Genomic DNA, 57,533 nt, shown 5'->3' on the forward strand with positions numbered 1-57,533 from the left:
CCGCAGCCCGTTATCGGGCCGTCGCCGCGGCTCGGGGAGGGGAAGCCGTCGCTCGGGAAGGAGAGGCCGTCGCTCGGGAAGGAGAGGCCGTCGCTCGGGAAGGAGAGGCCGTCGCTCGGGAAGGGGAAGCCGTCGCCCGGGGAGGAGAGGCCGCGGGGACGGGCGGGCTCCGGGCCCGGGTTCTCGGGACCGAGGAGTCCGCCGAGACGCCGCTGCGGCGGGTTCGGCTCGACGGGCTCGGGGCCCGCGTCCGGGCCGTCGACGATCGGCGGGTCGTGGAGGTGTTCCATGCGCAGGCGGCGACCGGGGTGGTGCTCGTCTCGCAGCGGGAGTGGACCACCGGCGAGGACGGTCCGGCCCTCGCCCGGCGCCGGGCGGGCGGAGCCACCGTCGGGGCGCTGGCGGCCGGGGTGGTGGTGACCGAGTCGGCGGTGCGGAGCGCCAGCCGGGCCGTGCGGCTCGCCACCAGCCGGGTGGCGCGGCCGACCGTGACGGTCGGCACCGGGGCGTGGGATCGGCTGCCGCCGGGGTTGCTCGTCACCGACTATCCGCTGCTCGCCGCGGAACTCGACGCGCTGCCACCGCGGCCGGTGCGGGCCCGGGTCCGCGCCGAGCTGGTGCGGGTGCTCGCCGTCGCCGAGGTGGGCGAGTTCCGCTACGAGCCGGGGGAGCAGCGGCTCACCGTGGAGATCCGGGATGCGGCCGGGAACGCCGCCGTGGTCGCCGCCACCTACGCGGCCGTGGCGCCGGGGCGGATCGACGCCGTGCTGGCGGCGCTGTCCGGCAAGCACGGAACACCGCGGTACGTGGCCGGCTCGGTTCATCGGAGCGGTGGGCGCACGGTCGTCGACCCGTACGGAATCGCCGCCGACGGACCACCCATCGTGCCGGACCTGACCGATGCTGATCAGGCCGCGGAGAGGCTGGAGCCGGCGGCGGGTCCGGAGGATCCGCTGGCGGAGGCGGTGGCGCACGCCGCCGCCGTGCTCGCCGAGGCGGCGCACACCGGGCTTGCCCACCTGCCCGGCGGATATCCGGACCGGCTGGCCGAGGCCCGGCGGAGGCTCGCGCGCGTCGGCCTGCACCGGGTCGCGGACGACCTCGGCGGGCTGGCGGCGGTGCTCGGGCCGGACCCGGGCGAGGCCGCCGTCACCGCGTGGGTGAACGCGCGACTGCGAATCGGATCGGTGACCGAGCTCCTCTAGGAACGGGACCAGGCCGTCCACTCCTCCAGCCACCGGGTCTGCGCCGCCGTGATGGCGCCGAGCCGGGCGTAGTCGGTCGGCCGCAGCCCCTGCCGCCGCTGCCAGGCGAGCTGCGCCGGCCGGCTCGGGACGTCCGGGCCCAGACCGGTGGCGAAGAGCAGGATCTCGCTGACCGCCCGCCGCTGCAGGACCTCGTCGGTGCGGAACCACTCGGCCTCGGTGTAGAGGGTGGTCAGCTGGTTGAGCATGCCCTGGAGGGCCCGTTCCGCCTCGGGTTCGGGCTGGCCGGCGAGGTCCGCCTGGCGGCGTACGGCATCCCGCCACAGCCGGCCCCAGTTCGCCGGGAGCCGGGGCGGCGGCCCGCCGTCGGTGAGCCAGTCGATGCGCTGCCGCTCGGAGCGGAGCACCTCCTCGACGAGGGCGCGGTGCGGTTCGCCGGTCGCGTCCGAGGGCGGGTCGGGCGGCGTGGCGGGCGGGATGAACGACGGCGGCGTCGGCACCACCGAGATCAGCTCGTCGATCTCGCCCTGGTTCAGGGTGCGGACCGCCACGACCGCGTCCCAGTCGTGCGCCACCACGCTGATCTCCACGTCGCGCAGCGTGCAGCGCACCGCCCACCAGCGGTCGCCGGCCCGGAGACGGCGGCCCGCGACGGTGCGGCCGTCGACCGTGACGGTCCGGTCGTCGCCGGTCCACTCGACCGACGAGAACCGGTCGCCGTTCTGCCGCATGTGGTGTTCGAGCAGTTCGCGGAGCGGCCCGCCGGTGACCTGGGTGCCGGACCAGCGGGCGGTCTCCACACTCACCCACGAGCCCGACTTGACCGGCTGGCCGTAGTCGACCCGTACGCAGGTGGCCACCCCGTCGAACGTCTCCCAGCCACCGAGCCGGGCCGGCGGCAGATCGGTGGCGCCGGCCAGGATCGCGACCGGGAGCGGGCGCCGCCGCAGCGCCCGCCGGAGCTCGTCGCGGCTGGACCTGAGCAGGTCTTCGGCACTGCTCATCGGATCGAACTCCATCGCGCACCCCCTCGCCCGCTGCCAGTGTGGCACCGGCCGCAAAGCCCGGCACGCCGAGTTCGCCCGGCGAGCGCGACCACACCGGGCCGGGGAGCGAGGGGGCCGCGAGCCGTCAGACCGCCTGGGCCAGCGTCACCCCGAACCACGAGCGCGGATCCGTCCACCAGTGCCGCAGCTCGAAGCCGGCCGCCCCGAGCTCGGACGCCAGCCCCGCCCGGCGGAACTTCGCCGAGATCTCGGTCCGCATCTCCTCGCCCTCCGCGAACGGCACGGTCAGGTCCAGGCCGGCGATCCGGACCCGCTGGGCGACGGTGGATCGCAGCCGCATCTCGATCCACTCCCGCTGCGGGTCCCAGAGCGCCACGTGCTCGAAGAGCGACGGGTCGAAGTCGCCGCCGAGCGCGCGGTTCACCACGTGCAGCACGTTGCGGTTGAACGCGGCGGTCACCCCGGCCGCGTCGTCGTAGGCCGGCACCAGCACGGCCGGGTCCTTCACCAGGTCGGCGCCGAGCAGCAGCCACTCGCCCGGATGCAGCGCCTGCCGCAGCGAGGTCAGGAATGCGGCCCGCTCGTCCGGCACGAGGTTGCCGATCGTCCCGCCGAGGAACGCGACCACCCGGTCGTCGCCGTCCGGGAGATGGCCGAGGTGCTGCGCGAAGTCGCCGACCACCCCGGTGACGCCGAGGCCCGGATACTCCGCGATCAGGGTCTCCACCGAGGAGGACAGGAACGTGGCGGAGACGTCGAGCGGCACGAACGAGCCGAGCGTCCCGCGCGCCAGCATGGCGTCGAGCAGCAGCCGGGTCTTCTCCGACGACCCGGATCCGAGTTCGACCAGCGTCTTCGCGTCGGTGATCCGGGCGATCTCCGGCGCGGCCTCGGCGAGGACGGCCCGTTCGGTACGGGTCGGGTAGTACTCCGGAAGCCGGGTGATCTCCTCGAAGAGCTCGCTGCCCCGGTTGTCGTAGAACCACTTGGGCGGCAGTGTCTTGACCGGCGCGGTCAGGCCGGCCTGCACGTCGGCACGCAGCGATCGGTCGAGGTCCGAGTCGTCCAGCAGCTTGATCAAGAGATCTCCAGGGTGGAAGCGGTGGCGACGACCAGCCGGCCGTCCGGGATCGGCTGCCACGAGGGCGAGGCGTCGAGGGGTTCCGACGCGATCACCACCGAGCCGTCCGCCGCACACACCGACAGCGCGTGGCCGGCCGTCGTGGCGATCAGCTGGGAGCCGTCGGTGAGCAGCAGATTCAAGCGGGATCCGGGCGCCGCGGCGAGCACGTCGGCCACCACGGAGGCGACGGCCTTCGGCGGGGACTCGTCCGCACGGAGCCTCGCCCGTACCAACAGCCAGAGGGCCGCCGCGTCGGTCGGCGCGTCCAGGGTGAGCAGATCCTCCATCGGAAGATCCGCGGCGAGGCCGGCGAGCGTGCCGGGCCAGCCGCGCACGACGCCGTTGTGACTGAAGAGCCACCTGCCGTCGGTGAAGGGCGCGGCCGCCGACTCGGTGACCGGCATGCCGACCGTGGCCGAGCGCACCGCCGCGAGGAACGCTCCCGGGGACGTCGTGGCGGCGATCGCCGGGAGTGCGGAATCGGTCCAGATGGGCATGGCGCTGCGGTAGCGGACGGGCGCCCCGGCGCCGGGCGGATACCACCCGGCGCCGAAGCCGTCAGCGTTGATGGTTCCTCCGCCGCGCATGTCCCGCGGGGCCCACGCCTGCGTCGCCAGGGCGTGCGGCAGATCGAACAGAAGACCCTTCATGGGTACGGGGGGACCGAGGTATCCCAGGTGACGGCACATCAGGCGTCCCGGGCCAGGCGGAACCCGCTGAAGATCTGCCGCCGGATCGGGTGATCCCAGTTGCGGAACGTGCTCCGCACCGCGGCCGTGTCGGTGCCGAACGAGCCACCGCGCAGCATCTTGTAGTCGCCGCCGAAGAAGACCTCGGAGTATTCCCGGTAGGGGAACGCCACGAACCCGGGGTAGGGATCGAAATCGGACGAGCACCACTCCCAGACGTCGCCGATGAGCTGGTGCACGCCGAGCGGGGAGGCGCCGTCCGGGTACGCGCCGACCGGGGCCGGCGACAGGTGCCGCTGGCCGAGGTTGGCGTGCCGGGGCTCGGGCTCGTCGTCACCCCACGGATAGCGGCGGGAGCGCCCGGTCGCCGGGTCCCAGCGGGCGGCCTTCTCCCACTCGGCCTCGGTGGGGAGACGCTTGCCGGCCCAGTTGGCGAAGGCCTCGGCTTCGAAGTAGCAGACGTGCACGACGGGCTCGTCCGGATTAATCGGACTTATCCGGCCGAACTGGCGATTGTGCCAGCCTTCAGCGTCGCGCAGCCAGTGCAGCGGGGCAACAAGTCCGGATTTAACGCGATAAGCCCACCCGCGTTCGCTCCAGAACGCCGGATCGTCATAGCCCCCGGCCTCGATGAACTCCCGATACCGGCCGTTCGTGACGGGCGCGGCATCGATGTAGAACGCCGGCACCTCCACGTCGTGGGCAGGACGTTCGTTGTCCAGCGCCCACGGCTCGGTGGTCGTACCCATGATGAATCTCCCACCGGGAACGAAGACCTCCCCGGAGACCGGGACTCTCGCGGCCGGCGGCGCGGGGGCGGTCAGCACCGGATCGCCGGCCCGGAGCTGATGGGTCGCGAGCATCGTCTCGTCGTGCTGCTGCTCGTGCTGGACGATCATGCCGAAGGCGAACCCGCCGTCGAGCAGCGGGCGGCCGTCGAGCCGCACCCGGTCGAGCACGTCGAGGGCCTTGTCCCGGACCTGTGCGACGTACGCCCGGGCCTGCGTGGGATTGAGCAGCGGCAGCGCCGGACGGTCCTTGCGGGCGTGCTTGAACGCGTCGTAGAGCTCGTCGATGTCGGGCCGCAGCGGGTCACGCCCGCCCACGTCCCGGACCAGCCAGAGCTCCTCCTGGCTGCCGACGTGCGCCAGGTCCCAGACCAGCGGGGACATCAGCGGCGAATGCTGGCGGATCAGGTCGCCCTCGTCGACCGCGTCGGTGAGCAGCGCGGTCCGGGCGCGGGTGCGCTCCAGTTCGGCGGCGATGGTCAGCCGCAGATCCTGTGTCATGGAATCTCTCCAGAGAGGGGTCAGGCCGCGGCCGCGACGGCGTGCAGGCGGCGGGAGAGGATGCCGGAGACCCGGTCGCGGACGCCGGCCGGCAGCCCGGTGCGATCGAGGTTCCGGCAGGCGAGCTCGGCCAGCGCGCGGGCGGCCGCTCGCACCGGTGGGTCGGCGAGCCCGGCCCGGGCGGCGGCGTGCCATCGGCCGGCGGCGGGTGCCGCGGCGGCCCGGGCCCGGTCGATGATCAGATCGTCGCCGAGCAGCGCGGACAGCGCCGCGACCGGGGCGATCCACTCGTCGCCGGGCTGGGTGTCCAGATACCTGACCTCGAGGTACCCGCGGGGCCGTACCGGTGGGAAGAGGGTGCTGAGGTGATATTCGGCGTCGTCCACGGTGGGCGGGTCGTCCGACGCGATCCAGCCGGCCAGGGTGAGGCCGGCCGGCGCGTCCCAGTCGCCCTCCTCGCGGCGGACGCAGAGCAGCGGGGCGTCGAGCGCGTACCGCGCCCAGTCCGCCGCCGGATCGTCGCCGACCGGGACCGGGCCGGTGCGGCGGGGTTCCATCGCGAGCCAGGCGCCCATCCGGGCGGATTCCCAGCGGGTGTCGCGGCCGGCGTGCCGCCGGGAGTTCGCGAACAGCGCGATCAGCGCCGGCCCCATCTCGTTCAGGGCCGCCCAGCGCTGCGGCGTGCCGGCGCCTTGTTTTGGCGTGCCGGCGTCTTGTCGCGGTGTGCCGGCGTCTCGCTGCGGCCCGCCGGCGTCTTGTTGCGGTGTGCCGGCGTCGAAGCAGACCTGCAGGCCGGCGGTGCTGCCCATCATGGTCCGGCCGGCCCGGTCGAAGGCGCGTTCCATGGCCGCGTAGCGAGGGGTGTCGAGGATGCGCCGCGGTGGCCGGTGGGGGTCGATGCCCCGCTCGCCCAGGACGATCCCGGCGCGGGCCAGCAGTTCGGTGAGGGTGGCGTGGTCGGCGGAGAGGGCCCGGTACAAGCCGGCCAGATCGTCCGCGACGGCCGAGGAGATCTCGATCTGCCCGCCCGGCTCGACCGTGACGGTGCTGCCGCCGGGCAGTGGTGCGGGGTGGGGATTACCGAGCGTGGCGGGCGTGTGCTCGCCGAGTGCGGCGGCCAGATCCCCGGGCTTCAGGTAGGCGGCGGGGTCGCCGGCGTAGTGCGTGGTCCACTCGAGTTCGACGCCGATCCGCTGCGGGGGACCGGTCTTGAAGCAGATCCCGGAGATGTGCTCGATCGCCTCCTCGGACGATCGGAGCATCCTTTCGTCGGTGCCCATCAGTGCATCGCTCCTCACTCACTGTGATAGTCCGACTTCGATGAGTGTGGTCTGCTTAGGAAGATACCCACATTCGGATCGGTCCGCCCGTCCCGGGGCCGTGACGAATCAGCCAACAGATCATTGAGTTCCGGAACCGGGGCGGGGTGCCGGAACCGGTTCCGGACTGGAAGACTCCGAAACGTTCGTGTTCGTCAGACCGGAGGCACGTATGCCCGCAGACTTCCCATATCAGGATCCATCGCTCTCCATCGAGGAGCGCGTGGAAGATCTGCTGGGCCGGATGACCCTGGCCGAGAAGGCCGGGCAGATGCTGCAGCTCGACGCCCGCCAGGATCTCTCCGAGATCGTCCTGGAGAAGATGGCCGGCTCCATCCTGCACACCTCCCCGGCCAAGCTGATCGAGGCGACCGAGCTGGTCGCCCGCACCCGGCTGCGGATCCCGCTGCTCACCGCCGAGGACTGCATCCACGGCCACTCCTTCTGGCCGGGGGCGACGATCTTCCCGTCCCAGCTGGCGATGGCCGCGACCTGGGACCCGGCGCTCGTCGAACGGGTCGCCCGGGCCACCGCCGTGGAGGTCTCCGCGACCGGCATCCACTGGACCTTCTCGCCGGTCCTGTGCATCGCCCGCGACCTGCGCTGGGGGCGGATCGACGAGACGTTCGGCGAGGACCCGTACCTGATCAGTGAGCTGGGCGCCGCGATGATCCGCGGCTATCAGGGCGGCGGTCTCGACGACCCGACCGCGATCCTCGCCACCGCGAAGCACTTCGCCGGCTACTCCGAGACCCAGGGCGGCCGGGACGCCAGCGAGGCCGACATCAGCCGCCGCAAGCTGCGCTCCTGGTTCCTGCCGCCGTTCGAGCGGGCCGTGCGGGAGGGCTGCGCGGTCTTCATGCTCGGCTACCAGTCGATGGACGGCGTCCCGATCACCGCGAACAAGTGGCTGCTCAACGACGTGCTCAAGGACGAGTGGGGCTTCACCGGCACGCTCGTCACCGACTGGGACAACGTCGGCCGGATGGTCTGGGAGCAGAAGGTCTGCGCCGACTACGCCGAGGCCTCGGCCCGGGCCGTGAAGGCCGGCAACGACCTGGTCATGACGACCCCCGCCTTCTTCGAAGGCGCGCAGGACGCGGTGGCGCGGGGCCTGCTGGGTGCGAATGATCTGGATTCCGCCGTACGCCGGATCCTGCGCCTGAAGTTCGCGCTCGGCCTCTTCGAGAACCCGCGCACGCCGGACGCCGCACGGCAGCGTGCCGTCATCGGCAGCCCGGGGCACACCGCGCTGAACCTGGAGATCGCCCGCCGGTCGCTGGTGCTCCTGCGCAACGACGGCGTGCTGCCGCTCGACCCGTCGGCAGGCCCGCGCCGGATCGCGGTGCTCGGCCCGAACGCCGACGACGTCTCCGCCCAGCTCGGCGACTGGGCCGGCGACTCCGGCCAGGTCGACTGGATGCCGGACGGGCACCCGCGCGAGCTGACCGCGACCGTGCTCGACGGCCTGCGCGCCACGGTGCCGGCCGGCTGGGAGGTCGTCTTCGAGCAGGGCGCCGAGATCGAGCGCCTGGTGCCGGACCCGGAGGGGGCGACCCTCCCGGACGGCCAGCCGCGCCCGCCGATCTCGCAGCCGATCCCGGCCGACCCGGCCCGGATCGAGGCCGCCGTCGCGGCGGCCTCCTCCTCCGACGTGGCGGTCGTGGTCGTCGGCGACACCGTCAACCTCACCGGCGAGCACAAGTCGACGGCCACCCTGGAACTCCAGGGCGGCCAGATCGCGCTGCTCGACGCGGTGGCGGCCACCGGCACCCCGATGATCGTCGTGCTGATCGACTCGAAGCCGCACGTGCTCCCCGACTCGGCGCTGAACGCGGCCGCCGTGATCCAGGCGTTCAACCCGGGCATGCGCGGCGGCCAGGCGCTCGCCGAGCTGATCCTCGGGCACATCGAGCCGAGTGGCCGGATGCCGATCTCCGCGGCCCGGCACGTGGGCCAGCAGCCGATCTACTACAACCAGGTGCGCGGCCAGCACGGCACCCGGTACGCCGACCTCACCCAGGATCCGCTGTTCGCCTTCGGCGAGGGCCTGAACTACACGACCGTGAACTACGACGGCCTCACCATCGACGAGCCCGACGTGGCGGTCGACGGCGTGGTCCGGGCGGCGGTGCGGCTCACCAACACCGGTTCCCGGCCGGCGCTGGAGACCGTGCAGGCGTACGTCAGCGACCTGGTCACCAGCGTCACCTGGGCGAGCCGGGAGCTGAAGGCGTACCGGCAGGTCACCGTGCCGCCGGGCGAAAGCGTGACGGTGGAGATCGAGGTGCCGGCGGAGGTCTGCACCCTGGTCGACGCCGAGGGAGTCCGAATCGTCGAGCCCGGCGACTTCGAGCTGCTGGTAGGCCCGAATTCACGCCCGTCTTCCCTACTATCAGCAAAGTTCCGCATCAGCTGACCCTCCAGCCCGCCCCCGCCCCTCCCCTCCCTTCCCTTCCTTCCCTCTCCCCCTCCCCGCGATCTTGTGAACTCCCACAGACCCGCCCCTGCGCAAAGTCACAAGATCGCGCCTGAGTCGGCGCGGTGGCGTGGCTGGGCGGCCCTCTCCCCTCGATCTTGTGACTTCCCGCAGGCCCGTTGCTGCGCAGAGTCACAAGATCGCGGGTGAGTCGGGGCGGTGGCGTGGCTGGGCGGCCCCCTTCCCCCGATCTTGTGACTTCCCGCAGGCCCGTTGCTGCGTAAAGTCACAAGATCGCGGAGGGAGCCGGGGGTGGGCGCGGCCGGCCAGCCCCCTCCCCGCGATCTTGTGACATCCCGCAGGACCACCCCTGCGCAAAGTCACAAGATCGCGGCGGTGGGGGAGGGGCTGGGGTGCGGCTCCGGGGACTCGGGGCACAGCGCGGAACCCGGCCGGGAAATCGCGGCGAACGGGAAGGGCTTGAACCAGTCCGGGACGGCGCGCCGCAGATCCTCCGGCCCCTCGAACGCCACGTCGCCGGAGCGCAGCGCCGAGGCCCAGGACCGCTCGCCCCGCCACACGTCGGTGAGGCAGCGCAGGTCGGCCGTCACGTTCACGTCGACGTCGTGGCCGGGGTTGATGTCGCAGACGTCGGCCTCATCCGGGGTGATCACCAGCCACCAGTCCCGGACCCGCCGGGGCACGGCCGGGAAGTGGAACCACAGCACGGTCCGGCGCGGCGGGACCGCGCTGTGGTCGACCATCCGGTGCATGTCCCAGAGCAGCAGTTTCGGATCCAGATCGCGATCGCCCAGACGGGGGACCCACCGGGTGCCCCAGACGCCGAGCGCCGTCACGATCGGCTCCAGTTCCTGACCGGCCGGGGTCAGCGCGTACTCCACCTCGGCCCCGTGCTCGTGCCGGGTCACCAGTCCGGCGCCGGTGAGCTGCTGGAGCCGGCGGGAGAGCAGCGACGGCGACATCCGGGGGAGTCCGCGGCGCAGGTCGTTGAACCGGCGGCTCCCGGCGAAGAGTTCGCGGATCACGAGCAGGGTCCAGCGCTCGTCGAGCAGTTCCATCGCCTTGGCCACCGGGCAGAACGACCCGTACGAAGCTCCCATGGCCCGACGCTAGGCCGCCGTGACCGGAAAAGCCGTCCGGTAGCGGACACCCGCGGTACAGATCGTGTACTAGTCCCGCCGTCCGGCGGATCCCTACCGTGAGTGACATGACTATCAAAGAGAAGCACCGCGCCATGTGGGCGTCGGGCGACTATCCCTCCCTCGCCGCCGACATCGTGGCCCCGCTCGGCCCGGTCCTGGTCGAGGCGGCCGGCATCGGACCGGGGCAGAACGTCCTGGACGTCGGGGCCGGCACCGGCAACGCGGCGATCCCGGCCGCCCTGGCCGGCGCCACGGTGACCGCCAGTGATCTCACTCCGGAGCTGCTCGCCGCCGGCGAGCGGGTCGCCGCGACCCGGGACGCGAAGCTCACCTGGACCGAGGCGGACGCCGAGGCGCTGCCGTTCGAGACGGCCTCGTTCGACACCGTCATCTCGTGCATCGGCGTGATGTTCGCGCCGTTCCACGAGGCGGCCGCCGGCGAGCTGCTCCGGGTGTGCCGGCCGGGCGGCCGGATCGCGCTGGTCAACTGGACGCCGGAGGGTTTCATCGGGAAGCTGTTCGCCACGATGAAGCCGTACGCGGCCCCGCCCCCGGCCGGCGCGCAGCCGCCGCCGCGCTGGGGTGACCCGGCGCACCTGGCGGCGCTGTTCGGCGACGGCGTCACCGATGTCCGGACCGAGCGCCGCACGCTGCGGGTGGACCGGTTCGCGACCGGCGCCGAGCTGCGCGACTACTTCAAGGCCGTCTACGGGCCGACCATCGCGGTCTACCGGAACATCGCGGAAGAGCCGGCGAGGGTGGCCGAGCTCGACGCCGCGATCGCCGCGGCCGCCGAGGGGGTCCGGGAGTGGGAGTACCTGATCTACACGGCTCGCGCGGCCGCCACCCGGCGGGTTTGAAAGCCCAGCTTCGCATAGGTGGCGACGGCCGCCACGTTGTCGTAGTCGGCGAGCAGCGCCACCCGTTCCCGGCCGTTCAGCAGCTCGTTCGTCATGAATCCGCACAGTGCCGCCGCGAGTCCACGCCCCCGGGCCTCGCGGCGGGTCGCCACCCCGCCCAGGAAGCCGATCTCCGGCGTCGACCAGGCCTCGGCCGCGACGGCGATGAGCCGCCCGCCCTCCCGCACGCCCGCCCAGCGATGCACGCCGGGCGCTCCCGGCCAGGCGTACGAGTCCGGGAACGACTCGGTGAGCAGCGCCGTCACCTCGGGCCACTCGTCCTCGCCGAGCCAGGCGCCGCGGACCGGGAGGGTGACCGGCGCGGTGGTGTCCATCCAGGCGAACCGGGCGCTCAGCTCCAGGCCCGGCACCCGTTCGGCGACGGTCTCGACCAGCTCCTCAGGTCCGAACGGCCGGAACGACGGGCCCGTCGCGGCCAGCGCCTCGGGCACCAGCCGACCGAGGGCGTCCGGGTCGCCGGCCATCACGAGCCGGTCCCAGTGCGCGAGGTCGGGGCAGGCCACCACGACGGCCTCCGGGTCGCGGAACATCCGGGCGCCCTCCGATGCGGCCGCCCACCGTACAAAAAGATCTTCTTCAAGCACGGCGCCATGCTGCCTCATTGACGGCATTTGCCATATTCGGCCTGGTGTTGAAGAACCTCTGGCTCCGCCGGGCGATCACGGTGGGTGCGCTCGGTGCGATTCTTGCGGTCGCTGCCACGGCAGCTTCCCTCTCTTGGGTACGGGGGTCCGCCGCCGGCCACGTCTACGACGTGAACGACGTCCCGGCCGCCCCGGTGGCGCTGGTCCTCGGCGCCCAGATCAATCCCGGCGGACAGCCGTCGCCGTTCCTCGAGGCGCGCCTGGAGATCGCCCGGCAGCTCTACGAGAGCGGCAAGGTGACCGCGATCCTGGTTTCCGGCGACCACGCGAACTGGGACTACGACGAGCCCGGCGGCATGATGGTCTGGCTGGTGTCGCACGGCGTGCCGGTCTCCCGGGTGGTGCTCGACCACGCCGGCTTCGACACCTACGACTCGTGCTCGCGGGCGCGCCGGATATTCGGGGTGCGCCAGGCGATCGTGGTGACCCAGAACTTCCACATCGAGCGGGCCGTGGCGGTCTGCCGGGCGCTCGGCATCGACACGACCGGGGTGGGCGACGACACGGTCCGGCGATACCGGCAGACCTGGCTGCGCGGCGAGATCCGGGAGGAGTTCGCCGCCGTGAAGGCCGCCGGTGACGTGCTGTCCCGGCGCGACCCGATCTTCCTGGGTAAGCACGAGACGGGCGTGGAGGACGCGCTCGGCTGAAATGGCTTTGCCGGGGGCCCTGAGGCTTGATACGGTTCTCTGCATAGTCATGCGGAGGTTGGTATGGGAATCCGGGTCGCGGTAGCGGGAGCAAGTGGGTACGCGGGGGGCGAGTTGCTGCGCCTGCTCGCCGGGCACCCCGAGTTCGACCTCGTCACGGCGACGGCGCACAGTCAGGCGGGATCGCCGGTCAGCGCCGTACACCCGCAGTTGGCAGGCCTGGACCTGACGCTCGGCGCAACCGACGCGGAGACCTTGAGCGGCACGGACCTGGTTTTCCTCGCCCTGCCGCACGGTCAGTCGGCGGCCGTGGCGGCGCAGCTCGCCGAGGGTGTGAAGGTCGTCGACCTGGGCGCTGACTTCCGGCTGGAGAGCGCCGAGCAGTGGACCCGGTACTACGGCGGCGGGCACGCCGGCACCTGGACCTACGGCCTGCCCGAGCTGCCCGGCGCGCGGGAGGCGATCGCCGCCTCCGACCGGGTGGCGAACACCGGCTGCTACGCCGCCACGATCACCCTGGCGCTCGCGCCGCTGATTGCCGCGGGCGTGGCCGACCCGGAGGACGTCGTCGTGGTCGCGAGCTCCGGCACCTCGGGCGCCGGCCGCAACGCCAAGGTCAACCTGCTGGCCAGCGAGATCATGGGGGACCTCTCGCCCTACAAGGTCGGCGCGCACCAGCACGTCGCCGAGATCAAGCAGGCCACCGGCGCGGCGTCGCTGTCGATGACCCCGATCCTCGCGCCGATGCCGCGCGGCATCCTCGCCACCGTGACGGCCCGCCGGTTGAACGGCGGCGACCCGCGCGAGGCGCTGCAGGCGGCCTACGCGATCGAGGAGTTCGTACACGTGCTGCCGGAGGGGCAGTGGCCGCACACGGCCGCCACCTCCGGCTCCAACTCCTGCCACCTGCAGGCCACCGTCGACATCGACTCCGGGCGCATCATCGTGGTGAGCGCCCTCGACAACCTCGGCAAGGGCGCGGCCGGCCAGGCCGTGCAGAACGCCAACATCATGTTCGGCCTGCCCGAGACCACGGGCCTCAGCGTCTTCGGAGTCGCACCGTGACCGTCACCACCCCCAAGGGGTTCCGTGCCTCCGGCGTCGCCGCCGGGCTCAAGGCCAGCGGGAACCCGGACGTCGCCCTGGTCGTCAACGACGGCCCGGACTACACGGCGGCGGCCGTCTTCACCGGCAACCGGGTGAAGGCCGCGCCGGTCCTCTGGAGCCAGCAGGTCCTCAAGGGCGGCATCGTCCGCGCCGTGGTCCTCAACTCCGGCGGCGCGAACGCGTGCACCGGCTCGCAGGGCTTCCGGGACACCCACGCCACCGCCGAGCACACCGCCGCGGTGCTGCGCACCACCGGCGCCAAGCCGATGATGATCGGGGCCGGCGACGTGGCGGTCTGCTCGACCGGGCTGATCGGCGAGCTGCTGCCGATGGACAAGCTGCTCCCCGGTGTGAACGCGGCCGCCAAGGCGCTCGCCGCGGACGGCGGCGCCCGCGCGGCCGAGGCGATCATGACGACCGACACGGTTGCGAAGAACGCGGTGGCGCAGCGCCCGGGCTGGTCGGTCGGCGGGATCGCGAAGGGCGCCGGCATGCTGGCCCCGGCGCTCGCCACGATGCTGGTCGTGGTCACCACCGACGCGTCGGCCGACAACGAGACGCTCGACGCGGCGCTGCGCGCGGCCACCCGGGTCACCTTCGACCGGATCGACGCGGACGGCTGCATGTCGACGAACGACACGGTGATCCTGCTGGCCAGCGGCGCGTCGAACGTGCAGCCCTCGCTCGAGGAGCTGACCGCGGCGGTCACCGAGGTCTGCCACGATCTCGCCCAGCAGCTGATCGGCGACGCCGAGGGCGCGACGAAGCACATCGCCATCGAGGTGGCGGGCGCGGCGAGTGAGGCGGACGCCGTGCAGGTCGGGCGTACGGTCGCCAACAACAACCTGGTGAAGACGGCGCTCTTCGGCAACGACCCGAACTGGGGCCGGATCCTCGCGGCGGTCGGCACCACGAGCGCGGCCTTCGAGCCGGACCGGGTCGACGTCGCGATCAACGGGGTCTGGGTCTGCAAGGGCGGCGCCGCGGCCGAGGACCGCTCGAAGGTCGACCTCTCCGGGCGCGACGTGCAGATCACCGTCAACCTGCGCGAGGGCGAGATGAGCGCGACGATCTGGACGACCGACCTGTCGCACGCGTACGTGCACGAGAACTCGGCGTACAGCTCGTGAAGGCGGGGGAGAAGGCCGAGATCCTGATCGAGGCGCTGCCCTGGCTGGAGCGGTTCCAGGGCAGCACCATCGTGATCAAGTACGGCGGCAACGCCATGATCGACCCGGCCCTGCAGGCGGCGTTCGCGGCCGACATCGTGTTCCTGCGACTCGTCGGCATCAAACCGGTCGTGGTGCACGGCGGCGGCCCGCAGATCAGCCGGATGCTGACGAAGCTCGGCATCGAGAGCGAGTTCCGCGGCGGCCTGCGGGTCACCACCCCGGAGGCCATGGACGTGGTCCGGATGGTGCTGGTCGGGCAGGTCGGCCGGGAGCTGGTCGGCCTGATCAACAAGCACGGCCCGTACGCGGTCGGCCTCTCCGGCGAGGACGCGGGCCTCTTCACCGCGGTCCGCCGGCAGCTGGAGGTCGACGGCGAGCTCGTCGACATCGGCCAGGTCGGCGACGTCGACCAGGTGAACACCTCGGCCGTCGACGACCTCATCGCGGCGGGCCGGATCCCGGTGGTCGCCACCGTCGCGCCGGACGCGGACGGGGTGCCGCACAACGTGAACGCGGACACCGCCGCCTCGGCGCTCGCGGTCGCGCTCGGCGCCCGCAAGCTGGTCGTCCTCACCGACGTGCCGGGCCTCTACACGAACTGGCCGGACCGGGACTCGCTGACCAGCCAGATCGACGCGGACGCGCTGGAGAAGCTGCTCCCGTCGCTGGAGTCCGGGATGGCGCCCAAGATGGAGGCCTGCCTGCGCGCGGTCCGCGGTGGTGTTCCCGCCGCGCACGTCGTCGACGGCCGGGTCGCCCACTCGACGTTGCTCGAAGTCTTCACGGAAGAAGGATTCGGAACCATGGTGGTCCCCCAATGAGCACGCTGCCCGAACGCTGGAACGCGTCGATGATGAACAACTACGGCGGCCCCACCCTCGGGCTGGTCCGTGGTGAGGGCGCGGTGCTCACGGCCGAGGACGGCAGGCAGTTCGTCGACTTCCTCGGCGGCATCGCCGTCAACGCCCTCGGTCACGCCCACCCCGCCGTCGTCGCCGCCGTGACGCAGCAGATCCAGCAGCTCGGTCACGTCTCGAACCTCTACATCGCCGAGCCGCCGGTCGCGCTCGCCGAGCTGCTGCTCGCCCTCGCCGGCCGGCCGGGGCGCGTGCTCTTCTGCAACTCCGGCGCCGAGGCGAACGAGGCCGCCTTCAAGATCTCCCGGCTGACCGGCCGCACGCACATCGTGGCGACCGACGGCGCGTTCCACGGCCGGACCATGGGCGCCCTGGCCCTGACGGGCCAGCCGGCGAAGCAGGATCCGTTCCGGCCGCTGCCGGGAGACGTGACCCATGTTCCGTACGGGGACACGGCCGCCCTCGAAGCAGCCGTGACCGCCGACACCGCCATGGTGATCATCGAGCCCATCCAGGGGGAGAACGGCGTCGTCATGCCGCCGGCCGGCTACCTCGCCGCGGTCCGGGCGATCTGCGACCGGCACGGCGCGCTGCTCGCCCTCGACGAGGTGCAGACCGGCATCGGCCGGACCGGGCACTGGTTCCACCACCAGGGCGAGGGTGTCGAGCCGGACATCGTGACGCTCGCGAAGGGCCTCGGCGGCGGCCTGCCGCTCGGTGCCTGCCTCGCCTTCGGCCCGACCGCCGACCTGCTCCAGCCCGGCATGCACGGCACCACGTTCGGCGGCAACCCGGTCTCCTGCGCGGCCGGCCTCGCGGTGATCCGCACGATCGCCAACGAGGGCCTGCTCGACCACGTGAAGCGGATCGGCGAGCAGCTGCGCCGCGGCATCGAGGGCCTGGACCACCCGTGGATCAGCCACGTGCGCGGCGCCGGCCTGCTGCTCGGCATCGTGCTCACCGAGCCTCGCTCGAAGGAGATCGCGGCTCGGCTGAGCGACGCCGGTTTCCTCGTGAACGCCCCGCAGCCGGACGTCATCCGGCTCGCCCCGCCCCTGATCATCTCCTCCGATCAGGCGGACGCCCTGATCGCTGCCCTGGACGGTATCCGGTGACCACCCGCCACTTCCTCCGCGACGACGACCTCACCCCGCAGGAGCAGGACGACGTCCTGAACCTGGCCGCCGAGATGAAGGCGAACCGGTTCGGCCATACGCCGCTGGCCGGCCCCCGCTCGGTCGCGGTCTTCTTCGACAAGGCCAGCCTGCGCACCCGGCTCTCGTTCGAGGCCGGCATCGCCGAGCTGGGCGGCCAGCCGATCATCGTGGACACCCAGAACACCCACTTCGGCCGGGGCGAGACCCTCGCCGACGCCGGCCGGGTCGTCTCCCGCTACGTCGCCGCCATGGTGTTCCGGACCCACGGGGACGAGCGGCTCGCCGAGCTGGCGTCCGGGGTCAACGTCCCGGTGATCAACGCGCTGAGCGACGGATACCACCCCTGCCAGCTCCTCGCCGACCTGCTCACCATCCGGGAGCGGTTCGGCACGACGGCGGGCAAGACCCTGGCGTACGTCGGTGACGCCGCCAACAACATGGCGCACTCCTATCTGATCGCCGGGGCGATGGCCGGGATGACCGTGCGGGTGGCCGGACCGTCCGGCTTCGACCCGGCGCCGGCCGTGGTGGCCCGGGCGTCCGAGATCGCGGCCTGGACCGGCGGCTCGGTCGAGGTGCTGCGCGACCCCCGCGAGGCGGCCGACGGCGCGCACGTGATCGCCACCGACACCTGGACCTCGATGGGCCAGGAGGGCGACGGCAGGGACCGGCTCACCCCGTTCTGGCCGTACCAGGTGAACAAGGACCTGCTCGCCGCGGCCGCCCCCGAGGCGATCGTGCTGCACTGCCTGCCCGCGCACCGCGGCGAGGAGATCACCGACGAGGTCTTCGACGGGCCGCAGAGCGTGGTCTTCGACCAGGCCGAGAACCGCCTGCACGCCCAGAAGGCCCTGCTCACCTGGCTGCTCGCGGCCAACTCGCGATGAGTTCGCCGGTGACCAGGGCCGGCCGGCACGCGCGGATCGTCGAGCTGATCCGCTCGCGGACCGTGCGCTCCCAGACCGAGCTGGCCGACCTGCTCGCCCACGAGGGCGTGCAGGTCACCCAGGCCACGCTCTCGCGTGACCTGGAGGAGCTGAACGCCGTCAAGGTCGGCGGCGCGTACCTCATCCCGGAGGACGGCAAGCGCCCGCTGCGGGAGACTCAGCAGGGGCCGGCCCGGCTGATCCGGCTGCTGCGCGAACTGCTCACCGGCGTCGACTCGAGCGGCAACATCGCCGTGCTGCGCACCCCGCCGGGCGCCGCGCAGTTCCTGGCCAGCGCGCTGGACCGGTCCGGGCTGTCGGACGTGGTCGGCACGATCGCCGGCGACGACACGATCCTGGTCGTGGCCCGGGACGCCGGCCCCGGTTCGGGTGCCGCCCTCGCCGAGAAGCTCGGCAACTGGAGCAGGTCGGATTCTCCGGAAGGGAATTCCTGATGACGTTCACACCCGCCGTGGAAGCGCGCTTCCCGGACTTCGCCGACCACACCGACACGCTGGTCGGGCACGGGGTGGAGTTCTTCCTCGCCTCCAACGAGACGTTGCGCCCGCAGCTCAACGAGCTTCCGTACGGGCACAAGCTCAGCTTCCTGGACTTCACCGACACCGCGGAGAAGGACTGGTCGATCCGGGACTTCCTGAACTACTTCAACGTGATCAACGGCATCGCGTTCGGCGACCGGGGCATCCCGATGCCGCAGTGGGTCATGGTCGACCTGATCCTGATGCCGGCCGCCGCGCTCATCGCCGGCCTGCCGCAGGACGCGTTCGCCGCGATGGTCGAGCGGTCCACCTTCCGCTTCGACACCGACGTGAAGCTGCTGCTGCGCAAGGTGCAGGCGGAGATGAGGGAGAGCGGCTACCGCGGCCCGGTGCCGGTCGGCGGCTACTGCGCGGCGCCCTCGGCCGAGCCCGGCCGCTGGGTCGGCTGGTCGCTCTGGTCGCTGATGCCGGCCGTCGGCCTCGGCAAGGCGGCCAAGGCGCTCGCCCTCTCCGCGTACCGGGCGCAGAAGCTCGACGGCGTCACCCAGTACGACAACAGCGCGCTCAAGGTGCACACCGAGTTCGGCGCGCTGAAGGTGCTGGTCGCGACCGTTCCGTTCCACACCTCGCCGGGCTCGTTCGTCTACCAGAGCGACCTCACCCTCCCGCCCGGTGGACAACTGCCGGAGCCCAGCTTCCTGCTCGATCCCTTCGACTACGGTCGCCAGCAGGCGATGCAGAAGGAGATCGAGGCGGGACGCTCCGAGTTCTATGTCCTGCCCCCCGGGCACGTCCGCCGGGACGGTAAGACATACGTGCCGATCCTTGCTTTATCCACCGAAGGAACCCGATGACCAAGCGCAAGATCGTTCTCGCCTTCTCCGGCGGGCTGGACACCTCGTACCTCCTCGTGGACTTCCGCGAGAAGGGCTGGGACGTGGTGACCGCGAACATCGACACCGGTGGCCTGCACAGCGGCGAGGCCGAGGTCGTGAAGGCCCGCGCCGAGGAGCTGGGCGCGATCGAGCACCACGTCGTCGACGCCCGCTCCGAGCTCTACTCCCGCGTGGTCACCTACGCGATCAAGGCGAACTACCTGCGCAACGGCGCCTACCCGTCGTGTGTCGGCGCGGAGCGGCTGATCCAGGCCGAGAAGGTCGTCCAGGTCGCCCTCGAAGTGGGCGCGGACGCGGTGGCGCACGGCTCGACCGGCGCCGGCGCCGACCACGTGCGCTACGACGCGGTGATCCGCGCCCTGGCCCCGCACCTGGAGATCGTCACCCCGGTCCGGGACGAGCGGCTGGTCCGCGAGGAGGAGGCCGAGTTCCTGCGCAGCCGGGGCTTCGCGGTGAGCGAGAAGGTCAAGCTCTACTCGATCAACGAGGGCCTGATCGGCACCTCGATCGGCGGCGAGGAGACGTACGGCAGCTGGGACTACCTGCCGGAGTCGGCCTGGACCTACACCAAGTCGATCGACGAGGCGCCCGCCGAGGGTGTCGAGCTGCTGCTGGAGTTCGAGAAGGGCGAGGTCGTCGCGGCCTCGTACGCGGGCGGCGACTCCCTGGTCGAGAAGGACGCGCCGAACTACGCGATCCTGTCGGCGCTCAACGTCCTCGGCGGCGAGCACGGCGTCGGCCGGGGCATCCACATGGGCTCCACCATGGTCGGCAACCTGGCCCGGGTCGGCTTCGAGGCGCCCGGCATGCTGATCCTCATCGCGGCGCACCGCGAACTGGAGAAGCTGGTGCTCTCCAACCGCCAGCAGGCCACCAAGGCGACGCTCGGCACCACCTACGGCGACCTGCTCCACGAGGCCGTCTACTTCGACCCGATCATGGACGACTTCCGCGCCTTCCTGGATTCCAGCCAGACCCGGGTGACCGGCCAGGTGCGCGTGAAGCTGCACAAGGGCAACATCGTCCTGCTCGGCAGCAAGAGCCCGCACAGCCTGCTCGACGCCGCCACCCGCTCCGGAGTCGTCTACGGCCACGGTTCCTCGCTGTGGACGGGCGAGCAGGCCCGGGCGTTCGCCCACATGTACGCCGTCCCCGGAGCAATCGCCCGAACAGCAGCCACCCCCGCCGAGTAGCCCCCACCCCCGTCACCGCCTCACCCACCGTCACCGCCTCACCCACCGGAACCGCCCCGCCCGCCGGCACCGCGTCGCTCCTCTCCGCGATCTTGTTGATTCCCGCAGGCCCGTTGCTGCGCGGTTTCACAAGATCGCGGGCGGGGCGGGGCGGCGCGGGGCCTGCGACCGCGATCTTGTTGATTGCGGCAGGTCCGTTGCTGCGCAGAATCACAAGATCGCGGAAGGGGTGGGGTGGGGCGGGGCGGGGTGGTGCGGGGCCTCCGACTGCGATCTTGTTGATTGCGGCAGGTCCGTTGCTGCGCAGAATCACAAGATCGCGGAAGGGGTGGGGCGGGGCGGCGCGGGGCCTGCGACCGCGATCTTGTTGATTGCGGCAGGTCCGTTGCTGCGCGGATTCACAAGATCGCGGGGGAAGAGGGGCGCGGGAGGTGCGGGGGCGCGGGAGGGGCGCGGGAGGGGCGGGGCGGCGTTCGGCCGGGGTCAGGTTAGCCAGGTGGTTAGGACCTGGAGGGCCTTGCGGATTTCGGCGGCGGGGACGTGCTCGTTGTCGGTGTGGGCCAACAGCGGGTCGCCGGGACCGAAATTGATCGCTGGGATGCCGAGGCTTGCGAAGCGGGCCACGTCGGTCCAGCCGAGTTTCGCCTGCGGCTCGCGGCCCACCAGGTCGACGAACTCCTTGGCGGCCGCGCGGTCCAGGCCCGGGCGGGCGCCCGCGGCGCGGTCGGCCACCTCGAGCTCGAAGCCGGCGAAGACCTCGCGCAGGTGGGCCTCGGCCTGATCGGTGTCGCGGTCCGGGGCGAAGCGGTAGTTCACGAAGACCGTGCAGAGGTCGGGGATCACGTTGCCGGCGATGCCGCCCTCGATCTTCACGGCGTTCAGGCCCTCGCGGTACTGCAGGCCGTCGACGACGGGGCGGCGCGGCTCGTAGGCGCGCAGCACGTCGAGGACCGCGCCGGCGCTGTGGATCGCGTTGCTGCCCCGCCAGGACCGGGCCGCGTGCGCTGCCACACCCGGCACGGTGATCTTCACGCGCATGGTGCCCTGGCAGCCACCCTCGACGGTGCCGTCGGAGGGTTCGCCGAGGATCGCGAAGTCGCCGGCCAGCCAGTCCGGGTGGTTGCGGACGAGACGGCCGAGGCCGTTCAGCTTCGCCGCTACTTCCTCGTGGTCGTAGAAGACATAGGTGACGTCGTAGCGCGGATTCGTGAGCAGCGCCGCCAGCTGCAGGAACACGGCGACGCCACCCTTCATGTCGGTGGTGCCCCGCCCGTACAGAAAATCGCCTTTGATCGTGATCGGAAGGTTGTCCGCGATCGGAACGGTGTCGAGATGGCCGGCGAGGACGACTCGGGTGTCCCTGCCGAAATCCGTGCGGGCGACCACGGCGTCACCGTCGCGCAGAACCTCGAGGTGGGGGTATGCCCGCAGCGCGGCCTCGACGGCGTCGGCGAGCTCCTTCTCCTCCCCGCTGACGCTCGGGATGTCGCAGATGGTCCTGGTGAGTTCGACTATGTCGCCGGTGAGATCGAGGCTGGCCATGTCGCAATATTATCATGGTGCTAGTATTTTTATGCATGACGACCTCACGGTAGGGTCGTTTCGTTGGTGCAAGGGTCACTTTTCGAGGAGTAGGTGTGCCGGAAACTGAGGAGCCGACGCGGCTGTGGGGAGCTCGCTTCGCGGGCGGCCCGGCGGAGGCGCTGGCCCGGCTGAGCGTCAGCGTGCAGTTCGACTGGCGGCTCGCGCCCTACGACCTGCTCGCCTCCCGCGCGCACGCCCGCGTCCTGGCGAACGCCGGCCTGCTCGACGCCGAGGAGCTCGGCAAGATGCTCGCCGCGCTCGACGACCTGGAGTCGGCCTGCGCCGCCGGCGAGTTCCGGCCCACCGTCGAGGACGAGGACGTGCACACCGCCCTCGAGCGCGGCCTGCTGGAGCGTCTCGGCTCGCTCGGCGGCAAGCTGCGTGCCGGCCGGTCCCGCAACGACCAGGTCGCCACCGACCTGCGGCTCTACCTGCGCGACCACGCTCGTGGCGTGGCCGTCGCGGTGATCGAGCTGGCCGACGCGCTCACCGAGCAGGCGGCCCGCAACGTCGACACCCCGGCGCCCGGCATGACCCACGTGCAGCACGCCCAGCCGGTCAGCTTCGGTCACTGGCTGCTCGCGCACGTCCAGCCGCTGCTGCGCGACCTGGAGCGCCTGCGCGACTGGGACGTGCGGACCGCGATCAGCCCGCTCGGCAGCGGCGCGCTCGCCGGCTCGTCCCTGCCGCTCGACCCGGCCGCCGTCGCCAAGGAGCTGGGCTTCACCGCCCCCGCGCCGAACTCGATGGACGCCGTCGCCGACCGCGACTTCGTGGCCGAGTTCCTCTTCGTCACCGCGCTGCTCGGCGTGCACCTCTCCCGCCTCGGCGAGGAGGTCGTGCTCTGGACGTCCACCGAGTTCGGCTGGGTGGAACTCGACGACGCCTTCGCGACCGGGTCGTCGATCATGCCGCAGAAGAAGAACGCGGACATCGCCGAGCTGGCCCGCGGCAAGAGCGGCCGTCTGGTCGGCGGGCTCGTCGCCGTGCTGACCATGCTCAAGGGGCTGCCGCTCACCTACGACCGCGACATGCAGGAAGACAAGGAGCCGGCGTTCGACGCGGTGGACACGCTCGAGCTGCTTCTGCCGGCGCTCGCCGGGATGATCTCGACCATGACGGTACGGGTCGACAGGCTCGCGGCGTCCGCACCGGTCGGGTTCTCGCTCGCCACCGAGGTGGCCGACTGGCTGGTCCGCAAGGGCGTCCCGTTCCGCGACGCGCACGAGGTGACCGGCAAGCTGGTCGCGCTCTGCTCGGCCCGGGAGTGCGAGCTCGAAGATCTCAGCGACGACGACCTGAAGACGGTCAGCGAGCACCTGGACCCGTCCGTGCGCGAGGTGCTGTCGGTGTCGTCGGCGCTCGCCGCGCGGACGACGCCCGGCTCGACCGGGCCGGGGCCGGTGCGGGAGCAGCTCGCCACCGTGCAGCACAAGCTGGACAACTGGCGGCAGTGGGCGGTCGAGAAGGTCGTACCTCGCTGACCCCTTCTCCGGCCGCTCCCCTTTTCTGTCGGACCCGGCCGGTAGTTTGCCGGCATGTCGTTCGCGCTGCCTGAACCGTGGCTCTCCCGGATCCACCCGCGCCGGGGTGGAGCCGGGATCCGGCCGGTCTCGCCCGATCCGAGGGCGCGCGCGGTCGTCGATCGGATGCTGGGGGAGCACCCGGGTTTCGTGCCGGGCGTGATCGGCAGTCGTTTCACCGAGCCCGGTCTGGCTAAGGCGGCCCGGCTCTGACTCGCCGGTGATGTGGCTGCTTCCTCTGCTGGTGCTGGCTCCTCGGCCGGGGCTGGTGTCGTTCTTTCGGCGGCGGCTGGCCGGCGCGATCTGCTGTCGTTGCTGGCGGTGTTGCCGGAGGACGCGGCGATGCGCGCGCTGGCCGGCCGGTTCGGGGAGCGGCATGTGCGGCCGGCGCTGATCGAAGTCTCCCGAGCTTCTCCGTGACCTGACGAGGTTGACCGCGCGATAGCCGCCTGGCGGTGCTGACCGCGCGATGACCGCCCCGGCGGGTGCTGACCGCGCGATGACCGCCCCGGCGGGTGCTGACCGCGCGATGACCGCCCCGGCGGGTGCTGATCGTGTGATAGCGGCCCGGCGAGGTTGACTGCTCGATGACCGCTTGGCGAGGTCGGTCTCGTGACGTCCGGTTGGCGGGGCGTTCAGGGGAGGGCCGCTGGTGTTTGCGGCATCTGAAATTGGCTTGCTGACAACTACGGGGAGAGCTGTCCGGAAAATCCAGATTTGACCATGCCAGCAGCGTGATTGTGAGATGTATCACTTGGCATGGTGACGGCAGGATTGACCTCGTTGCGGCACGGAAAGCGACCGGAATGCCCTGCCGTCCGGGAGGGCTTGCGCAGGGACTTGCACGCACTGCCCGAAAGCCGCCGGGAACGGGACTGCAAGTGCGCGCAAGAGCCGTCATCGCCCACCCGGAAGAGGCGGAGAACACGCTCTCTTGCACGTGACAGCGCGGAAAGGCGGCATCACGTGCAAGAAGTTGCAGCGGAAATCATCAGGCGGCGGGGGTGTCGGCCGGAATCTTGCGGGGCACCGGCGCCACCGCCGTGGAGCTGCGAACCACCAGCTCGGGCCGGAAGAGGTATTCCGACCTGGGCGCGCCGTGCCCGTTGATGTCGTCCACCAGCGAGCGTACGGCCGCCACCGCCATGGCCGCGACCGGCTGCCGGAGGGTGGTGAGCGGCGGCTCGGTGAAAGCCATCAGCGGCGAGTCGTCGAAACCGATCACCGACACGTCACCGGGCACGTCGAGCCCGCGCCGCCGGGCCGCCCGGATCGCGCCGAGCGCCATCAGGTCGGAGCCGCAGACGATGCCGGTGGCGCCCTTCGCGAGCAGCCGGTCCGCCGCGACCTCGCCGCCCTCCACGCCGAACAGGGTGAGCTCGACCAGGCTGTCCACATCGGAGCTGGAGACGTTCGTGAGCCGCTGCATGGCGGAGCGGTATCCGGCGAGCTTGCGCTGCACGGCGGTGAACCGGTGCGGACCGGAGATCATGCCGATCCGGCGGTGCCCGAGCGCCACCAGGTGGCTGACGGCCAGGTCGCCGGCGAGCTGCTCGTCGCAGGAGACGAACGGCGCGTCGATGCCCCCGGTGTGCCCGTTGACCAGCACGATCGGCAGCGGCCGGGCCAGCAGGCGCAGGTAGCGCTCGTGGTCGGAGGTGGTGTCGGCGTGCAGGCCGGAGACGAAGATGATCCCGCTGACCTGGCGGTCGAGCAGCATCTCCACGTATTCGTCCTCGGTGACGCCGCCCGGTGACTGGGTGCAGAGCACCGGCGTGTAGCCCTGCTGCGCCAGCGTCGACTCGATGACCTGGGCGAACGCCGGGAAGATCGGGTTGTCCAGCTCGGGGACGACCAGGCCGACCAGGCCGGCGCTGCGCTTGCGCAACCGCTCGGGGCGCTCGTAGCCGAGCACGTCGAGGGCGGTGAGGACCGCCTGCCGGGTCTCAGCGGATACGCCGGGGCGGTCGTTGATGACGCGAGAGACCGTCGCCTCGCTGACCTGGGCTTGCCTGGCGATGTCCGCCATCCGTGCACGCATGTTGTCACTGTAGTGCGGTCCTGTTACCGGCCGTCGCTGTGCAAGCTCTTCCATTGACTGCAAGTGCTTGCTAACGTCCCCGCAACAAGGACGACACCTTATCGATCTTTCCCGGGAAGCAAGGGGCGAACTGTGCCCCGCACCGGATCTTCTTTCGAAATCCCTCATGACAGGAGCTCATCGATGCGCATCCGAACTGCGGGTGTGATCGCGGTCTGCGCGGTCGCCCTGGTCGGCACCGCCGCATGTGGCAGCAACGACAGCAAGGACACGGCGAGCGACGCCCCCTCGGCGGCAGGAGCGGCGGCCTCGGGCGAGCTGGTGATCTGGGCCGACGACAAGCGGTCCGCGGCCCTCAAGCCGTTCGCCGAGAAGTTCGGCACCGAGAACGGCGTGACCGTCAAGGTCCAGGCCATCTCGAAGGACCAGCAGACCACCTTCCTGACCGCCTCCCAGCAGGGCAGCGGCCCGGACGTCATGGTCGGCGCGCACGACTGGATCGGCAACCTGGTGCAGAACGGCGCCATCGACCCGGTGCAGCTCAGCGACGAGCAGAAGAACGGCATCGCCGCCAACGCGATCAAGGCGGTCACCTTCAACGGCCAGACCTACGGCGTCCCCTACGCCACCGAGAACCTCGGCCTGATCCGCAACACCGAGCTGGCGCCCGAGGCCCCGGCCACGGTGGAGGACCTGGTCGCGACCGGCAAGAAGCTCAAGGCCGACAAGAAGGTCTCGGAGATCCTCTGCCTCCAGGTCGGGCAGAACGGCGACGCCTACCACTCGTACCCGTTCTACAGCTCGGCCGGCGGCTACCTGTTCGGCACGAACGCGGCCGGCGACTACGACGCCGCCGACCTGGGCGTCGGCAAGCCGGAGTCGGTCGAGGCGTTCAAGAAGCTCGGCGCGCTCGGCGAGAAGGGCGACGGCGCGTTCAAGCGCTCGATCACCCCGGAGAACTCGATCGCCACGTTCACCGGCAAGAAGTGCGCCTACCTGGTCTCCGGCCCGTGGGCCGTCACCGACGTGAAGAAGGCGAACCTCAAGTACGACATCAGCCCGGTCCCCGGCTTCAAGGGCGGCAAGGAGGCCACCCCGTTCCTGGGCGTGCAGTCCTTCTACGTCGCGGCGAAGGGCAAGAACAAGGCGCTGGCCCAGGAGTTCGTCACCAACTACGTGACCACCCCGGAGCTCGCCGTCGCGCTCTACGACGCCGAGCCGCGCCCGCCGGCGCTGACCGCCGCCCTGGACCAGGTCAAGGGCGCGGACGCGGACCTCGCGAAGTGGGTCGACGCCGGCAAGAACGCCGTGCCGCTGCCCGCGATCCCGGAGATGGCCGCCATCTGGGACCCGTTCGGCAAGGCCGAGGCCGCCGTCATCGGTGGCGCGGACGCCGAGAAGACGGTCACCGCCGCCGGCAAGACGATCTCCGGCTCGATCAAGTAGAGAAGATGACGACAAAGCTCGGAGGGCCCGCGCGGCGGGCCCTCCCCGTCAACGAAGCGGCGCCCTCCGAGCCGCAGCCCCACGAGAAGACCAGAAACACCAGCCTGACCGGCCTCTTCGTCAAGATCGTGCTGCTCGGCCTGGTCACCGCTTTCGCGGTCTGGGCGGCCTTCCCCCTGGTCGCCGAGGAGCACTGGCTCGGTCTCGGACTGCTGGTCGCGACCACCGCGGCCATCCTCTACCTCTACCTGTCGCCGCGGCACATCCCGGCGAAGTACCTCGTGCCCGGCACGCTGTTCCTGGTGATCTTCCAGTTGTTCCCGGTGCTCTACACCGCGAGCACGGCGTTCACCAACTTCGGCGACGGGCACCGGGGCAGCAAGCAGGACGCCATCGTCGCGATCCAGACGGCGTCGGTCACCCGGGTCCCGGGCTCCACCGAGTACGCCCTCAAGATCGCGACGAAGGGCGACCCGGCCACCGGCCCGATCGTTTTCCTGGTCACCGACCCGGTCACCAAGGTGGTCTCGATCGGTGACGCGAAGGGGCTGAAACCTGCCGGCGACATCAGCGCGGCGGCCGGCTACACCGTGCTCAACGCCGGCCAGGCCAGCGCCCGCAGCCAGGAGATCACCGAGTTCACCGTCCCCACGGCGGGCGGCGCGATCCGGTCGGCGGGCCTCTCCCGGGCGTACGAGGGCAAGGCCGGCCGGGTCTACGACGTGACCTCGGACAGCATCCGGGACACCGCCACCGGCGAGTCGTGGAAGGCGGACGAGAGCGTCGGCGCTTTCGTGGCGGCCGGCGGCGAGCGCCTGGCCCAGGGCTGGAAGGTCGGTGTCGGGTTCGACAACTTCACCCGCGCGCTGACCGACGACACCATCTCCGGGCCGTTCCTCCGTACCCTTGTCTGGAATTTCGCCTTCGCGCTCGGATCGACGGGCTTCACGTTCGTCCTGGGCCTGTTCATCGCCCTGGCCCTGCATTCGAGCAGGGTGAAGGGCCGCAACCTCTACCGGATCCTGCTGGTCCTGCCCTACGCCATGCCGTCGTTCGCGATGCTGCTGGTCTGGCGGGACATGTTCAACACCGACTTCGGCCTGATCAACAACCTGTTCGGGACCGACGTCGACTGGTTCGGCGGCACGGCCTCGGCCCGGCTCGCGGTGATCCTGGTGCAGCTCTGGCTGGGATACCCGTACATGTTCCTGGTCAGCACGGGTGCGCTGCAGGCCATCCCGGGTGAGCTGCTGGACGCCACGAAGGTGGACGGCGCGGGCGTCTGGCAGAGCTTCAAGAGCGTCACGCTGCCGCTGCTGATGATCCCGCTGACCCCGCTGCTGATCTCGTCGTTCGCGTTCAACTTCAACAACTTCAACGCGATCTGGCTGACCACCGAGGGCGCGCCGTTCCCGGCCGAGAACACCACGAACGGCGCGACGGACCTGCTGATCACGTACACCTACCGGCTCGCCTTCGGCGGCTCCGGCGCGCAGTACGGATTCGCGGCCGCCATCTCGATCTTCATCTTCCTGATCGTCGCGACCATCTCCACGATCAGCTTCCGCCGGACCCGGCAGTTGGAGGAGGTCTACTCGTGACGCGCTGGATCAAGCAGGTCGGCTGGCGCCACCTGGTCGGCCTGCTCGGGCTGGTGTTCGCGCTGGGCCCGCTGCTCTTCGTCCTCTCGGCCGCGATCAACCCGCAGGGCACGCTCTCGTCGAGCACGCTGGTGCCGAGCGGCGCGTCCGGGGAGAACTTCACGAAGCTCTTCCGGGACACGAACTTCGGGCACTGGTTCCTCAACTCGGTGGTGATCGCGGCCCTCGCCGCGGCGGCGTCGGTCTTCCTCTCGGCGCTCGCGGCGTACGCGTTCAGCCGCCGCCGGTTCGCGGGCCGGCGCGTCGGCCTGATGTCGCTGCTGCTGATCCAGATGTTCCCGCAGTTCCTCGCGGTCGTGGCGATCTTCCTGATGTTCTCCACGATCACCGACCTGTGGCCGGCGTTCGGGTTCAACACCTGGTGGGGCATGATCCTGCTCTACCTCGGCGGCGCGCTCGGCGTGAACACCTGGCTCATGAAGGGCTTCTACGACACCATCCCGAAGGAGCTCGACGAGTCGGCCGTCGTCGACGGCGCCACCCACGCCGAGATCTTCTTCAAGATCCTGCTGCCGCTCGTGGCGCCGATCCTCGCGGTGACCGGCCTGCTCGCCTTCATCGGCACGATGAACGAGTTCCTGATCGCGAACGTCTTCCTCACCGACAGCGAGTCGAAGACCCTGGCGGTCGGCCTCTACGGCCTGGTGGCGGGGGAGCGGGACACCAACTTCGGGGTGTTCTGCGCCGGCACCCTGCTGACCGCCATCCCGACCGTGGGCGTCTTCATGTACCTGCAGCGCTACATCGTGGAGGGTCTGAGCGCGGGCGCGGTGAAGGGATGATCCATCACGACGGCTCCGGGTTGTACGTCTCGAACCCGGAGCCCGCGCTCGGGGAGATCGTCACCGTCTTCGTCCGGGTCACGTCCGGGACCAGGATCTCCAGGATCCATGCCCGATCCGTACGGGACGGGGAACCGGTCTTCACCTCGGCCACGATCGACAGGCGCGACGCCGGCGGGGAGTGGTGGCGCGCCGAGATCGAGGTGCGCAACCCGGTCACCCCGTACCGATTCCTGATCCGGACCGCGACCGGCGCGGTCCGCTGGCTCACCGGCTGGGGTCTCACCGCGCACGACCTGCCGGACGCCACGGACTTCCGGCTGGTGGCGCACGCGCCGCCGCCGGCCTGGTCCCGGGACGCGATCATCTATCAGATCTTCCCGGACCGGTTCGCCCGCTCGGCGGCCGCCGCCGAGCGGCCGACCCCTGACTGGGCGGTGCGCTGCGACTGGGACACCCCGGTCGAGGGCTCCGGCCCGCTCGCCGCCACCCAGCTGTACGGCGGCGACCTCGACGGGATCGCCGAGCACCTCGACCACGTGGCCGGCCTGGGCGCGAACACCCTCTATCTCACGCCGTTCTTCCCGTCCCGCTCGAACCACCGGTACGACGGCACGGACTTCGGCGCCGTCGACCCGCTGCTCGGCGGCGACCGGGCGCTGATGCGGCTCAGCGAGGCGGTGCACGCGCGCGGGATGCGGCTGATCGGCGACCTCACCACCAACCACACCGGCGACGCGCACGAGTGGTTCCGGACCGAGCCGGATTTCTACTACTTCTCCGATGAGGGCTACGAGTCCTGGCTCGGCGTCCCCAGCCTGCCGAAGCTGAACTGGGGCAGCGCGGAGTTGCGCCGGCGATTCCGGGAGAACGCCCAGCACTGGCTCACCCACCCGTTCGCGCTGGACGGCTGGCGCATCGACGTCGCGAACATGACCGGGCGCCGGGCCGCCGACGACTGGACCCACGAGGTCGCGGCGCTGCTGCACCGGGCCGTCCGGCAGGTGCGCCCGGACGCGATGCTGGTGGCCGAGCACGGCCACGACTCCACCCGTGACCTGGACGCGGACGGCTGGCAGGGCACCATGAACTACGCCGGGTTCACCCGCCCGGTGTGGAGCTGGCTGCGCGCCGGCGAGCTGCCGTTCGCGGACTTCCTGGGCGTGCCCGGGGAGATCCCGTTCCGGGACGCGGGCGACCTGGTCGCGACCATGACGGCGTTCGCGGCGCAGACGTCCTGGCGGGCGATGACCCACTCGTGGCAGATCCTGGGCTCGCACGACACCCCGCGGATCCGGTCGGTGGTCGGCGGGGCGGACCGGCACGAGGTCGCGGCCGGGCTGCTCTTCACCCTCCCCGGCACCCCGATGATCTTCGCGGGTGACGAGCTCGGCCTGACCGGCGTGAACGGCGAGCACTCCCGTACGCCGATGCCCTGGAACGAGACCGACGGCTGGGACATGCGGACGCTGGCGCGATATCGCGCCCTGGCGCGGCTGCGGCACGACACGCCGGCGCTGCGCGAGGGTGGCCTGCGCTGGGCACACGCCGCCGGCGATGTGCTGGTCCACCTCCGGGAGACCGCCGACGACACCGTGCTGGTGGCGGCGCGGCGGGCGCCCGGTCCTCCGGTGCGTGTGACCGGACTCGTCCCGCACGCGTGGGGCGACAACCTGTACGGCGGCGCCGAGCCCCTCAAGGCCGGCGCCGACGGATCTTTCGAAATCGATGGTGATGGACCTACCTTCCAGGTGTGGTCCGTCCGCCAGAACCCGAAGGGTTGTTAAGTGGCACCTCGAAAACGACGGCTGGGAGCTGCTCTCCTCGGCCTCCTGCTCCCGCTCATAGCGGTGCCGGCGTCCGCCGCGCCCTCGAAGAACACCGAACCGAGCGCCGCTGTCATCGCCAACTGGGGCTCCGACCAGCCCGCCGCGAACGAGCAGTACTACTTCGTGCTGCCGGACCGGTTCGCCAACGGCGACAGGTCCAACGACCGGGGCGGCCTCCGGGGCGACCGGCTCTCCACCGGATACGACCCCGCTGACAAGGGCTTCTATCACGGCGGTGACCTGAAGGGCGTGATCGACCGCCTCGACTACATCCAGGGGCTGGGCACCACTGCCATCTGGCTCGCGCCGGTCTTCAAGAACAACCCCGTGCAGGGTACGGGGGACGACGTCTCCGCCGGATATCACGGTTACTGGATCACCGACTTCACCCAGGTCGACCCGCACTTCGGTACGAACGCCGACCTGAAGAAGCTGGTGAAGCTCGCTCACCAGCGCGGCATGAAGATCTTCCTGGACATCATCGTCAACCACACGGCGGACGTGATCCAGTACGAGGAGAACGAGTACACGTACGTCGACAAGGAGACGTCGCCGTACACGGACACCGAGGGCCAGCCCTTCGAGGACGCCAACTACGCGTCCGGGTCCTCGTTCCCTTCCACGGACGCCACGTCGTTCCCGTACACGCCGATCTTCCCGTCCGCGGCGGACAAGAAGGCGAAGACGCCGGCCTGGCTCAACGACGTGACCATGTACCACAACCGGGGCAACTCCACGTTCGCCGGTGAGAACAGCGAGTACGGCGATTTCTACGGCCTCGACGACCTCTGGACCGAGCGTCCGGAAGTGGTCAGGGGCATGACGAAGATCTACGCCGACTGGGTGAAGAGCACCGGGATCGACGGCTACCGCCTCGACACCGTGAAGCACACCAACATGGAGTTCTGGCCGCAGTTCGCCCAGGGCATCGAGAAGGCGGCCGGCAAGGACTTCTTCATGTTCGGCGAGGTCTACAGCGCCGACCAGGAGATCCAGTCGGCGTACGTCCGCGAGGGCGGCCTGCCGGCCACCCTCGACTTCTCCTTCCAGGAGGCGGCGCGCGGTTTCGTGACCGGCGCGAGCCCGGCGTCGTCCCTCTCCGATCTGTACGCGAAGGACGACCTCTACACGGCCCGGGACACCGGCGCGGACCGGCTGCCGACCTTCCTCGGCAACCACGACATGGGCCGGATCGGCTCCTTCATCGCGGCCGCCGCGACCGCCGACACCCAGCTCAAGCGGGACCAGCTCGCCCACGAGCTGATGTTCCTGACCCGGGGCCAGCCGGTCGTCTACTCCGGCGACGAGCAGGGCTTCACCGGGCCGGGCGGCGACAAGGACGCCCGTCAGGACCTGTTCGCCACCAAGTCGGCGGACTACCTCGACGACGACCTGATCGGCACCGACCGCACCCACGCGGTGGACAACTACGACACGCGGCACCCGCTCTACCGGACCATCGCCGACCTGGGGAAGCTGCGCAAGGCGAACCCGGCGCTGGTGAACGGCGTGCAGGTCACCCGGTACGCGGCCGAGGGCCAGGGCGTCTTCGCGGCGTCCCGGATCGACACGGCGAAGCGTCTCGAGTACGTCGTGGCGGTCAACAACGCGACGACTCCGCAGGCGGCGACGTTCCCGGTCGCGTCAGCCGGCTCTTTTAAGGGTATCTATGGGATGAATACGACATCTCAGGCGGTTGATGGCAAGCTCGCGATCACCGTTCCCGCTCTTTCCGCCGTGGTGCTCAAAGCGGACAAATCGCTTCCGGCTCCGGCCGCGGCCCCGACCGTCACCATCACGAAGCCGGCCGCCGGGGACAGCGTCCCCACCCGCACCGAACTGGTCGCCGAGACCACCGGCGACCCGCTCGCCACGGTCACCTTCGCGGCCCAGGTCGCGGGCGGCCCGTGGAAGCTGGTCGGCACCGCCGACAAGGCCCCCTATCGGGTCTACCACGACCTGACCGGGCTGGCGGGCGGCACCGAGGTGCGGTACAAGGCAGTGGTGCGTGACAGCAAGGGCCGGCTCGCGTCGTCCACCAGCAGGATCACGGTGGGCACCCCCGAGGCGACCTCCACCACCGCGGGCTACGCGGTCGTCCACTACCAGCGCCCGGCCGGTGGCTACGACGACCAGAACCTCTACGTCTGGGGCGACGTCGACCCGTCCATGTCGACGACCTGGCCGGACGGCCAGCCGTTCGTCGGCGAGGACTCCTACGGCCGCTTCGCCTACGTGAAGCTCAAGCCGGGCGCGAAGAGCGTCGGGTTCATCGTGGTGGGCGACGACGGCGTGAAGGACACCGACGCCGACCGGACCATCGACGTCACCCAGAATCCGGAGATCTGGATCAAGCAGGGCGACGCCGCCGTGTACCCGACCCGCGAGGCCGCCACCGGCCGGCCCGATCCGGCGCAGGACGAGAGCAAGGCGATCATCCACTGGCGCAAGGCCGACGGGAACTACGACGGCTGGGGCCTGCACGTCTGGGAGGGCGCGGCGAACCCGACCGACTGGGCGAGCCCGCTGGCGCCCGCCCGGATGGACTCGTACGGCGCGGTCTTCGAGGTGCCGCTCGCGGCGGGGGCGACCTCGCTGAGCTACATCATCCACAGCGGCGACACCAAGGACCTGCCCACCGACCAGTCGCTCGACTTCGGCAAGGCCGGGCGCGAGGTGTGGCTGCTCAGCGGCCAGGAGACCCGTCTCCTGCCGCTGGTGAAGACCGTGGCCGGGGCCGGCGAGATCGACGTGACCAAGTCGCGGGCGGTCTGGATCGACCGCGGCACGGTGGCCTGGAAGACCAGCACCGGGGACACCCTGGAGCCGGTCGGCGCGGGCACCGACGGCAAGGTCTACGACCTGGTCCACGCCCCGGCCGGCGGGATCGGCGTGGAGAACGGCGAGCTGACCGGCGCGTACGAGAGCGTCCGTCTCTCCGCGCGGCGCGACGGGCTCACCGAGGCCCAGCGGGAGAAGTTCCCGCACCTCTGGCAGTACGGCGCCTTCACGCTCACCGAGAAGGACGTCGCCGGGATCCTGAAGAGCCAGGTCGTGGTGACCGAGCGGGACGCTGCGGGCAAGCTGCTCTCGGCCACCGGCGTGCAGCTGTCCGGCGTGCTCGACGACGTCTATGCCGCGGCCACGAAGGCCGAGCTCGGCCCGGTCGGCGACCGCGTCTCGGTGTGGGCGCCGACCGCCCGGAACGTCGAGCTCGAGGTCTACGCCGGCGGCGCCGCCGACGTCCGGAGGATGACCCGCGACGACCGCACCGGCGTCTGGTCGGCCCGCGGCCTCAAGTCCGGCGACGTCTACAAATTCCGGGTCACGGCCTGGCAGCCCGCCACCCGCCAGGTGGTCACGGCGTCGGTCACCGACCCCTACTCCCTGGCCCTGACCGCCGACTCCACGCACAGCGTCTTCACCTCGCTGGACTTGCAGAAGCCGGCGGGATGGGACCGGCTCCGCAAGCCGCCGGCGGTGGCGCCCGCGAAGATCCAGATCTCGGAGCTCTCGGTCCGGGACTTCTCGATCGCCGACACCACGGTCCCGGCCGCTTCCCGGGGCACCTTCTCGGCCTTCACGTCTCCGCGGACGGCCGGGATGAAGCACCTCAAGGCGCTCGCCGACGCCGGTGTGACCCACCTGCACCTGCTCCCGGCGTTCGACTTCGCCACCATCCCGGAGAAGCGGGCCGACCAGGCCCAGCCGCCCTGCGACCTGGCGTCGTACCCGCCGGACTCGGAGGAGCAGCAGGCCTGCATCGAGAAGATCGCCGCCACCGACGGCTACAACTGGGGATACGACCCGCTGCACTACACGGTCCCCGAGGGCGGTTACGCGACCGACCCGGCCCAGCGCACCCGGGAGTTCCGCTCCATGGTGAGCGGGGTCAACCAGGCCGGCCTGCGCGTGGTGATGGACGTCGTCTACAACCACACGTCGGCGTCCGGCACCGACAGCAAGTCGGTGCTCGACCAGATCGTCCCCGGCTACTACCAGCGTCTTCTCGAGGACGGCTCGGTCGCCAACTCCACCTGCTGCTCCAACACCGCGCCGGAGAACGCGATGATGGGCAAGCTCGTGGTCGACTCGATCGTGACCTGGGCCAAGGCGTACAAGGTCGACGGCTTCCGCTTCGACCTGATGGGCCACCACCCGAAGGAGAACATCCTGGCGGTCCGGAAGGCGCTGGACAGGCTCACCCTCGCCAAGGACGGCGTGGACGGGAAGAGCATCTACGTCTACGGCGAGGGCTGGAACTTCGGCGAGGTCGCGAACAACGCCCGCTTCGTGCAGGCCTCGCAGACCGAGCTGGCCGGCACCGGGATCGGCACGTTCAACGACCGGCTCCGGGACGCGGTCCGCGGCGGCGGCCCGTTCGACGAGAACCCGCGGATCCAGGGCTTCGCGTCCGGCCTGCTCACCGCGCCGAACGGGGACCCGGCGAACGGCACGGAGGCGGAGCAGCGGGCGCGCCTGCTGCACTACCAGGACCTGATCAAGGTCGGTCTGAGCGGCAACCTCGCCGGTTATCGCTTCACCGACTCGTCGGGCAGCACGGTCACCGGGTCGCAGGTCGACTACAACGGCTCGCCGGCCGGCTACAACGCCGCGCCCGGTGAGGCGATCACCTACGTCGACGCGCACGACAACGAGATCCTCTACGACTCCCTCGCCTTCAAGCTGCCGCAGGCCACCACGGCTGTCGAGCGGGCCCGGGCGCAGTCGGTGGCCCTCGCCACCACGGTGCTCGGCCAGGGCGTGGGCTTCGTGACCACCGGCAGCGAGCGCCTGCGCTCGAAGTCGCTGGACCGGAACTCGTACAACTCCGGTGACTGGTTCAACGAGATCATCTGGGACTGCTCGAAGGGCAACGGCTTCGGCAAGGGCCTGCCGCCCAAGCCGGACAACGAGGCGAAGTACGCCTACGCGAAGCCGCTGCTCGCCGACCCGGCCCTGGTCCCGTCCTGCGAGGCGATCGACCTGGCCGACAGCCGGTACCGGGAACTGCTGAGGATCCGGAAGTCGTCGCCGGTCTTCGGCCTGCCGACCGCGTCGCAGGTGCAGCAGCGCCTGTCGTTCCCGCTCTCGGGCGCGAACGAGACGCCCGGCGTGATCACGATGACGCTCGACGGCCGTGGCGTCGACCCGAGGTGGAAGTCGGTGACGGTGGTCTTCAACGCCACCCCGCAGGCCGCCACGCAGAAGGTCGCGGCCCTGGCCGGGAAGAAGGTCGCGCTGCACCCGATCCAGCAGCAGTCGGCCGACCCGCTGGTCCGGACCGCGTCGTTCGCCCCGGCGAGTGGCACGCTGACCGTTCCGGCCCGCACCGTGGCGGTCTTCGTCCAGAGCTGACCCCACCCCGAGCGCGGCCACCGTCCACCCGTTCAGCCCGGGTGGGCGGTGGCCGCTCCGTTTCCCGATGACCTCACGGCCGGAAATCCGAAAAATCCCGGGGTACGGATCGCTAGGGTCGTGCTCATGGGCTCAGACTGGAACCTGCAACTGCGCCAGCAGCTCGACCAGCACTGGCGGAGCCGGCTGCGTCCCCGGCTCGAGGGGTTGACCGACGACGAATACTTCTGGGAGCCGGCGCCGGACATGTGGAGTGTGCGGCCGCGCGGAACCAGCAGCGCCCGGATGTCGGCCGGCGGCGGTGACATGCTGATCGACTGGGCGTACCCGGCGCCCGACCCGGCGCCGGTCACCACGATCGCCTGGCGTCTCGGGCACATCATCGTGGGGGTGCTCGGCGTCCGCGTGGCCCGGCACTTCCACGGCGCGCCGATGGACTACCTGCGCCACGAGTACGCGGGCACCGCCGCCGGCGCGCTGGCCCAGCTCGACGCCGGGTACGCCGCGTGGACGGCCGGCGTCGCCGCGCTCGGCGAGGACGGCCTGCTGCGGCCGAGCGGCGAGGAGGGCTACGGCGACGACACCATGGCCGCCCTGATCATGCACATCAACCGCGAAGTGATCCACCACGGGGCGGAGATCGCCCTGCTGCGTGACCTCTACCTACGCCGTTAGGGCTCGGTCGTTGAGTCGTTCGTACAGGGAGGCGGCCGGCTCCGGCCGCCCCAGGTGGTAGCCCTGCGCGAACCGGCACCCCATCACCGTGAGCAGCGCGAGCTGGTCGTCGTCCTCGACCCCCTCGGCCACCACTCGCAGGCCGAGCGTATGCCCGAGCTGGATCACGGCGCTCACCAGCTCCTGCTGCCGGCCGTTGCCGGCCAGCCCGTTGATGAACGAGCGGTCGATCTTGAGGACGTCGACCGGGATGTCGCGCAGGTAACCGAGCGACGAGTACCCGGTCCCGAAGTCGTCGATCGCGATCTTGACGCCCAGCCGGCGCATCTCCTCGAGCCGGGCCGAGGTGACCGCGACGTCGCGCATCAGCACCGTCTCGGTCAGCTCCAGCACCAGGCAGTGCGGGGACAGGCCGGTCTCGTCCAGCGCGATCGCCACCTGCTCGGTGAGGTCGGGCAGCTCCAGGTGGGCGGCGGAGAGGTTGACGCTCACGAACGCCGGCGCGGTCTGCGGGCTGAGGTCCTGCCACTGGCGGACCACCCGGCACGCCTCCCGCAGGATCCACCGGTCGATCTCGATGATCATCCCGGTCTCCTCGGCGAGCGAGATGAAGGAGCCGGGCTGCTGCAGGCCGCGCTGCGGGTCCTGCCAGCGGACCAGCGCCTCGGCGCCGTGCATCCGGCCGTCCGGCACCCCGGCCACCGGCTGCAGATAGAGGCGCAGCTCGCCCCGGCTCACCGCCTCGCGCAGCCGGGCCTCCTGGTCGAGGCGGCTGAGCAGCTGCTCGTGCATCCGGGTCTCGAAGACCATGAACCGGTTCTTGCCCTGGTCCTTGGCGGCGTACATCGCCACGTCGGCGTTGCGCAGCACCTCGTCGGCGTCGGTGTACTGGGCGGCGTCCGGCACCACGCCGATGCTGACCGTCACGACGGCCTCCCGGTGATGCAGCAGGAACGGCCGGGCCAGGACGTCCAGGCAGGCCCGGGCCAGCGGCTCGACGACCGCCGGGCCGGCGTCCTCGAGCAGCACCGCGAACTCGTCGCCGCCGAGCCGGGCCACCGTGTCGTGCGAGCGCAGCACCCCGGCGAGGCGCTCCGCGGCGGTCCGCAGCAGGGTGTCGCCGGCGTTGTGCCCGAGACTGTCGTTGACCCGCTTGAACCCGTCCAGGTCGAGGTAGAGCACCGCGATCTCCTCGCCGGAGGCGCGGGAGCGGGCGATCGCGTGCTCCAGCCGGTCCAGCAGCAGCTTGCGGTTCGGCAGCCCGGTCAGCCCGTCGTGCAGCGCCTGGTGCCGGAGGTCGTACTCGAGGGCCCGCTGCCGGCTCACGTCGCGCAACACCACGACGGCGCCGATCGGCCGCTCGTCCTTCTCGATCGCGCTGACCGTGTACTCGACCCGGACCGAGGTGCCGTCCGGACGCTGCAACCGGCCCTCCCGGGTGCCCACGGCGAGCCCGCCGGTCGCGTCCGGGAGCAGCGTGGTGGCCTCCCGCTGGAGCAGGCCGGTGACGCCGACGCCGGTGATCCGGCCGGCCGCCTCGTTCGCGAACGCGATCCGGCCGGCGGCGTCGACGCCGCAGATGCCCTCGCCCGCGTTCGCCAGGATGCTGTCGGTGTACTCCTTCGCGAGGATCTCCCGGGCCGAGCGCTCGAGCTGCTCGGCCATCGCGTTGAAGGCGCGGGAGAGCGTGCCGATCTCGTCGCGGCCGCCGGCCGGCATCCGGTGCGAGTAGTCGCCGCTGCGGATGGTGCGGACCGCCCCGGTGAGCGCGGTGATCCGGCGGGTGACCGAGCCGGCCACCCCGAAGCCGACGACCAGCACCAGCAGGATGGCGATCGCCGAGGCGGTCAGCATGATCGTCTGGGCCTGCCGGGCGCCGGCCATCATCTGGTCGTAGAGCGGGGTGTACTCGAGGACGACGGCGCCGAGCGAGGCGCCCACGGCGCTGCGCATCGGCACGACGACCTGCTTGATGCCGTCCGGGTAGTCCTCGCTCACCTCCACGAAGACGCGCGGCACACCGTCGGCGATGGTCTTGCCGACCTCGTTGCCGGGGTCGTGGTCGAACGTCGTGCCGATGTTCTCCGGGACCACGTCGCCGAGGATGTACTTGCCGCTGTCGACGACCACGAGGTCGCGGCGCTGGGTCTCGTGCATCCGCTGGAGGTAGTTGTCGAGCGCGGTCTGGCTGTAGTACAGCGGGATCGGGATCTCGCCGGGCGTGTCGATGGGCAGGCCGTTGCCGATGTCGGCGGCGATGCCGAGGGCCACCTGCTTCGCCTCGTCGGCGGCGGCCCGCTCGGCGGACGCGTTGTCGGCCCGCCAGGCGACCAGCGCGGTGGCGGCCAGCAGGAGCGCCACCACCAGGTACCCGCCGAGGAGCTTCTGCCGGACGTTCATCAACCCACCTATCGGCGGGCATCCTCCAGGATTGAGTCGTTTGCGACGGCTGTGCGTTTCGGGCGGATTCCGATGCCGATCGCCACCAGGACGGCCACGCCGGTGATCACACCGACCGCCGTGGTGGGCACGTCGAAGAGCTTGAGGGCGCTGGCCAGCAGCACGATGATCAGCGCACTGCGGACCAGGCCGCCGGGCGCCCGCGAGGAGATCCGGGAGCCGATCAGCACGCCCGGGATGGAACCGAGGATGACCGCGCCGGCGATGTCGAGCTGGAGGTCCCCGAAGATCGCGTGACCGAGGGCCGCCGAGGCCACCAGCGGGACGGCCTGCACCAGGTCGGTGCCGACCAGGTCGTTGGCGCGCAGCTTCGGATAGAGCGCGAGCAGGGCCACGATGATCAGCGAGCCGGAGCCGACCGAGGTGAGGCCGACCACGAGACCGCCCAGCACGCCGACGATCAGGGTGGGCATCGGCCGGACCGTGATCGCGGCGGCCGGCCCGTCCGCGTTGCGCCGGCTCGTCCACGCCTTGAGCAGCATGCCGGCGACGGCCAGCAGCAGGGCCACGCCCAGGGCGATCTTGACGGCGTGCTGGATGCTCTCGTCGCTGCCGAACGACTTCAGCAGCAGGGCGCCGGCGAACGCGCTGGGCACGCTGCCGGCGCAGAGCCAGCCGACCAGCCGCCAGTTGACCGTCCCGCGGCGGGCGTGCACCCACCCGCCGAACGGCTTCATGATCGCGCTGGCGGCCAGGTCGCTGGAGATCGCCGCGACCGGGTGCACCCCGAAGAGCAGCACGAGTACGGGGGTCATCAGCGCGCCGCCGCCCATGCCGGTCAGCCCCACGATGATGCCGACGCCCAAGCCGGCGAGCGCCATTACCGGGTCCATGGCGGGCAAGTCTGCGCGATGAATCCCCGCTTTGTCTACTAATTCAGTTGAGTTAGTCGAGTTTCCCGCATGCTGAGCAGCAGCCCGATGTCGGCGCCCGGCATGGGGCGCGCGAAGTGGTAGCCCTGGGCGAACCGGTAGCCCGCCCGGTGCAGCCGTTCCGCCTGCTCGGCGGTCTCCACGCCCTCGGCCACCGCCTGCATCCGGAGGCCCTCGGTGATCCCGATGAGGCCGTCCACGATCACCGCCTGCGGGCTCGCGACGGTCACCCCGTCGACGAACGACTTGTCCACCTTCAGCCAGCTGACCGGGCAGTCGACGAGCAGGCGCAGCGACGACTGGCCGGTGCCGAAGTCGTCCAGCGCGATCTTCAGACCCATCTCGTGCAGCGACCAGATGGCCTCCAGGGCGACGTCGGTGCCGAGCACCGCCGTCTCGGTCACCTCGACGACGAGCCGGGACGGGTCGAGGCCGTGCCGTTCGAGCAGCGCCGCCATCTCGGCCGGGAAGCCGGGCTCGCTGAGCTGCCGGGCGGAGACGTTGACGCTGACCTTCTCCGGGGCGTCGTCGCCGTACTCCCGGGCCCACTCGGCGGTCTGCCGGACCACCTCGCCGAGGATCCACCGGCCCACCTCGACGATCTGCCCGTTGCTCTCGGCGAGCGGGATGAAGATGCCGGGGGAGATCAGGCCGTGCTCCGGGTGCCGCCAGCGGACCAGCGCCTCGACGCCGCTGAGCCGGCCGTGCGGCAGCTCCACGATCGGCTGGTAGACCAGGAACAGCTCGTCCCGGGCGACGGCCTGGCGCAGGTCGGCGCCGAGCCGGGCGTCGCTGTCGGCGAGCTGGTCCATGACGGTGTCGAACCAGGTCCACCGGCCGCCGCCGGCGCGCTTGGCGGCGTACATCGCCACGTCGGCGCGGCGCAGCACCTCGCCGGCGCTGTCCTCGGGCCGGCTCGCGGTGACGCCGGCGCTGATCCGGGGCGTGAGATCGTGCCCGTCGATGACGACCGGGCGCTGCACCCCGGCCAGCAGGCGGCGCAGCATCTCCTCGGTGCCGTCCTCGTCCAGGCCGGGCAGGAGCAGGGTGAACTCGTCGCCGCCGAGCCGGGCCACGGTGTCCTCCGGGCGCAGGCCCTCGCGCAGGCGCCGGCTGAGCGTCTGCAGCAGCGCGTCGCCGGTGTGGTGCCCGAACCGGTCGTTGATCACCTTGAAGTCGTCGAGGTCGAGCAGGGCCACCACGAACGGCTCGCCGCCGGCCAGCCGGTTCTCGATCTCCCCGGACCAGGCCGAGCGATTGCTGATCCCGGTGAGCGAGTCGTGCGTGACCTGGTGGTCCAGCTGCTTCTGGTACGCGCGGAGCTGCTCCAAGTTGGCGTCGACGGTGTCCAGCAGGCGGCTGTTGTCGCGCAGCGTGGTGATCTGGCGCAGCACCACGAGCAGGGTGAGGCCGGTGACCGCGTACGCCATGATGGCCTCCGGCCCGCCCCGCGGGATCTCGACCTTGAGCAGGACGCCGTAGAGCAGCGCCACCGCGACGTACGGAATGAGGCTGAACCGGCGCCGCGCGCGCCTGCCGGCCGGCGCGGCGGGCCCGGCGGTCCGCTGGAGGCGGGCCGCCACCGTGGTCGCGAACTGGGAGAGCGGGAACGCCAGCAGGCTGGTCGCGAGGTGCGGCTTGCCGACCAGGATCGGCGTGAGCAGGCCGGTCGCGGCGGCCAGGCCGATGCCGACCGAGAGCGCGTGCAGCGAACGCCGGTTCAGGCCGCCGGCGCCGGCGAACGACACCTTCAGGATGGTGATCAGCGAGACGCCGGCGATCAGGATGACCCCGGCCACCGACCCCGGCGTGGCGCTCGACGTGGCGGCGAGGTCGGCCTGCCCCAGCATGAAGTGCCAGACCAGGACGCTGCCGGTGAGCAGCACGATCCCGGTGTCCAGGCCGAAGCGGATCCAGTCGCCGCGGCTTCGGTGCCAGGTCGGCAGGCGCAACAGCGCCCAGAGGATCATGGCGAGGGCGGCGCCCATGAGCAGCTGGGTGCGCAGCCCGATGACCTGTGGGTTCGCCGCGTCGCCGAACGCGTCGGCGATGTTGCTGACGGCGGCGGGGATCAGGAACGCGCAGGCGATCGCGAGCCGCTCCCAGAACTTCCGGGTCGCCACGTCCAGGTGGGCGGTCCGTGAGGCGCGCCAGCATTCGTACGTGCTGGACAGCGCGACGAGCGGCAGCGCGAGCCAGCCGATGATCGGGTACGGCGAGGCGTGGACCAGCCCGATCGCGAACCAGACCAGCGTGAACGCGAAGAGGCCGGACGACGCCACGAACGGGACGTCGAGCGGGCGGCGACTCCGGAAAGGCATGACAGGAACATCGGACGTATCGGATCGGGGCTGAAAGAAATGGCCGACCTCTCAGGGTCATGCCCCGGCGACCGATGAGACCGCTCGATCGCGGCCGCCGGCCGCCCGCCTCCGGAGGTGCCCGTGGACCCACTGCTGTCGCTCACCCGCAAGGAGATGGTCCGCCGGCTCACCGCGGCGGCCGGCCAGATGACCGCCAACATCGACGTGCTCATGACGCTCCACGACCTGGCCGGCGACGTGCGCGGCACCGAGTCGATGCGCGCCGCGATCGAGGAACTGGTGCAGACCCGCGACCACCTGCTCGGCCAGGCCCGCGCCATCACCGCCTGCGCCCCGGCCTGAGATCTCCGGGCGGGGGGCTACGGCCGGGCGATTCCGGGTAAGGCCGTTCGCATGGAGCAACTGGACTGGCTGGCCGTCGTCCGGCACGGGCTGAGCACCGGCAACGTCACCGCCCAGGACGCCGAGACCGGCGGCGCCGAGATCATCGACATTCCGGAGCGGGACGCCGACGTGCCGCTCTCCGACACCGGACGCGAGCAGGCCGAGGCGGTCGGGAGGTTCCTCCGCGAGCACCGGCCGGACCTCGCGATCGTCTCGCCGTACCTGCGCACCCGGCAGACCGCCGAGATCGCGCTGGCCGGCCTGGACGTCCCGTTCGTCGTCGACGAGCGGCTGCGCGACCGGGAGCTGGGCGTCCTCGACCTGCTCACCGCGCGCGGCGTGCAGGCCCGGCTGCCCGAGGAGGCGAAGCGGCGGGCCCGGCACGGCAAGTTCTACTACCGGCCACCGGGCGGCGAGTCCTGGGCCGACGTGCTGCTGCGGCTGCGCGCCCTGCTCCGGGAGGTCCGCGAGGACCACCCGCACGGCCGGGTGGTGCTCTTCGCGCACGAGGCCACCGTGCTGATGGTCCGCTACCTCGCCGAGCACCTGCTGGAACAGGACCTCATGGAGCTCGCGCACGCCACCACGATCGCGAACTGCTCGGTGAGCAGCTGGAAGCGCGACGGCGACCGGCTCGTGCCGGAGCTGTTCAACGCGGTCGACCACCTGCACCGCGCGGACGCCGAGCCGACCCGGCAGGAGGACGTCAATGCCGAGCCCGTCTGAGGAGCGGGTGGTCACCCCGGCGCTCCTCGGGGACTGGCCCCTGCCCGGCCCGCGGGGTGACAAGGAGTCCCGCGGGACGGTGCTGGTCATCGGGGGCGCGCGGCGTACCCCCGGGGCTGTTCTTCTCGCCGGGGTGGCCGCGTTGCGGGCGGGAGCGGGGAAGCTGCAGCTCGCCGTCGCCGAGGAGTCGGCCGTGGCGCTGAGCATCGCGGTTCCGGAGGCGCTGGTCATCGGGCACTCGGGCGGCAAGGAACCGGACGAGGTCCTGGAGCTGGCCCGGGAGGCCGACGTGATCCTGCTCGGCCCCGGACTCGACGACATCGACCGCACGATCGAGCTGATGCGCAGGGTGCTGGGGGAGACCGGGACCGGCGCCGCGGTGGTCCTCGACGCGTACGCCCTCGGCGCGCTCAGCAAGGAGCCGCAGCTGCTCCGGGAACGCCGTGCCGTCCTCACCCCGAACATCAAGGAGGCCGGGATCATGCTCGGCCGGGATCCCGGCGACGATCTGGCGGGCGCGGCCCGTGAGATGGCCGGACGCTACCGCGCGGTGGTCTCGGTCTACGGCCACGTCGCGGATCCGGACGGCGGGGCCTGGCGGGAGGAGAGCGGCGACACCGGGCTCGGCACCTCGGGCAGCGGCGACGTGCGCTCCGGCATCGTGGCCGGCCTGCTGGCCCGGGGCGCGGAACCGGCGCAGGCCGCGTGCTGGGCCGCCTACGTGCACGCGATGAGCGGCCGCCGGCTGGCCCCGCGGTACGGCCGGGTCGGCTTCCTGGCCCGCGAACTGGTGGACGAGGTGGCATCCACGATTGCATCGGTCTGAAGCGGGTACGCCCTGTGACGAGAGTGTCACACCTCGATGGGAAGGAGTCGACATCCGATGACCACCGCCCGCGACATCATGACCCGGGACGTCACCTGCGTCGGCGAGAAGGAATCGCTCGCGGACGCGGCACGCAAGATGTCCGACCTCAACGTGGGCTCGCTGCCGATCTGCGGTGACGACAACCGCCTGCACGGCATGCTCACCGACCGCGACATCGTCGTGAAGGCCCTCGCGCAGGGCCGGAACCCGGCCGACGTGCCGGCCTCCGAGCTGGCACAGGGCAAGCCGATCACGATCGGCGCCGACGACGACGCCGCGGAGATCCTGCGCACGATGGGCCAGTACAAGGTCCGCCGCCTGCCGGTGATCGACGGCCACCAGCTGGTCGGGATCGTGGCGGTCGCCGACGTGGCCCGCGCGCTGCCGGACCGCCCGGTCGGCGACCTGATCGACGCGATCAGCGAGTAGCCGGATCCGACGGCTGGGCTCCGCCCGGGCCCAGCCGTCTCTCAGCCGTCGAAGGATTCCCAGTCCAGGCCGAGTTTGCGGAGCCGGCGCAGCAGCGAGCGGTGCCGGGCGCCGACGTACACCTCGTACCAGTCGCCGTCGTCCTCGCCGACCAGCGCCACCACGCCCGGCCCGACGTAGAAGCGGGACCGCGCGCACGGCCAGCGCGCCGGGCGCAGCGGCACCCGTCGCAGCGGGCCGACGATGCGCCGGGCCTGGGCCTTGTCGACGAAGGCCATGCCGCCGGGGGAGGAGTCCATCGCGGCGTGGGTCAGGGCCGCGATCAACAGGTACGGCCCGAGACGCTCCCGCTCCTTCAGCGGCTGATCACTGAGTCCGTGGTACCAGACGCGGGGATCGGCGGCGCCCGGCTCGGTGAGGAGGGTGAACGTACCGTCGGCTGCCTGACCGAAAGTGACCAGCCCTTCCCCGGCCGGTTCCTCGTGGAAGATCTGCAGGCTGCCGCCGTAGACCTCGGCGCGCCCGGCCGCCGCCCGATGAAAGGCCGCGAGCGGTCCCGGCGCGGGGCTGACCGCCGGAACGGCCGGAACGCCGGCGTACCAGCCCGCGATGAACCGCTCGAGTGCCCCGCCCGGATCGTGCGGCAGCAGACCGACCCAGTCGGCGGGCGGCTGCGGTCCCGGCGGCCCGGTCGGCCGTACCCGGTCCAGCAGGTCGTAGGGGAGCGGCGCGTCCAGGCGCAGACCCAGGTCCTGCACCGCGCCGCGCCGGTGGGCGAGCCGGGTCACCTGCGCTGAGCCGAGCGCGAGACACCCCTCCTTCAGCCGCGCGAACACCACAATCGCCGGTTGCGGCCCGCGCGCGAGATGCCGCGCCACCGGGCGTGGCAGCGGACCGGGCAGGGTCAGATCCTCATGGGTACGAACACCCGCCTCGACGACCACGACGAGCGCGTCCGGCCCCGCCGCGAACCACGCCCCGGTCCCGCCGTCCTGCTCCGCACCCGGCCCGGCCGAGGCGAGCGCCACCTCCTCGGCGACGACGGACCAGAGGCGGATCTCCATCCGACCACGGTAAGTGATCGATGATCACCCACACCTGTCCGTTACTCGACAACCCCCGTCCCCGCCCCGCCTACCCCAACTCGACACGCTGATTCGGTTGCCGTGCCGTGTGTTGAGTTGGGGTGCGCAGCGGTACTCAATTCAACACGCTGGTTCGGTTGCCGTGCCGTGTGTTGAGTTGGGGTGCGCAGCGGACCTCGATTCAACACGCTGGTTCGGTTGCTGTGCTGTGTGTTGAGTCGGGGTGCGCAGCGGTACTCAATTCAACACGCTGATTCGGTTGCCGTGCCGTGTGTTGAGTTGGGGTGCGCAGCGGTACTCAATTCAACACGCTGGTTCGGTTGCTGTGCTGTGTGTTGAGTTGGGGTGCGTAGCGGACCTCTATTCAACACGTGGGCTGGGGTGCCGGCCGGCTAGACGGCGGCCCGGAAGGCGGCGAGGGCGCGGTCGACGTCGTGCTCGGTGGTGCGCCAGTTGATCACGGAGAGGCGGATGGCGCGGCGGCCGTGCACGGTGGTGCCGCTCATCCACGCCTCGCCGCCGTCGACGACGGCGCGCAGCACCCGGTCGGTGGCCGCGTCGTCGGCGAAGCGGAAGAGGACCTGGTTGAGCACGACCTCGTCGAGGACCTCGCAGCCGGGCAGCGCGGCCACCCCCTCGGCGAAGCGGCGGGCGTGGGCGCAGCACCGTTCGACCAGGTCGGCGACGCCGGAGCGGCCGAGTGAGCGCAGCGCCGCGTAGACCGCGAAGCCGCGCGCCCGGCGGGAGAACTCCGGGGTCCAGTCGAGCTGGTCGCGCGGCGCCCCCGCCCCGCCCTGCACCAGGTAGGACGCGGTGACGCCGATGGCGGCCCGGTGCGCCTCGGGGTGCCGGCAGAACGCGATGCCGCTGTCGTACGGCACGTTCAGCCACTTGTGCGCGTCGAACGCCCACGAGTCGGCCCGCTCCGCCCCGGCCGCGAGATGGCGCAGCGCCGGAGCGGCCCGCGTCCACAGTCCGAACGCGCCGTCCACATGCATCCACGCGCCGGCCTCGGCGCAGCGTCCGGCGATCGCCGCGAGGTCGTCGAAGGCGCCGGTGTTCACGTCGCCGGCCTGCGCGCACACGATCGCCGGCTCGCCCGGGACGAGCGCGGCGAGGTCCGTCGTCACCGACGCCGTGCCGAACCCGAGCAGCCGCAGCGCCCGGTCCACGGTGACGTGCCGGTTCGCGCCGGCCACCACCCGGACCCGCGGCGCCCCGGCGAGGCCGTCCTCCTCGACGTTCCACCCGGCCCGGCGCAGCACCTCGTGGCGGGCCGCGGCCAGGCACGTCACGTGCGCCGCCTGGCAGCCGGTCACGAACGCGAACGAACTTCCCGCCGCCAGGCCGAGCAGGTCCCGCAGCCACCCGCCGGCCACCTCCTCGACGACCGAGGCGGCCGGGCCGGCGGCGTAGAGCCCGGCGTTCTGGTCCCAGGCCGCGGTGAGCCAGTCGGCGGCCACCGCGGCCGGCACCCCGCCGCCGATGACGAACCCGAAGAACCGGCCGGACGGGCTCGCGAGCAGCCCGGGCCCGGCCGCCTCGGCGAGCTGCTCGACCACCTGGAGCGGCGGCAGCGGGCCCTCCGGCAGGTCACCGCCGAGCCGTTCGCGCATCTCCGCGAGGCTCGCGGCCGGGGCGATCGGCCGGCTGTCCAGGCTGGTCAGCCACTCGGTGGCGATCCGGGCCGCGGCGGCCAGCACCTCATCGATGTCCACCCGCCCACGGTAGGACGGCCGGCCGCCGCCGAACGGTCGGATTTCAGCAGCTCAAGGAGGCGGCCCAGCGAGCCGGACCTGACTAGTGCTCGTGGTCGGTGGCGCGGGCCGCACAGAGGAACGCGCCGCCGACCGCGAACGCCCCCAGCACCCCGAGCGAGATCTGCTGCTGGTGGTCGCTCTGCCGGTCGTACGTCACCTGGTTCACCTCGATGACCCGGTCGTGGTCCTCCAGCACGTAGCGGCCGTCCCGCATCGCCGGGTTGCCGTCGAGCGTCGCGAACGCCAGCACCACGGTCAGCCAGAACCCGAAGAAGAACACCCCGGCCACGACCGCGGCCCAGTGCGGGACGTGCGGCGGCACCCAGGACGCGAGGCGCCAGGGCCGCAACGGCTGCTGGGTGCGGTACCCGCGGCGGTTGCCGAGGATCCCGGCCGCGAAGCCCGGAACGGTGAGGAAGGCGGCGACCCCGACCGCGACGGCCGCGGTGAACGGCCGCGCGCCGGCGGTGAGGGCCACGATGAGGCCGGCCGACCACAGCACGCCGGCCCCGCACATGACGCTGAGCAGCAGCAGTCCCCGGCGCGAGATCATCACTGGAGACGCTAGTGTCCCGGCCGCGCGCGCGTGGCTGTTTCGCCTGAAGGTGCCGTGCTAACGTCGAAGGCTGCCGTCTGCTTTGTGGGCAGCGAGCCGAGAAATCCAGCTTCAGAATATGGCCTGGGAGGCGTCTTGTCAAGTCTGTCAAGCGATCGAGCGGCAGCACTCGCGGAGGAGCAGCGGAATCTCGCCCGGATCTACCGGCACCTCGACGACCTGCGGGACCGGGAACGCCACCGCCTCGACGAGGTCCGGCTGACCGGAGGCGGCACACCGGAGGCCCGTTCCCAGCGCGATGCGAGCGCCCGCCGCCACGCCGTCCGGCTGTCCCAGCTGGAAGCGGTCGAGCAGGGCCTCTGCTTCGGCCGCCTGGACGCCACCGACGACACCCTGCACATCGGGCGGATCGGGCTGCACGACACCGACCCGCCGCTGCTGATCGACTGGCGGGCGCCGGCCGCCCGCCCCTTCTATGTCGCGACCGCGATCAGCCCGCACGGCGTCTCCCGCCGCCGGCACATCCGCACCCGCGACCGCGTCGTCGTGGACGTCGACGACGAGATCCTCGACCCGGCCCGGGCGACCGCCACGACGGTGACCGGCGAGGCGGCGCTGCTGGCGGCGCTCACCGCGAACCGGACCGGCCGGATGCGCGACATCGTCGAGACCATCCAGGCCGAGCAGGACCGGGTGATCCGCGCGGACCTGAGCGGCGTGCTGGTCGTGCAGGGCGGCCCCGGCACCGGCAAGACGGCGGTGGCGCTGCACCGGGCCGCGTACCTGCTCTACACCCATCGCGAGCAGCTCAGCGCCCGCGGCGTGCTGATCGTCGGGCCGAACGCGACGTTCCTCCGGTACATCTCGCAGGTGCTGCCGTCCCTCGCCGAGACCGGGGTGCTGCTGGCGACGCCGGGCGACCTCTTCCCGGGGATCGCCGCCGGGCGGCCGGAGCCGCCGGCGACGGCCGAGATCAAGGGTCGCGCCGGGATGGTGGAGATCTTGGAGGCTTCGGTACGGGACCGCGAACGCGTGCCCGCCTCCGGAGTGCCGATCACCGTGGACCGCCATGACCTCGTGGTGACGCCGCAGGCAGTGGACTCCGCCCGTACCCATGCTCGGTCCTCCGGTCTTCTGCACAATCTCGCCCGGCCGATCTTCGAAAGGGCGCTGCTCGACGATCTGGCGGCGCAGGTGGCCGAGCGGATCGGGTATGACCCGTTCTGGGACGATCCGCTGGGTGAGGGTGATGCGCTGACCTCGGACAACCTGCTCGACGACGCGGACCGGGCCGACATCCGCGCCGATCTCGCCACCGATCCGGCCGTGCGGGAGGTGCTCGACGATCTCTGGCCGGTGCTGACGCCGCAGCGGCTGCTGACCGACCTCTTCGCGTCGAGGGAGGCGCTGGCGTCGGCGGCGCCGCAGCTGACGCCGGGGGAGAGGGAGTTGTTGTACAGGCCTTCTTCAAAGGCCGACTCCTTCTCGCCCGCCGACGTGCCCCTCCTCGACGAGGCGGCCGAACTGCTCGGCGAGGACGACCGGGAAACGCGCGAGGCCGCCGAGCGGCAGCTGCGGAAACAGCTCGCCTACGCGCAGGGCGTCCTGGACGTCACGGCCGGCTCGAAGTCCTACGAGCTGGAGGACGACGACGAGGCGGCCATCCCGAACGTCGCCGACATCATGGAGGCCGACATGCTGGCCGAGCGCTACCGGGACCGGGAGTCGCTCTCCGCCGCCGAGCGCGCCGTCATCGACCGGAACTGGATGTTCGGCCACGTCATCGTCGACGAGGCGCAGGAACTCTCGCCGATGATGTGGCGGCTCCTGATGCGCCGCTGCCCGAGCCGCTCGATGACCGTCGTCGGCGACCTCGACCAGACCGGTGCCATCGGCGCCGCCGGCAGCTGGGCCGACGTGTTCGGCCCGTACGTGCGGGACCGCTGGCGGCTCGCCGAGCTGACCGTCAGCTACCGGACGCCGGCCGAGATCATGGAGTACACCGGCCGCCTGCTCCCGGAGATCACCCTGCCGCGGCCGGTGCGCGCGGCCGGCGTCGAACCCTGGGAGTCCTCGGGCGACCTGCGCGAGATCGTCTCCTCCGAGTCGGCCGAAGTCGCGGGCGGTCGCCTCGCGGTCATCGCTCCCTCGTCGGACATCGAGTCGCTGGCTGCCGCGCTTCCCTCGCTCAGCACCGACGATCTGGAGCAGCCCGCCGTCCTGCTGACCGTCGCCCAGGCGAAGGGCCTCGAGTTCGACAGCGTCATCGTCGTGGACCCGGACGCGATCCGATCCGAGTCGCCACGGGGGACCAGCGATCTGTACGTGGCCCTCACCCGTTCGACGCGGCGCCTGGGAGTCGTCCGCCCACCGGCAGCAGGCTGACCGTCTCGCCGCGGCCCATCGGCTGCACCCCCGTGATCGACCGCTTCCGGCACTCGTCCAGGTAGTCGCTGAGCGGCGACTTCATCACCTTGTAGTCGTCGTAGTGGATCGGCAGGGTCAGCGCCGGCCGGATCAGCCCGGTCAGGTCGGCGCCCTGCCTGCCGTCCATGGTCAGCAGCAGGCCGAGCAGCCGGGTGCCGCCCAGGTGGACCAGCATCGCGTCGATCTCACCGCAGCGGTCGCGGATCTCGGAGAGGTACGGGCGGTAGAGCGTGTCCCCGGTGATGTAGAGCCGGAGCAGCCGCTCGCCGTCCACCTCCCACTCGATCAGCGAGCCCATCACGTCGGGCAGCAGGTGGTCGACGAATCCGGGGCCGTGCCGGCCGGGCAGCGCGGTGATCCGGAGCAGCTCCCCGTTGCGGCGCCACTCCCGCGCGTCCCAGGTGGGCAGCCCGCGGGCGGCCTCGAAGTGCTTGCGGCGCAGCCGCTTCTCCGCCTGCACGGTGGTGACGATCTGCATGTCCCGCGGGATCGCCCGGCGGGCCGTGCGGTCGAAGTGGTCGCCGTGCAGGTGGGACAGCAGGACGAAGTCGGGGACCGGCAGTTCCTCGTACCCTAGGGCGGGGTTTCGCAGCCGTCGCGTCCACGCGCCGTAACCGAGGTAGGTGCGGCTGCCGGCGGGGCTGAAGGCCGGATCGGTGAGCATCGTGAACGCGCCGAGGCGCAGCAGCGTGGTGGCGTTGCCGACGAAGGTGGCGGTGGCTTCCGGTGTCATCCGGAGTGGCTTCCCCCGGGCCGATCGGCGAAACGTCGGGTCTTCTTGACGTGGCGGCGGTAGGCGCTGACCGTGGGGTCATCCTTGATCCAGAACCGCCAGGGGACGTCGTGGGCGGAGGTGACGCCGACGCGGGGCCCAGCGGAAATTTCGGAAATTTCCGTTTTGTCGGGCGGGATGATCTCGGCTGGGCCGGTGCCGTCGAGGAGTGAGGTGCCGTTGGCGCTGCGGTCGAGGGCCAGCACCTGCATGAGCTTCGCCGGGCCGGCCGCCAGGTCGGCGTCGCGGCGCGCGGCCGGACGCCGTTCCCGCGCCGTCTCCAGCCCGTCGACCACCTCGCCGGCGCGCAGCAGCACCGCCGCCGCCCTGCCGGTCTCGCCGCAGACCACGTTCGCGCAGAAGTGCATCCCGTAGATCTGGTAGACGTAGAGCCGCCCCGCCTCCCCGAACATCACCGCGTTCCGGTTGGTGACACCCCGATGAGCATGGCTGGCCGGATCCTCGCCGAGCCCGCTGTACGCCTCCACCTCGGTGAGCCGCACCGTCACGCCGTTGGCCCTGAGCCGCCACCCGAGCAGGAGCCGGGCCGCCTCGTCCACCCGCGCCGCCGGCAGCTCCACCCACGAAGTCACACCCCAACCCCATCACACCCGCCGCCGTCCCCCGAACCCGGCCCGCACCACCCTGCAGCCGAGCCCACCCCACTGCCTCCACGACGACGGCCCGGCAGCGCCGCGACAGCAATGGACCGCGGACGGGAAGAAGATCAGGGAACCGTCTGGAACGAGCGCTTCGAAAAACCGATCATGTAGCCGTCGATCGCCGTGCGCACCGCCGCATCGGGACGGTCGGCCGCACCCAGCGTCACGAAGAGCGGCGTGAAGTGGTCCGGGGTCGGGTGGGCGTAGGGCATCCCAGGCGCCCGATCCCGGTAGGCCGCCAGCTCGTCCACGTCACCACGGCCGAGCGCTTCGGCCGCCCAGGCGTCGAATTCCGAGGACCACGAGGGTACGGCGCCGTGCAGGACCATCTCGCGGGTCAGGAACGGCAGGCCGTGGACCATGAAGCCGGAGCCGATCACCAGGGTTCCGGAGGCGCGCAGCTCGCGCAGGCGGGCGCCGATCGCCATCAGTCCGGCCGGGTCCTGGGTGGGCATGCTGAGCTGCAGGACCGGCACGTCGGCGAGTGGGTACATCGCCATCAGCGGCACCCAGGCCCCATGGTCGAGGCCGCGCGTCGGATGCTGGTGCACCGGCAGTGTCGCCGACACCCGGCGGGCCAGGGCGTGAGCGGCCGGCGTCGGGTAGCGCATCGTGTAGTAGCGCGGGTGGAAGCCGCCGAAGTCGTAGACCAGCGGGGTGTGCGCGTCCGGCGCGGACAGGGTCGGGGGCGCGCTCTCCCAGTGGGCGGAGACGATCAGGATGTCGTGCGGCTTCGGCATCGACTGCGACCAGTCGAAGAGCTGCCGCAGCCACGCTCCGTCGTCGAAGACACGATCACCAGCTTACTTGAAGGTTCAACTTTCCAGCTAGAGCCAGCCGAGGAACCGCTCGTAGAGGTCGGCCGGGGGCCCTCCGGTCCCCGCCGCCCAGTCGTCGATCGCCTCGAGCATGCACGATCCCAAGTAGACGGAGAGGCCGTGCGGGAAGCTCTGGTACTGCTCGGCGAGCTCGACCTTCGCGGTGGCGCACGGCCACGGGCGGCCGCAGACCCCGCAGTCCCACGACGGGCGGTCACCGACGTGTTCGGTCCGCGGAACCAGCATGCCCACACTCACCCTCAGCGATTTCCCGGCTACACAATGGAGCCTGGCTGCCCTAGGCTGCGGACTCAAGCCGAGTCGGCGAGATTCCCGGAAATGGATTCTCGACGTCTCGCGCGGGGCGATCCGATTGTCTCGTTCGATACACGCACCACCGAGTTCGCTACACGTACCACCGAGTTCGCTACACGTATCACCGAGTTCGCTACACGTATCACCGAGTTCGCTACACGCACCACCGAGGAGCATCGATGACCGAGATCGGCTCAACCGTGCCGCGCCGGCAGGTCGGCCGCCTGCTGCGGGAGTTGCGGGAGCAGGCCGGCATCTCGCTGATGGCGGCGGCGCAGGAGCTGGAGTTCTCCCGGGCCCGGATGTACCGGATCGAGAACGGCGAGGTTCCGGTGCGCAAGCACGATGTGATCGCGATGTGCTCGGTCTACGCGGCGCCGGGGCAGATCACCGAGGTGCTGATCGGCCTGGCCGCCGAGTCGAAGGCGAAGGGCTGGTGGCACGCGTACGGCGACGTCGTCCCCGCCTGGTTCGAGCTCTACGTCGGCATGGAACAGGGTGCGAGCCGGCTCCGGTCGTACGCCCCGAGCGTCATCCCCGGACTGCTCCAGATCAGGGAGTACGCGGAGTGCGTGTTCCGGATGTGGCACGGCGACGACGAGGCGGCCGTCGAGAACGCGGTGGCGGTACGGCTGGAGCGCCAGTCGCTGCTGACCAGGCGACGCCCCGAGGCCCCGCGACTGGAAGTGATCATCGACGAGGGCGTGCTCCGGCGGGCCATCCCGGACACCCTCGGCATGCAGAAACAGCTGGCCCATCTGGTGAACGCGTCGACCCGGGAGAACATCGGCGTACGGGTGATCCCGTTCGCGGCCGGACCGCACAAGGCGGCCAGTTCCGGGCAGTTCACGATCCTCGAGTTCCCGGCCGTCGGCACCGCGTCGCCCGAGCCGACCACCATCTACTGCGAGAACCTCACCGGCGCGCTCTACCTCGATAAGCTCGCGGAGGTGGAGACGTACGAATCGGTCTGGTCCGAAATCGATGCCACCGCGCTGAGCCAAGCCGATTCGGACGACCTGATCGGCGAGATCATCAAACACCTCTAGACAAAGGGGGAACGGTGACCGACCTGACCGGTGCCGTCTGGCACAAGAGCACGCGGAGCGGCGGCAACGGGGGCGACTGCGTCGAGGTGGCCGGGAACCTGCCCGGCATCGTGGCGATCCGCGACACCAAGGACCCGGACGGCGCCACGCTGATCTTCACGCACGCGGAGTGGCGGGCCTTCATCGCCGGGGTGCGCGACGGCGAGTTCGACATCGAGGCTTAGAACTCGTTGAGAGCAACCTTAAGGAATCCTTTGCGCGCGGGAACCCGGCGGAACCCTCGCGCATAGTGGTCGGGCGTTGTCCCCCTGCCCGGACCACCGAGGTGAATCCCCCGTGCCGCTCTCCGCTGCCGCGAAGTTCCGCTACACCCTGGTGGCGGGTACGACAGCAGTGGTGATCGGCACCGCCTTCACGGTGGCGGGTCTGACGCAAGGGTCTGCCGAGACTCCCTCCCCCACCTCGGTGGACGTCCCGCTCGCCGCCGCCGGGGTTCCCGGCGGCGGCGAGGGCGAGGACCCGAGTCCGAGTAGTTCCCCTGAGGCGACATCGAAGACGAGGAAGCCGTCCCCGACGCCGGCGAAGACCACGAAGAAGGCGCCGGCGAAGACCACCAAGAAGGCGACCAGGAAGCCCTTGGCCGCCGCGGCCTCCAACGGCAGCGTGGTCGAGCAGGTCCTCGCGCACATCAACGCGGCCCGCGCCGGCGAGGGTCTCGGCGAGCTCACCCTCGACGCCGGCCTGTCGAAGGCCGCGGCCGTCCACACCCAGCTGATGATCGACGGTTGCGGCCTGTCGCATCAGTGCCCGGACGAGGCCGGTCTCGGGGATCGCTTCTCGGCGCAGGACGTCAAGTGGAGCAGCGCCGGCGAGAACATCGGGTACGGCTCCAGCGCCGCGAGCAACGCCGCCCAGGTGAAGGCCGCGAACGGACTGACCGACTCGATGCTGGCCGAGGTCCCGCCGGAGGACGGCCACCGGAAGAACCTGCTGAACAAGGGCTTCACCCGGATCGGCCTGAGCGTCGTGCGGGACGGCGACGGCGTGACCTGGATGACCCAGGACTTCGTGGGCTGATCACCGGGTTGAGACACTGCGCGGGTGACTTCACCCAGCACCGGACGCCGATCCGCGCACCGGCGCGCCGAGGTCCTCGCGGCCGCCGGTGAGGTGGTCGCGGCCCGGGGCGCCGACGCCACCCGGTTCAGTGACGTGACCGCGGCGACCGGCGTCGGCGTCTCCACCCTCCAGTACTACTTCGGCACCCGCGAGGACATGCTCATCGCGGTCTTCCGGCATGCCGCGCAGCGCGACTTCGACCTGGTCGGCGAGCGCCTCGCGGCGCTCTCCGACCCGTGGGAGCGCCTGTTGACGGTGGCGACGCATCTGACCGGCGCGGTGGGCAGCGACACCGCCTGGCGGCTGTGGGTGGAGAGCTGGCGGTGGGCGTCCCGCGATGCGAGTGTACGGGCGGACGTCCTCGCCGATTACCGCCGATGGCACGACCTGATCGCCGCCGAGGTGAGGGCCGGCGGCTTCGGCGACCCGATGGAGACGGCCCGCCTCGTCCTCGCCCTCATCGACGGCCTGGCGCTGCCGGTGGTCCTCGGTGATCCAGACCTGCCGAGAGCCGCCGCCCGAGAACTTCTCACCGACGGCCTGACTAGGCTCCTAGGACGCTGAAGTGCCACCTGACGGTGACCGGGTTCCGCGGCCCTCCAGCAGGGGAGTGGACCTCTTCCAGCGCGGGCCGTCGCCGTCCTTGCGCCGGCGGGCCATGCCGGAGAGGGCCTCGAGGACGACCCGGTTGCCGAGCATCGCGGTGATCTCGGCGTGGTCGAAGGGCGGGGACACCTCGACGATGTCCATGCCGACGACCGGGAGTTCGTGGCAGATGCGGGATACGGCGTCGAGCAGCTGGCGGGCGGTGAGGCCGCCGGGTTCCGGGGTTCCGGTGCCGGGCGCGTGCCCCGGGTCGCAGACGTCGATGTCGACGGAGAGGAAGACGCCGTCGCAGTCGTCCATGGCGATCGTGAAGGCGCTGTCCAGTACGGCGTCCAGGCCGCGTTCGACGATCTCGCTCATGTGGAACGAGTTCATCCGCTGGTCGGCCATCCAGTCGAGGGTCTCCGGGCCGGGCCAGTAGCCGCGCAGGCCGAGCTGGAGGAACCGGTCGCCGCGGACCGCGCCGGACTCGATGAGGCGGCGCATCGGCTGGCCGTGCCCGTAGAGCGAGCCGAACTCGATGTCGCCGGTGTCGGCGTGTGCGTCGAAGTGGATGAGGGCGAGCCGGCCCTTGCCGTGCGTGCGGGATACGCCGGTGGCGTCCGGCCAGGTGATCGTGTGGTCGCCGCCGAGGATGAGCGGGATGGCGCCGTTCTTCGAGATGAAGGCGACGGCCTCCTCGATCGTGGCGCAGCTGCGCTGGATCTCGCCGCTGAACACCTCGAGGTCGCCGGCGTCCTTCACGGTGAGGTCGCCGGTGAGCGCGTCGACGCGCATCGCCATGTGCGGGCGGGAGCCGTCCTGCGGCAGGTAGTCGGTGCCGCGGATCACCTGGGGCCCGAAGCGGGCGCCGGGCCGGTGCGAGGTGCCGCCGTCGAAGGGCGCGCCGATGATCACCACATCGGCGTCGGCGTAGGTCTCCGGTTCTTGCCAGTCACAGGCCGGGACACCGAGGAACGTGTAGTCCGGTCCGAACATCGGTCCGTAGCGGGTCATGCGGCTCATCCTTTCCGACGGAGCGGCTCGGCGCGGACTGTATCGCCATACAGTACGGCCGTACAGTGCGCCCGGTTGATCAACCTCGTAAGGTGGCGCGGTGTTCGAATCGTTGAGAAGGTTCTTCCGCGAACTGCTGGGATCGGGTGCTCCGCCCGTACAGGAAAAGC

Annotated in this window: 50 protein-coding genes (2 of these 50 only partly in view); 30 read left to right on the forward strand and 20 right to left on the reverse strand. The window is 71.3% G+C overall.

Annotated elements, in window-relative coordinates; all coding sequences use genetic code 11:
- Positions 1-1,205: the 3' portion of a hypothetical protein gene (locus tag AB0G10_RS07470; protein WP_360917837.1), read on the forward strand. 880 nt of this gene lie to the left of the window's left edge; 1,205 of the gene's 2,085 nt are visible here — the last part of the coding sequence; its start codon lies beyond the left edge, outside the window; its stop codon occupies positions 1,203-1,205.
- On the opposite strand, the gene AB0G10_RS07475 is transcribed toward AB0G10_RS07470, so the two are convergent.
- From AB0G10_RS07475 to AB0G10_RS07495, 5 genes are all read right to left on the reverse strand, one after another.
- The gene (locus tag AB0G10_RS07475; RefSeq protein ID WP_360917838.1) at positions 1,202-2,209 is read right to left on the reverse strand and encodes a hypothetical protein; all 1,008 of its coding nucleotides are present in this window, start codon (positions 2,207-2,209) and stop codon (positions 1,202-1,204) included. The two genes, AB0G10_RS07470 and AB0G10_RS07475, sit on opposite strands and share 4 nt — an antisense overlap.
- A gap of 127 nt (positions 2,210-2,336) precedes the next feature.
- On the reverse strand, positions 2,337-3,293 hold the full coding sequence (gene egtD / locus AB0G10_RS07480; RefSeq protein ID WP_360917839.1) for an L-histidine N(alpha)-methyltransferase: 957 nt from the start codon (positions 3,291-3,293) through the stop codon (positions 2,337-2,339).
- Positions 3,290-4,024, reverse strand: coding sequence for an ergothioneine biosynthesis protein EgtC (gene egtC / locus AB0G10_RS07485; RefSeq protein WP_360917840.1), 735 nt, complete (start codon positions 4,022-4,024; stop codon positions 3,290-3,292). Before egtC ends, egtD begins: the two co-directional genes overlap by 4 nt.
- Positions 4,024-5,313, reverse strand: a complete 1,290-nt coding sequence (gene egtB / locus AB0G10_RS07490; RefSeq protein WP_360917841.1) for an ergothioneine biosynthesis protein EgtB — start codon at positions 5,311-5,313, stop codon at positions 4,024-4,026. Before egtB ends, egtC begins: the two co-directional genes overlap by 1 nt.
- Positions 5,314-5,333: 20 nt before the next feature.
- Complete coding sequence (locus tag AB0G10_RS07495; protein ID WP_360917842.1) at positions 5,334-6,593, reverse strand: glutamate-cysteine ligase family protein; 1,260 nt, start codon at positions 6,591-6,593, stop codon at positions 5,334-5,336.
- A gap of 262 nt (positions 6,594-6,855) precedes the next feature.
- On the opposite strand from AB0G10_RS07495, the gene AB0G10_RS07500 reads away from it, so the two are divergent.
- Positions 6,856-9,051, forward strand: coding sequence for a glycoside hydrolase family 3 N-terminal domain-containing protein (locus AB0G10_RS07500; RefSeq protein WP_360917843.1), 2,196 nt, complete (start codon positions 6,856-6,858; stop codon positions 9,049-9,051).
- Between the two features lie 380 nt (positions 9,052-9,431).
- Here AB0G10_RS07500 and AB0G10_RS07505 read toward each other — a convergent pair whose 3' ends face one another.
- Positions 9,432-10,172, reverse strand: a complete 741-nt coding sequence (locus AB0G10_RS07505) for a helix-turn-helix domain-containing protein (protein ID WP_360917844.1) — start codon at positions 10,170-10,172, stop codon at positions 9,432-9,434.
- A gap of 107 nt (positions 10,173-10,279) precedes the next feature.
- On the opposite strand from AB0G10_RS07505, the gene AB0G10_RS07510 reads away from it, so the two are divergent.
- Positions 10,280-11,074, forward strand: a complete 795-nt coding sequence (locus tag AB0G10_RS07510) for a methyltransferase domain-containing protein (RefSeq protein ID WP_360917845.1) — start codon at positions 10,280-10,282, stop codon at positions 11,072-11,074.
- Here AB0G10_RS07510 and AB0G10_RS07515 read toward each other — a convergent pair.
- Entirely contained in the window at positions 11,038-11,718 is a 681-nt protein-coding gene (locus AB0G10_RS07515) for a GNAT family N-acetyltransferase (protein WP_360917846.1), read from the reverse strand. The two genes, AB0G10_RS07510 and AB0G10_RS07515, sit on opposite strands and share 37 nt — an antisense overlap.
- A 44-nt stretch (positions 11,719-11,762) precedes the next feature.
- Between AB0G10_RS07515 and AB0G10_RS07520 the strand changes: the two genes are divergently transcribed.
- From AB0G10_RS07520 to argG, 9 genes are all read left to right on the forward strand, one after another.
- Positions 11,763-12,428, forward strand: a complete 666-nt coding sequence (locus AB0G10_RS07520) for an ElyC/SanA/YdcF family protein (protein WP_360917847.1) — start codon at positions 11,763-11,765, stop codon at positions 12,426-12,428.
- A gap of 63 nt (positions 12,429-12,491) precedes the next feature.
- Positions 12,492-13,493, forward strand: coding sequence for an N-acetyl-gamma-glutamyl-phosphate reductase (gene argC / locus AB0G10_RS07525; protein ID WP_360917848.1), 1,002 nt, complete (start codon positions 12,492-12,494; stop codon positions 13,491-13,493).
- The gene (gene argJ / locus AB0G10_RS07530; RefSeq protein ID WP_360917849.1) at positions 13,490-14,665 is read left to right on the forward strand and encodes a bifunctional glutamate N-acetyltransferase/amino-acid acetyltransferase ArgJ; all 1,176 of its coding nucleotides are present in this window, start codon (positions 13,490-13,492) and stop codon (positions 14,663-14,665) included. Before argC ends, argJ begins: the two co-directional genes overlap by 4 nt.
- Entirely contained in the window at positions 14,662-15,528 is an 867-nt protein-coding gene (gene argB, locus AB0G10_RS07535) for an acetylglutamate kinase (RefSeq protein ID WP_360917850.1), read from the forward strand. Before argJ ends, argB begins: the two co-directional genes overlap by 4 nt.
- Complete coding sequence (locus AB0G10_RS07540; RefSeq protein ID WP_360917851.1) at positions 15,525-16,679, forward strand: acetylornithine transaminase; 1,155 nt, start codon at positions 15,525-15,527, stop codon at positions 16,677-16,679. Before argB ends, AB0G10_RS07540 begins: the two co-directional genes overlap by 4 nt.
- Positions 16,676-17,608 carry an ornithine carbamoyltransferase gene (gene argF, locus AB0G10_RS07545; RefSeq protein WP_360917852.1) on the forward strand — a complete coding sequence of 311 codons (933 nt, stop codon included), beginning with the start codon at positions 16,676-16,678 and terminating at the stop codon, positions 17,606-17,608. Before AB0G10_RS07540 ends, argF begins: the two co-directional genes overlap by 4 nt.
- The gene (locus AB0G10_RS07550) at positions 17,605-18,102 is read left to right on the forward strand and encodes an arginine repressor (protein WP_360917853.1); all 498 of its coding nucleotides are present in this window, start codon (positions 17,605-17,607) and stop codon (positions 18,100-18,102) included. The genes argF and AB0G10_RS07550 overlap by 4 nt, the downstream gene beginning before the upstream one ends.
- Complete coding sequence (locus AB0G10_RS07555; RefSeq protein WP_360917854.1) at positions 18,102-19,001, forward strand: hypothetical protein; 900 nt, start codon at positions 18,102-18,104, stop codon at positions 18,999-19,001. Before AB0G10_RS07550 ends, AB0G10_RS07555 begins: the two co-directional genes overlap by 1 nt.
- Positions 18,998-20,236 carry an argininosuccinate synthase gene (gene argG / locus AB0G10_RS07560; RefSeq protein WP_360917855.1) on the forward strand — a complete coding sequence of 413 codons (1,239 nt, stop codon included), beginning with the start codon at positions 18,998-19,000 and terminating at the stop codon, positions 20,234-20,236. Before AB0G10_RS07555 ends, argG begins: the two co-directional genes overlap by 4 nt.
- Positions 20,237-20,719: 483 nt before the next feature.
- On the opposite strand, the gene dapE is transcribed toward argG, so the two are convergent.
- Complete coding sequence (gene dapE, locus AB0G10_RS07565; protein ID WP_360917856.1) at positions 20,720-21,778, reverse strand: succinyl-diaminopimelate desuccinylase; 1,059 nt, start codon at positions 21,776-21,778, stop codon at positions 20,720-20,722.
- A 95-nt stretch (positions 21,779-21,873) separates the two neighbouring features.
- Here dapE and argH point away from each other — a divergent pair, with 95 nt between their 5' ends.
- Together argH and AB0G10_RS07575 are read left to right on the forward strand one after the other, a co-directional pair.
- Complete coding sequence (argH, locus tag AB0G10_RS07570) at positions 21,874-23,304, forward strand: argininosuccinate lyase (RefSeq protein WP_360917857.1); 1,431 nt, start codon at positions 21,874-21,876, stop codon at positions 23,302-23,304.
- A gap of 54 nt (positions 23,305-23,358) precedes the next feature.
- Positions 23,359-23,556, forward strand: coding sequence for a hypothetical protein (locus AB0G10_RS07575; protein WP_360917858.1), 198 nt, complete (start codon positions 23,359-23,361; stop codon positions 23,554-23,556).
- 778 nt (positions 23,557-24,334) lie between these two features.
- On the opposite strand, the gene AB0G10_RS07580 is transcribed toward AB0G10_RS07575, so the two are convergent.
- Positions 24,335-25,384: a LacI family DNA-binding transcriptional regulator gene (locus AB0G10_RS07580; protein WP_360917859.1), complete on the reverse strand. Its 1,050-nt coding sequence runs from the start codon at positions 25,382-25,384 to the stop codon at positions 24,335-24,337.
- A 183-nt stretch (positions 25,385-25,567) separates the two neighbouring features.
- On the opposite strand from AB0G10_RS07580, the gene AB0G10_RS07585 reads away from it, so the two are divergent.
- The 6 genes from AB0G10_RS07585 (at position 25,568) to AB0G10_RS07610 (ending at position 37,135) form a co-directional block, all read left to right on the forward strand.
- A complete protein-coding gene (locus AB0G10_RS07585; RefSeq protein ID WP_360917860.1) occupies positions 25,568-26,830 on the forward strand; it encodes a maltose ABC transporter substrate-binding protein in 1,263 nt (420 codons plus the stop codon).
- 5 nt (positions 26,831-26,835) lie between these two features.
- The gene (locus AB0G10_RS07590; RefSeq protein WP_360917861.1) at positions 26,836-28,431 is read left to right on the forward strand and encodes an ABC transporter permease subunit; all 1,596 of its coding nucleotides are present in this window, start codon (positions 26,836-26,838) and stop codon (positions 28,429-28,431) included.
- Complete coding sequence (locus AB0G10_RS07595) at positions 28,428-29,273, forward strand: sugar ABC transporter permease (protein WP_360917862.1); 846 nt, start codon at positions 28,428-28,430, stop codon at positions 29,271-29,273. The genes AB0G10_RS07590 and AB0G10_RS07595 overlap by 4 nt, the downstream gene beginning before the upstream one ends.
- A complete protein-coding gene (locus AB0G10_RS07600; RefSeq protein WP_360917863.1) occupies positions 29,270-31,060 on the forward strand; it encodes a glycoside hydrolase family 13 protein in 1,791 nt (596 codons plus the stop codon). The genes AB0G10_RS07595 and AB0G10_RS07600 overlap by 4 nt, the downstream gene beginning before the upstream one ends.
- The gene (gene pulA / locus AB0G10_RS07605) at positions 31,061-36,460 is read left to right on the forward strand and encodes a pullulanase-type alpha-1,6-glucosidase (protein WP_360917864.1); all 5,400 of its coding nucleotides are present in this window, start codon (positions 31,061-31,063) and stop codon (positions 36,458-36,460) included.
- 126 nt (positions 36,461-36,586) lie between these two features.
- Positions 36,587-37,135, forward strand: coding sequence for a DinB family protein (locus tag AB0G10_RS07610; protein WP_360917865.1), 549 nt, complete (start codon positions 36,587-36,589; stop codon positions 37,133-37,135).
- Here AB0G10_RS07610 and AB0G10_RS07615 read toward each other — a convergent pair.
- The 3 genes from AB0G10_RS07615 to AB0G10_RS07625 are packed head-to-tail and all read right to left on the reverse strand — an operon-like array spanning position 37,124 to position 42,788.
- Positions 37,124-39,535 (reverse strand): EAL domain-containing protein, encoded by a 2,412-nt coding sequence (locus AB0G10_RS07615; protein ID WP_360917866.1) that lies wholly within the window; start codon positions 39,533-39,535, stop codon positions 37,124-37,126. The two genes, AB0G10_RS07610 and AB0G10_RS07615, sit on opposite strands and share 12 nt — an antisense overlap.
- 8 nt (positions 39,536-39,543) lie before the next feature.
- The gene (locus AB0G10_RS07620; protein WP_360917867.1) at positions 39,544-40,428 is read right to left on the reverse strand and encodes a sulfite exporter TauE/SafE family protein; all 885 of its coding nucleotides are present in this window, start codon (positions 40,426-40,428) and stop codon (positions 39,544-39,546) included.
- 38 nt (positions 40,429-40,466) lie between these two features.
- On the reverse strand, positions 40,467-42,788 hold the full coding sequence (locus AB0G10_RS07625) for a bifunctional diguanylate cyclase/phosphodiesterase (RefSeq protein WP_360917868.1): 2,322 nt from the start codon (positions 42,786-42,788) through the stop codon (positions 40,467-40,469).
- A 123-nt stretch (positions 42,789-42,911) separates the two neighbouring features.
- On the opposite strand from AB0G10_RS07625, the gene AB0G10_RS07630 reads away from it, so the two are divergent.
- The 4 genes from AB0G10_RS07630 to AB0G10_RS07645 are packed head-to-tail and all read left to right on the forward strand — an operon-like array spanning position 42,912 to position 45,198.
- Positions 42,912-43,133 (forward strand): hypothetical protein, encoded by a 222-nt coding sequence (locus AB0G10_RS07630; protein ID WP_360917869.1) that lies wholly within the window; start codon positions 42,912-42,914, stop codon positions 43,131-43,133.
- 51 nt (positions 43,134-43,184) lie between these two features.
- Complete coding sequence (locus AB0G10_RS07635; RefSeq protein ID WP_360917870.1) at positions 43,185-43,901, forward strand: histidine phosphatase family protein; 717 nt, start codon at positions 43,185-43,187, stop codon at positions 43,899-43,901.
- Entirely contained in the window at positions 43,885-44,727 is an 843-nt protein-coding gene (locus AB0G10_RS07640) for an NAD(P)H-hydrate dehydratase (RefSeq protein WP_360917871.1), read from the forward strand. The genes AB0G10_RS07635 and AB0G10_RS07640 overlap by 17 nt, the downstream gene beginning before the upstream one ends.
- A 57-nt stretch (positions 44,728-44,784) precedes the next feature.
- Positions 44,785-45,198 (forward strand): CBS domain-containing protein, encoded by a 414-nt coding sequence (locus tag AB0G10_RS07645; RefSeq protein ID WP_360917872.1) that lies wholly within the window; start codon positions 44,785-44,787, stop codon positions 45,196-45,198.
- A gap of 41 nt (positions 45,199-45,239) precedes the next feature.
- Here AB0G10_RS07645 and AB0G10_RS07650 read toward each other — a convergent pair whose 3' ends face one another.
- The 3 genes from AB0G10_RS07650 to AB0G10_RS07660 all read right to left on the reverse strand — a co-directional run bounded on the left by AB0G10_RS07650 (position 45,240) and on the right by AB0G10_RS07660 (position 48,596).
- The gene (locus tag AB0G10_RS07650) at positions 45,240-46,262 is read right to left on the reverse strand and encodes a hypothetical protein (RefSeq protein WP_360917873.1); all 1,023 of its coding nucleotides are present in this window, start codon (positions 46,260-46,262) and stop codon (positions 45,240-45,242) included.
- Positions 46,263-46,675: 413 nt separating this feature from the next.
- The gene (locus AB0G10_RS07655) at positions 46,676-48,001 is read right to left on the reverse strand and encodes a pyridoxal-dependent decarboxylase (protein WP_360917874.1); all 1,326 of its coding nucleotides are present in this window, start codon (positions 47,999-48,001) and stop codon (positions 46,676-46,678) included.
- Positions 48,002-48,083: 82 nt separating this feature from the next.
- A complete protein-coding gene (locus AB0G10_RS07660; protein WP_360917875.1) occupies positions 48,084-48,596 on the reverse strand; it encodes a hypothetical protein in 513 nt (170 codons plus the stop codon).
- A 138-nt stretch (positions 48,597-48,734) separates the two neighbouring features.
- Here AB0G10_RS07660 and AB0G10_RS07665 point away from each other — a divergent pair, with 138 nt between their 5' ends.
- Positions 48,735-50,984 carry an ATP-binding domain-containing protein gene (locus AB0G10_RS07665; RefSeq protein WP_360917876.1) on the forward strand — a complete coding sequence of 750 codons (2,250 nt, stop codon included), beginning with the start codon at positions 48,735-48,737 and terminating at the stop codon, positions 50,982-50,984.
- Here AB0G10_RS07665 and AB0G10_RS07670 read toward each other — a convergent pair.
- From AB0G10_RS07670 to AB0G10_RS07685, 4 genes are all read right to left on the reverse strand, one after another.
- Complete coding sequence (locus AB0G10_RS07670) at positions 50,932-51,759, reverse strand: MBL fold metallo-hydrolase (protein WP_360917877.1); 828 nt, start codon at positions 51,757-51,759, stop codon at positions 50,932-50,934. The genes AB0G10_RS07665 and AB0G10_RS07670 overlap by 53 nt on opposite strands.
- Positions 51,756-52,391, reverse strand: a complete 636-nt coding sequence (locus tag AB0G10_RS07675; protein ID WP_360917878.1) for a DNA-3-methyladenine glycosylase — start codon at positions 52,389-52,391, stop codon at positions 51,756-51,758. Before AB0G10_RS07675 ends, AB0G10_RS07670 begins: the two co-directional genes overlap by 4 nt.
- A gap of 134 nt (positions 52,392-52,525) precedes the next feature.
- Positions 52,526-53,230: a class III extradiol ring-cleavage dioxygenase gene (locus AB0G10_RS07680; RefSeq protein WP_360917987.1), complete on the reverse strand. Its 705-nt coding sequence runs from the start codon at positions 53,228-53,230 to the stop codon at positions 52,526-52,528.
- 57 nt (positions 53,231-53,287) lie between these two features.
- Positions 53,288-53,524 (reverse strand): hypothetical protein, encoded by a 237-nt coding sequence (locus AB0G10_RS07685; RefSeq protein WP_360917879.1) that lies wholly within the window; start codon positions 53,522-53,524, stop codon positions 53,288-53,290.
- 248 nt (positions 53,525-53,772) lie between these two features.
- Between AB0G10_RS07685 and AB0G10_RS07690 the strand changes: the two genes are divergently transcribed.
- The 4 genes from AB0G10_RS07690 to AB0G10_RS07705 all read left to right on the forward strand — a co-directional run bounded on the left by AB0G10_RS07690 (position 53,773) and on the right by AB0G10_RS07705 (position 56,325).
- Positions 53,773-54,642, forward strand: a complete 870-nt coding sequence (locus AB0G10_RS07690; RefSeq protein WP_360917880.1) for a helix-turn-helix transcriptional regulator — start codon at positions 53,773-53,775, stop codon at positions 54,640-54,642.
- A gap of 14 nt (positions 54,643-54,656) precedes the next feature.
- Entirely contained in the window at positions 54,657-54,866 is a 210-nt protein-coding gene (locus tag AB0G10_RS07695; RefSeq protein ID WP_360917881.1) for a DUF397 domain-containing protein, read from the forward strand.
- A 112-nt stretch (positions 54,867-54,978) separates the two neighbouring features.
- The gene (locus AB0G10_RS07700; RefSeq protein WP_360917882.1) at positions 54,979-55,719 is read left to right on the forward strand and encodes a CAP domain-containing protein; all 741 of its coding nucleotides are present in this window, start codon (positions 54,979-54,981) and stop codon (positions 55,717-55,719) included.
- 24 nt (positions 55,720-55,743) lie between these two features.
- Positions 55,744-56,325 carry a TetR/AcrR family transcriptional regulator gene (locus AB0G10_RS07705; RefSeq protein WP_360917883.1) on the forward strand — a complete coding sequence of 194 codons (582 nt, stop codon included), beginning with the start codon at positions 55,744-55,746 and terminating at the stop codon, positions 56,323-56,325.
- On the opposite strand, the gene speB is transcribed toward AB0G10_RS07705, so the two are convergent.
- Complete coding sequence (gene speB, locus AB0G10_RS07710; RefSeq protein ID WP_360917884.1) at positions 56,314-57,363, reverse strand: agmatinase; 1,050 nt, start codon at positions 57,361-57,363, stop codon at positions 56,314-56,316. The genes AB0G10_RS07705 and speB overlap by 12 nt on opposite strands.
- 100 nt (positions 57,364-57,463) lie before the next feature.
- On the opposite strand from speB, the gene AB0G10_RS07715 reads away from it, so the two are divergent.
- Positions 57,464-57,533 carry the 5' portion of a type II toxin-antitoxin system PemK/MazF family toxin gene (locus AB0G10_RS07715; RefSeq protein WP_360917885.1) on the forward strand. The gene runs 464 nt beyond the window's last position, so only the first 70 of its 534 coding nucleotides appear in the window; the start codon lies at positions 57,464-57,466; the stop codon falls past the right edge of the window.

Source organism: Actinoplanes sp. NPDC023714 (assembly GCF_040639855.1).
Taxonomy (GTDB): Bacteria; Actinomycetota; Actinomycetes; order Mycobacteriales; family Micromonosporaceae; genus Actinoplanes.

Bases quoted from the DNA above. Each gene is read 5' to 3' on its own strand.
- AB0G10_RS07475 (WP_360917838.1), bottom strand. From the start codon at position 2,209: ATGAGCAGTGCCGAAGACCTGCTCAGGTCCAGCCGCGACGAGCTCCGG.
- egtC (WP_360917840.1), bottom strand. From the start codon at position 4,024: ATGTGCCGTCACCTGGGATACCTCGGTCCCCCCGTACCCATGAAGGGT.
- egtB (WP_360917841.1), bottom strand. From the start codon at position 5,313: ATGACACAGGATCTGCGGCTGACCATCGCCGCCGAACTGGAGCGCACC.
- AB0G10_RS07495 (WP_360917842.1), bottom strand. From the start codon at position 6,593: ATGGGCACCGACGAAAGGATGCTCCGATCGTCCGAGGAGGCGATCGAG.
- AB0G10_RS07505 (WP_360917844.1), bottom strand. From the start codon at position 10,172: ATGGGAGCTTCGTACGGGTCGTTCTGCCCGGTGGCCAAGGCGATGGAA.
- AB0G10_RS07510 (WP_360917845.1), top strand. From the start codon at position 10,280: ATGACTATCAAAGAGAAGCACCGCGCCATGTGGGCGTCGGGCGACTAT.
- argC (WP_360917848.1), top strand. From the start codon at position 12,492: ATGGGAATCCGGGTCGCGGTAGCGGGAGCAAGTGGGTACGCGGGGGGC.
- AB0G10_RS07540 (WP_360917851.1), top strand. From the start codon at position 15,525: ATGAGCACGCTGCCCGAACGCTGGAACGCGTCGATGATGAACAACTAC.
- AB0G10_RS07550 (WP_360917853.1), top strand. From the start codon at position 17,605: ATGAGTTCGCCGGTGACCAGGGCCGGCCGGCACGCGCGGATCGTCGAG.
- AB0G10_RS07555 (WP_360917854.1), top strand. From the start codon at position 18,102: ATGACGTTCACACCCGCCGTGGAAGCGCGCTTCCCGGACTTCGCCGAC.
- argG (WP_360917855.1), top strand. From the start codon at position 18,998: ATGACCAAGCGCAAGATCGTTCTCGCCTTCTCCGGCGGGCTGGACACC.
- dapE (WP_360917856.1), bottom strand. From the start codon at position 21,778: ATGGCCAGCCTCGATCTCACCGGCGACATAGTCGAACTCACCAGGACC.
- AB0G10_RS07575 (WP_360917858.1), top strand. From the start codon at position 23,359: ATGTCGTTCGCGCTGCCTGAACCGTGGCTCTCCCGGATCCACCCGCGC.
- AB0G10_RS07580 (WP_360917859.1), bottom strand. From the start codon at position 25,384: ATGCGTGCACGGATGGCGGACATCGCCAGGCAAGCCCAGGTCAGCGAG.
- AB0G10_RS07585 (WP_360917860.1), top strand. From the start codon at position 25,568: ATGCGCATCCGAACTGCGGGTGTGATCGCGGTCTGCGCGGTCGCCCTG.
- AB0G10_RS07590 (WP_360917861.1), top strand. From the start codon at position 26,836: ATGACGACAAAGCTCGGAGGGCCCGCGCGGCGGGCCCTCCCCGTCAAC.
- AB0G10_RS07600 (WP_360917863.1), top strand. From the start codon at position 29,270: ATGATCCATCACGACGGCTCCGGGTTGTACGTCTCGAACCCGGAGCCC.
- AB0G10_RS07610 (WP_360917865.1), top strand. From the start codon at position 36,587: ATGGGCTCAGACTGGAACCTGCAACTGCGCCAGCAGCTCGACCAGCAC.
- AB0G10_RS07615 (WP_360917866.1), bottom strand. From the start codon at position 39,535: ATGAACGTCCGGCAGAAGCTCCTCGGCGGGTACCTGGTGGTGGCGCTC.
- AB0G10_RS07620 (WP_360917867.1), bottom strand. From the start codon at position 40,428: ATGGACCCGGTAATGGCGCTCGCCGGCTTGGGCGTCGGCATCATCGTG.
- AB0G10_RS07625 (WP_360917868.1), bottom strand. From the start codon at position 42,788: ATGCCTTTCCGGAGTCGCCGCCCGCTCGACGTCCCGTTCGTGGCGTCG.
- AB0G10_RS07635 (WP_360917870.1), top strand. From the start codon at position 43,185: ATGGAGCAACTGGACTGGCTGGCCGTCGTCCGGCACGGGCTGAGCACC.
- AB0G10_RS07640 (WP_360917871.1), top strand. From the start codon at position 43,885: ATGCCGAGCCCGTCTGAGGAGCGGGTGGTCACCCCGGCGCTCCTCGGG.
- AB0G10_RS07645 (WP_360917872.1), top strand. From the start codon at position 44,785: ATGACCACCGCCCGCGACATCATGACCCGGGACGTCACCTGCGTCGGC.
- AB0G10_RS07650 (WP_360917873.1), bottom strand. From the start codon at position 46,262: ATGGAGATCCGCCTCTGGTCCGTCGTCGCCGAGGAGGTGGCGCTCGCC.
- AB0G10_RS07660 (WP_360917875.1), bottom strand. From the start codon at position 48,596: ATGATCTCGCGCCGGGGACTGCTGCTGCTCAGCGTCATGTGCGGGGCC.
- AB0G10_RS07670 (WP_360917877.1), bottom strand. From the start codon at position 51,759: ATGACACCGGAAGCCACCGCCACCTTCGTCGGCAACGCCACCACGCTG.
- AB0G10_RS07685 (WP_360917879.1), bottom strand. From the start codon at position 53,524: ATGCTGGTTCCGCGGACCGAACACGTCGGTGACCGCCCGTCGTGGGAC.
- AB0G10_RS07690 (WP_360917880.1), top strand. From the start codon at position 53,773: ATGACCGAGATCGGCTCAACCGTGCCGCGCCGGCAGGTCGGCCGCCTG.
- speB (WP_360917884.1), bottom strand. From the start codon at position 57,363: ATGACCCGCTACGGACCGATGTTCGGACCGGACTACACGTTCCTCGGT.